Genomic DNA, 56,230 nt, shown 5'->3' with positions numbered 1-56,230 from the left:
ACATCGCGCTCGATCAGGAAAGAAGTATCGACCAGCTTGCCGTCGACCTTGCCGGCCAAAGCCGCCTTGGCCAGGCCGGCGCCGATGCTGGCGGCGACCTGCGCCACCGTCAGCGGCGCTTCGAATTGACGCTGTGAACCATCGGGAAGTTTGACTGCTATCATTTTGGGCCTCATATCGGCGCTCACTTGGAACGACGCCGGATTGAATTAAGTTGAACGGTTGCTTTACAAAAACGTGGACGAAAAAAAACGCGGACCAGCCGCGCTTTTTTCATCTTGCAGGTAGAAAAAGGCCTCGACTAGCGTCGCTCACAGATCGTGGTGGTAGTTCGCGGTGTCATAACCGGGATGCCTTTCTCGCTCTTACAGATGTTGAATTCGTTGCAGCTGCGCCGCCGGGAATGACGACAACAGGATGCTTCCGATCATACCAGAAAATTTATGCGGCATGGCAAGCGCGCAACATGCGCTGTTGCTAATCCGCCTAAAACGCCGCCCAATTTACCGCACTGTTGCTGCCACCAGCGGCTCGCCGCGATTCCACCAGCCCCCGCCCAAGGCCTGGAACAGCGCCGCCGTATCGGCAAAGCGCGCCGCCTGCGCCTGCGCCAGGCTGATTACTGCCTGCTGATAGGTTTGCTGCGCCGTCAGCAAGGTCTGCGGCGTGGCGGCGCCGAGCTGCACCGATTTGCGGGAGATCTCCAGGCTGCGCGCGGCGGCGCGCTCGGCCAGATACTGCGCCTGCAGGGCGTCGGCATCGTATTGCAAGGCGCGCAGACTGTCGGCGACGTTCTGGAAGGCGTGTATCACCGTGCTTTGATACTGTGCAGCGGCTTGTTCCAGCAAGGCTTCCGAGGCGCGCTTCTTGTGCAGCAATGCGCCGCCAGCGAACAAGGGTTGCGTCAGGCCGCCGACCAGGCTCCACAGCCCGGTGCCCGAGGTGAACAAATCCCCCATCTGCGCGGCGGCGCTGCCGATATTCGCACTCAAGGTAATCTGCGGCAGCATATTGGCGGTAGCCACGCCGACGGCGGCGCTGGCGGCATGCAGCTGCGCTTCCGCCGAACGGATGTCGGGGCGCTGCCGCACCAGGCTTGAAGGCAGGCTGAGCGGCAGTTGCTGCGGCAGGCTAAGGCTGGCCAGATCGAATCTCTGCTCTAGCTCTTCGCTCGGAAAACGCCCTGCCAACACCGTCAGCAGGTCACGCTGCAGCGCCAGCGATTTTAGCAGGGGCGGCAGGCTAGCCTGGGTCTGCGCCAGGGCCGCCTGCTGCGCCAGCACGTCGGCCTGGGCCACATCGCCCAGCTGGTACTGCCGCTGCAGCAGCGTCAGCAATTCGCCCTGCACCTTGAGCACTTCCTGCGTCGCCGCAATCTGCGCCCGCAATGCGGCTTCCTGCACCGCGGCCGCGACCACGTTCGAGGTCAGCGTCAGATAAGCCGCTTCCAGCAGGAATTTCTGCTGCTCGGCCTGGGCTTGCAAACCTTCCACCTGGCGGCGGTTGCCGCCGAACGCATCCAGCGTATAGGAAACGCTGACCTGGGCGGTGTGCAGGTTGAACGGCGACGTGCCCTGCCCTGCCGATACCGGCTGCTTTTGCCGGGTCGGCGCCAGGCTGGCATTGACGCTCGGGAAAAATGCCCCCTGTTGCGCCGACACTTGTTCCTGGGCGGCGCGCAAGGCTGCCTCGGCCGATTGCAGATCCGGATTGGCCTTGAGCGCCTGTTCGATGACGGCATTCAATGCCGGCGAATTGAACAGAGTCCACCATTGGGCGGGAATATCCATGCCTTCGACGAGCTGCTGGGCAGCGCCGCCGGCGGTTTCTGCGGACGAGGTTTTTGTCTGCAGCGGCTCTTTGGTGTACCCCTTGACCTCTGGCGCGTCCGGCTGCTTGAAATCCGGTCCGGCGGCGCAACCGGCCAGCGCCAGCGCTACTGCCATCACGGAGATTCTCAGCGGCCGATTGAAATGCAATGTCGTTGTATTCATATTTTTACCTGCTCGTTTTTATCCGGCGCCTTAGCGTCCGTCACGCTCTTTACTGATGCCGCGGCGGCGTTCAATCCAGTTTTCCAGCGAATAATAGAAAGCGGGCAGGATGAACAGGGTCAGCATGGTGGCGACCACCAGCCCGCCCACCACCACCGTCGCCAAGCCGCGCTGGACGTCGGTGCCGACCCCGGTCGCCAACGCCGCCGGCAGCATGCCGACCGAAGCCACCGTAGCTGTCATCAGCACCGGCCGGAAGCGCTCGAACGCCCCCGCCAGCACCGCATCCCGCAAGGCCATGCCCTGGCGCCGCACGCGGTTGATGTTGGAGACCATGATGATGCCGTTCTGCACCGCCACCCCGAACAAGGCGATGAAGCCGACCCCGGTGGCGACGTTGATGGTGCCGTTGGTGACGCGCAGCGCAATCAGGCCGCCCAGCGCCGCCAGCGGCACCACGCCCAGTATCAGCAGCGCTTGCCGCAGCTTGCCGAAACCGGCGTACAGGATCACCGCCATCAGGCCCAGCACCAGGCCGAACACCAGAATCAGGCGCGACTGCGCGCGCTCCTGGTTCTCGAACTGGCCGGCCCACTCGAGGCGATAGCTGGCCTTGTCGAAATTCACTTTCTGCGCCACCTGGACCTGCGCTTCCTGATAGTAGGACAGCAGGTCGCGATCGGCGTAATCCAGGCGCACGGTCAGCTGGCGGTGCGTGTTTTCATGGGCGATCGTGCTTTCGCCGGTGGTAGTGCGGATATGGGTCACCTGCGACAGCGGAATGCGCGCGCCGCTGGCCGTGGTCAGCAGCAGGTTGCCAAGCGCTTCCGGGCTGCTGCGGCTGTCCTTGGCAAAGCGCACCGTAACGTTGTGCACCCGGTCCGCCACATACAGCTGCGTGACCGGAGCGCCGCCGATGCCGGTCTGGATCAGGGCGGCGATATCGGCGACATTGATCCCCAGCCGCGCCGCGGCGGCGCGATCGATATCGATCGCCACCTGCGGCACCGGCGGTTCCTGGAAGATGGCGACATCGGCCGTGCCCCTGACCTGCTTGAGCACCGTGACGATCTGCTCGCCGATGCGGCGCAATTCCTTGAAGTCGTCGCCGTACACGCGGATCACCAGCGGACTGTGGGCGCCGCCGACTGCATCGTTGACGCCGTCGCTGATGGGCTGGCTGATGCCGATCGAAAAGCCTGGAAGTTGAGACAGGCGCTGATTCAACTTATGCACGAACTGTTCCTTGGTCTCGCCGTTGGCCCAGCTACTGTAGGGCTTCAGCCCGACCGGCACCTCCATGTGCGAAGGGGTCCAGGGATCGGTGCCGTCGTCGCTGCGGCCGAGCTGGGTCACGGCATACGACACCTCCGGGAATTCCAGCAGGGTGCGGCGCAGCTCGCTGGCCATCTCGCTGCCCTTTTCCAGCGACAGGCCGGACGGCATCTGCACTTGCAGCCACAGGGTGCCTTCATCCATGTTCGGCATGAACTCCCTGCCGGTCGCCGCGCCCAGGATGATCACGCCGGCCAGCGCCAGCGCGCCGAGGCCGTACGACACCGCAGGATTGGCCAGCAGCCGCCCCAGGGTCTTGCGATAGCCGGCGCTGAGCCACTCCAGCGGCTTGTTATGGAAAATCCGGCGCGGCTTGTGCAAGGCCATGTAGGCCAGGCCGGGCACCAGCACGATGCTGCACACCAGCGCGCCGATCAGCGCATAGCTGACGGTAAACGCCATCGGCGACAGCAGCTTGCCTTCGGCGCGCTCGAAAGCGAACAGCGGCAGGTAGGCGACGATGATGATCAGGGTGGCGAAGAAAATCGGCCGTATCACCTCGGTGGTGGCGTCGCGCACATCGGTCTCGCTCAGCTCCGCCTCGGGCTTGGCTTCGCGCCGCCGCAGGATCGCTTCGGTGACCACGATGGCGCCGTCGACAATGATGCCGAAGTCGATCGCGCCCAGCGAGAACAGGTTGGCCGGCATCTTGGTCAGGTACATCATGATGAACACCGCCACCAGCGCCAGCGGAATCGTCACCGCCGCCACCAGCGCGCTGCGCGGACTGCCGAGAAAGAGGATAAGGACGATGCAGACCAGGCCGATGCCTTCGAGCACGGTATGACCGACCTTGTGAATGGTCAGCTCGATCAGGTCGTCGCGGTCGATGTAGGGCACGATCTTGACGCCCATCGGCGCCAGCTGTTTTTGCAGCTGTGCGACCTTGGCGTGCACGTCCTTGATCACTTCCGAAGCGTTCTGGTATTTCAGCAGCTTGACGATGCCTTCGATGGTATCGGGATTGCGGTCCTTGCCCAGGATCCCTTGCCGCTCCTGATGGCTGTACTGCAGCTTGCCAAGGTCGCGCACCAGCACCGGCACGCCGCCGGACTGCTTGACCACCACGTTGCCGAGATCGGTCAGGCTGCGCATCAGGCCGATGCCGCGCACCACGTAGCCCTGCTCGCCGCGGGTGATGCGGCTGCCGCCGGCGTTGGCGTTATTGCTGTTGATGGCGCTGGTGACATCCGACAGCGAAACGCCGAAGCGCTGCAGCTGCTGCTGGTCGACTTCCAGCTGGTATTCCATGGTCAGGCCGCCGAAATTGCCGACTTCGGCAATGCCCGGCACCTGCTGCAATTCCGGGATCACGATCCAGCGCTGGATCTCGGACAATTCCAACAGGTTCTTGCTGTCGGATTCCAGGGTATAGCGGTAAATTTCACCGGCGGCGCTGGTCACCGAATCCAGGCTGGGCGTGATGCCGGCAGGCAGCGCGGCCTGAGTCATGCGTTCGGTGACGCGCTGGCGCTCCCAGTAATCCTCGGCGCCATCCTTGAACGTCAAGGTAATCAGCGAGAGGCCGAAAGTGCTGGACGAACGCATGTGCACCAGGCCGGGTGTGCCGCTCAGCTGGCGCTCCAGCGGGATGGTGATCTGCTGCTCGACCTCTTCGGCCGCGAGGCCGGGCGCCTGGGTCGTGACCTGGGCGGTAACGTCGGACAGTTCAGGATAGGCTTCCACCGCCATCCGCGTCCACGAGTAGTAGCCGAACAAGGTCACCATCAGCACCACCAGGATCACCGCATAACGCTTTTGCAGGCAATAACGAACGATCTTGTTAATCATTGAGCAGCACTCCGCCCTTGATCACTACGCGATCGCCGACCAGCAGACCCTTCTGGATCCGCACGCTGCCGTCTTCCTGGTTGCCGGTTTCGATGGTGCGCCGTTCGAAGGTCCATGGCGCCACCTCGACGAACACCGTGGTGTTTTCATTATTCATCAGCAAGGCGGATGGCGGCACCACCGGCGCCGCGGACTGCGCCACCGCAAACGAGGCGTTGGCGAACATATTGGGCTTGAACTTGCCGTCGCCGTTCGGCACGCTGATGCGCACCAGCGCCCGCCGCGTATCCGGCTGCAGGACATCGCTGACAAACGCCACATTGCCGCGGAATTTTTCACCCGGATAGGCCGGCAGGCTGATGTTCACCGCCTGTCCCTTCTTGACCGCGGACAGCATGTTTTCCGGCACGCTGGCGGTAATCCAGACGTTGTCCAGATTGGCGATGGTCATCAGGACCGCGTTCGGATCGTTGGCCGACTGCCCGGCGCCTATCGACAGCGCCGTGATGCTGCCGGAACTCGGCGCCACCAGGTTGAGCCGCTGGCCGCCGCTGTCGGCGGCGCTGGCGCCGCCGGCGCTGAGCGATTTGAGACGGGTATCGGCGCGGGCGAATTCAGCCTGCGCCTGGACATAGGTGCTTTCCGATTGCTCCAGGTCCTTGGCGGCGCCGGCGCCGGCCTGCTGCACGCCGCGCTGGCGATCCAGCACGCGCTTGGTGAGCTGCAGCGTATCGCGCGCCTTTTGCAGGTCGGACGTAGCCTGGGCAAAATCCCCCGAGGTCATCACCAGCAGCAACTGCCCTTTGCGCACATGATCGCCCAGGCCGACCTTCAGTTCCAGCACCTTGCCGGCCACCGGCGGCAGGATATTGATGGTGCGGCCTGGATCGGCTTCCACCTGCGCCGGCAGTTCCAGCGCATGGGTGGCATCCAGCGAGGCGACGGTTTGCACGGCCACGCGCGAGCGCAGCGGCGAGTGTTCCGGAATCGTGATGCGCGCGCCCTGCCTGATGAAATTGGGGTCGGCGGCAGCGCTGGCTTCGGCGGCAGCGGCCTTGCCCTGATGGCCGAAGGCGACGAAAGCGATGGCGCCGGCAATCAGCGTGGCGACGGCAACGATCGCGAGGGGCTGGCGTTGCAAGAGATTATTTTTCATGATGATGCTCGTATTGGAAGATCGGTTTTCACGTCATCCCGCAAGCTGAGCTTTTGCAAAGGCGGGATACTATTTATTTGCAACGGATGCGGCCAGCGCTGGCGGGTCCGGCTTAATCTGGCGCGGCTGGCAAACCGTGCCGGGAACATGCACAGCGCGCAATGCCGGCGTGCCGGACTGGGGATATCAGGGACTGGGATCTGCGGGAGTCTTGATCAAAGAGAATTTCAGCACTTCAGCGCAGCCGCTCTGTTCAAGCAGACCAGGCAGATGCGCCACAAGCCGCCCGGCCGGAGGGGGCGACAGCATTGAAAGCATAGGGGCCTGGCGCCTTAGCAATAGAGAATTTTTAAACATCGAAGCAGCGCCAGTGAATACCCGTTGATCTCAATCAGCCGCTAACCAGCGGTCCGCGGAAACCTGACACATGCGAACGCCTTTTACCGCGCTCTGCACATGGCCCCAAACTGGGACTGCTACAGACTACAGAGCTATCCTGTCAAAAGCCTGAATGGAAGCTGACAAAATCCTGACAGGCCAGGAATACCCTCAGACTGACATCTGAAGCAAGGCTTTGCCGCATGAATCAATTATTATCATTGCAACAAAACAGGAAATATACACGGGGAAAATTACACAGGAATGACACTTGCGGGAGGGCCTAGCCGGCGCACCCCGGCCGGCGTCTGGATATACGCCGTCAGGCTGGGCGCCATGCCCGGGCCGATAAGGTTCACGGAAAACACTCCCTGGAAAGCGTTCAGCGCCAGCAAGTTGCTGAGCTGCTCCGCATCGGCGGGCGCCATGTCGGCCTCCAGGCCAAGCAAGGAACAACCCAGGTCAGGCAGCCTGCTGGCCGGATGCGGCTGGGCTTGCCATTCGATCAGGGTCGGGGCGATGCCTTGCATCGGCAGGCTGCCGTCGTCAGGAATCGTGATCAGCCAATGCAGCTGGCCGCGCGTCATCGGTACAATCGGCCCCAGCGCGACGGGAGATGCGGCGACTGCAGCAGCAATGTCGCTGGTGCGCGCGACCCAGGTCGCCAGGCGCGGCCGGGTATCGGGCGTGATCCGGTCAAGCTGGAACCAGCGCGGCCGCTCCGGCGGCGGCGCCTCCGGGTTCACCGCAATCACTTCCAGGAACAGCCCTTCGCCCAGCCGCAGCAGAGCATTATGGGTGCCCATGCGCGGATGTTCGCCGCCGGCCGCAAGCGCGACGCCGAGCGCCTGCTGCACGTATGCGGCCCCTTCCGCCAATGAAGGCGCGGTGATCACAAGATGGTCAATGCAGGTATGCGGCATGGTTGTCTTTCGTGTAAGCGCAGCGGCGCCGACCATGTTACCCAGATAGACCAGGCGCGCCAAGCCTTTCGCGCCCGACGCCAGTCCGGTGCTGATGGCAAGGTCCACCTGGTACCGACAGACGTGCCATAGCAACAAATCTGGATGTAATTAAATGCATCATTACTTGGCGCTTAAACAATCACAGGTATAGTTACCCCCGAACGAACAACACGAGAAAATGACTATGAAACGTATGCTCTGCGTACTCGCGCTGGCCGCAGTCGGCGCGGCCGCTCTGCTGCCTGCCCAGGCAATGGCGCAAATCGGCGTCAACATCATCATCGGTACGCCGCCACCGCCACCGCGCTACGAGCGCGTGCCGCCGCCGCGCGTCGGCTACCTGTGGGCGCCGGGCTATTGGAACTGGGATGGCCGGCGCCATGTCTGGGCTGGCGGACACTGGGAAAGGGCGCGCAACGGCTATCGCTACGACCAGCCGCAATGGCAGCACGGCCGCAACGGCTGGGAACTGCATCGCGGCGGCTGGCAGCATGGCGGCGGTCATCATGGCGGACGCCATGACCAGCGGCGCGATCATCGGCGCAGCAACGATCACCGCCATCGCTGATTTTTCCGGCAACCGGCAAGGCTGAAGCACCAAGCCGGCTGCCCGTCAATTTCAATATATGCAATTTATACAGAACTCAAGGACTGACATGACAATCAAACAATCCCTCGCCATCGCCATGCTGCTGGCTTCAGCCGGCCTTTCCACCGCTCACGCCCAGGATAACGGCGCGCGCGCCTCGCTGGACAATGCCAAACCCGGCGCCAGCGAAGAATGCCGGCGCTTGCAAGAGCGCGTGCAGGAACTCGACCGCATGGACGACGAACGGGTGGCGCGCAAAGGCCACACCGGCTTGCAGCAAAGCCCGGTGCAGACCAAGGAATGGATAGACAAGGAACGCAAGGATGCAAAGACCAAGATGTTCTTTGCGAAATGCTGATGTTCTAAGCTGCTTCGTCGGGCCGTGATTGATCGTGATGCCAGCGCCAGAGGCCGCTCACAATCGCAACGCCATGGCGCGGAATCCGGGCGGCAGCGTTCTGCTGCTTTCCGCCGGCTGGAATCCCAGGGCTGCATAGAAAGCCACCGCATTGGGAGCCGAGTTGAGGCGGATCGCCGGCCGCTCGCTCAAAGCGCGGCATTGCTGGATCGCCGCCAGCGTCAATGCGCGGCCTATGCCCTGGCGTTGCAGCTCCGGCGTGACGAACAAGCTGCACAGATTCCAGAAATTCTTGACCAGCACCACGGCGACTATCCGGCCGTCGCGGGTATATTTGAGATGGCAGCAATGCTCACGGTTTTCCAGCCACCAGTCGAGATTCTGATGAACGTTACGGATCAGCTCCGTTTGCAGGACGGGATCGTCGGCGACTTTCTCGGCGACGATGATGCGCTCCGTGAACTGGCGCAACTGCTCAAGGTCATGGGATTCAACTGATTGTATGGCGTCGATCATTGCGGCGGATCCAAAGCTGGGCACGGCAGCCGGTTAAAGAATTCAGGTTGAATTTACCACGAATCCGCCGCCGCAAATCAACCCAGATGCCGCACCCTTCGTGCCGCGGCAGCCGAATACAGGAGCGACGGTGCCCGCAGGTTTTCACAGTAGCAGGTGTACACGGTCTTGATGTCATGGTCGTCATTGGATGACAGCGCCAGCCTGAACAGCTGCGGCCAGGGATCGGCGCCGTGCAAGGCTGCCGACAGGCTGGCAAGGCCGGCGCCGACGGAGGCTGCCACGCGATGCTCGTCGACGGCGATCTCGATCGGCAGATTGCCGCTGACCAGCGCGGCCAGGCCGGCGGCGATTTCACCGTCGTGCATCGCTTCCAATCCATAGGCAAGCCGGATTACCGCATGAAATGCGCCGCTGGCCGGCGCAAACGGCAGCCGGCTGAAAACCTGCCCGATCACCGCATCCGGCCCGTCTTCCATCATCCACTCCTGGAAACACAGGCGCAAGGCGGCAAACGCGTCAGCCTGGCTGATATATGCCGGCCACGATTCACGCGCGATGCGCAAGCCGGGCGACGCCTCCGGCAGCGCAAAACGGCGCTCCCACTGCGCGAAGAATTCATGCAGGCGCGCCGGCGGCGTTCCCATGGCGGCAAGCGCGCATAGCGCCATCGGGCAATGATTGGTGGTGCCTTTGCCGTTCAGCGCAAAACGGCCGTTGGCGTCGAGCAGCTGCTGGAGTGTAAGGTCTTGGATCAGTTCGCTCATTGCATCGCCTCGAAATCGATATGACGACCCGATTATCAAAGTTCAAGTAAACTTGAAGTCAACATGAATTTCGAGGGACATCATGAGCGATCAATTGATCACCATCGGCGAGCTGGCCAAGCGCTCCGGCGTCGCCGCCAGCGCGCTGCGCTTCTATGAAGAGCAGGGCCTGATCGGCAGCAAGCGCGAAGCAGGCAGGCAACGGCAATTCGCGCGCGACGTGCTGCGCCGGGTCGCCTTCATCCGCGTCGCGCAAACGGTAGGGCTAAGCCTGGACGAGATCAAGCTGGCCTTGTCTACCCTGCCCCTGCAACGCACCCCAACCAAGCAGGACTGGGAACGCCTGTCGCGCTCGTGGCAACCGCTGCTGCAGCAGCGCATCGACACACTGACAGCGCTGCGCGACCAGCTCACCTCGTGCATAGGCTGCGGCTGCCTGTCGCTCAAGAAGTGCGCGCTCTACAATCCTGAGGATACGGCGCAACGGCGCGGCAGCGGCCCGCGCTACCTGCTGGGCGACCGTTCCGAGGCAGGCCTGGCCGAGTCCGGCGTGGTCAAGCCGGCTTGAGGCCGGGCGCCAGCTGCGCGTAGATCCAGAAATTCCTGGGTTCGCCGCGCACCATCCTGAAATTGCGCAGCAAACCCTCGCGCTGGAAACCGCATTTTTCCAGGACCCGCAACGTGCGCGTATTGGAGTCCAGCGCAGTGGCCTGGACCCGCACCACGCCAAGGCGCTCGAAGGCCCAGCCCGTCATGGCCGCGCAGGCAGACGGCGCAATCCCCATGCCCCAGACGCTTGGCGCCAGGTCATAAGCGATCTCAGCGGTCTTACTCGGCAGCGACAGGCTGTGGAAACCGATGCTGCCGACCAGCTCGCCGGAACTGCACAGGACGATAGCGAAACGTAGCTCTGAAGCTGGATCCGCAGACTCCAGTCCATCGAATTTCTGCTGCAAGTCATCGATGGAGCGCAGCTGCCAGCTGGTATGTTCCAGCACATGCGGCATGGTCAGGTAGGCATGCCACGCGGGCAGGTCTGCCCTGCTCAGCGGGCGCAGGCAAACAAGTTCGTGCGGCAGTTCTGGCGGATTGGTGTATTGCATGGGCAGGCATCAGGATTGATCGAAATGGCTATGCACGATCATAGCGTAAAGCTAAAGCTTCACGCTTCTGGCGGCAACCAAACTCGGCATGAATTTTCAATGCCAAAATGCGGGTCGGGTGGAGCCTCTCAAGAAATCCTGCCGGCACGGAACCGGCTAAGCCAGCGTGATCGCTATCCCCATCTTGCGATAAGGCGCAATCAAGGCTTCCTCCACCCCGGCATTGACCACAATGTCGCTGACCTGGCTCAGCGGCGCGATCTGGAATGGCGAGGCCGTATCCAGTTTCTCGGGCGAGGCCAGCACCACCGTCCTGGCCGCCGCATCGCTGAGGGCGCGCTTGACACCGGCTTCTTCAACATCGCCAGTGCTGATGCCGGCCTCGGGATGCAAGCTGCACACTCCCATGAAATACAGGTCGGCGCGAATCCGGGCTATCGCTTCCAGCGCGGCCGCCCCAACCCCCACGATCGAATGCTTGAACAGGCGGCCGCCTATCATGATCACTTCGATATGCGGATGCGACACCAGTTCGATGGCGATGGACGGACTATGCGTCACCACCGTCGCCCGCAGAGTCGGGGCCAGCTGCCGCACCAGTTGCAGCGCAGTCGTGCCGCCGTCGACGAACACGATCTGGCCGGGCTGGATCATGGCTGCGGCGGCGCGGCCGATGGCTGGCTTGGCGTCGGCCGAAATCTGCTGGCGCTCGGCGAAACCGGCCAGCGCGGGCGATGCCGGCAAGGCGCCGCCGTGCACGCGTTGCAGCAAGCCTTCTTGCGCCAGCTGGCGCAGGTCGCGCCGGATGGTGTCCTCCGACAGGCCCAGTTGTTCGCTCAATGTTTTAGCGACGATCTGGCCGTCGCGCTCCAGGATTTCCAGCAGATGCTGTTTGCGTTGCAGGGTTAGCATAATTTTATTTGCACGTTTTTTCTTGATATTTCACGATATTGCATGATAAATTTCATTGACGCAAGTCCACGACGTAAGTCCACGACGTAAGCCCATCCAAACACCATCAGGAGCACTGCATGCACGACGACAGAGTCAAGATCCGCAAGGTTGAAGTATTGTCGGACGACTGGTATCTGCTGAAAAAAACCACCTTCGACTATCGCCGCGGCGACGGCAGCTGGCAAACCCTGACGCGCGAAACCTACGACCGCGGCAACGGCGCCACCATCCTGCTCTACAACCGCGAGCACCGCAGCGTCATCCTGATCCGCCAGTTCCGTTTTCCCACTTTCGGCAACGGCCATGACGGCTTCCTGATCGAGACCGCCGCCGGCTTGCTCGACCACGCCAGCCCGGAGCAGCGCATCCGGGCGGAGGTCGAAGAAGAAACCGGCTACAGCGTCAGCGAGGTGCGCAAGGTGTTCGAAGCTTTCATGAGCCCGGGATCGGTGACCGAAAAACTGTATTTCTTCGTCGCTGAATATGCGCCGGATGCGCGCATCAGCGACGGCGGCGGTCTGCAAGACGAAGGCGAGGATATCCAGGTACTGGAACTGACGCTGGAACGCGCCATGCAGATGGTGGCCAGCGGTGAAATCGCCGACGGCAAAACCATCATGCTGCTGCAGTACGCGCAGCTGCATTTACTGCCGGCCGCAGCAAGCGTGAATTAATCCTGGTGAGAAAAAGGCTTTGCTGCGTCCGCGGCCAGCGGCGGCGCCGCTAGGCCAGCGCGGCTGATCTGCGCCTGCATCCATAGCACCTCGGGAGTCGATTCCACTTCAACCTCGACAAACCCGAGCCCGGCGTAAATCGCGCGCGCCGCCGGATTGTCGCGATATACGCGCAAGGTCGCAGCGCTGACGCCATAGGCACGAACCGCGTCTTCCAGCAGCAAGCCGCACAAGATCTTGCCCAGCCCTCTGCCGCGCGCTTGCGGCGCAATGGCGATGCGGCACAGGTGCGCAACGCCAGGCCGGCGCAGCCGGTACTGGCCAAAACCGAGGATGTCGGTATCTCCCTGACACAGCACATAGCTGGCGCCAGGCTGCACCTGCAGCAGCTGCGGCAGCAGTAATGGGTCGAAGGGATAGGCCAGCTGCGGACCGGCCCAGCGGGCACAGGCCGCCGCATCGGCAATCCACCCGGCGATGACGGCGTAATCCGCAGCTGCCGGCAACCTTAATGAAACCGTCATACACTCTCTCGTAGGTAAATTTAAGCAGCCGCAAAGCGGCCACGGCATGTTGCCACGAGCGAATTGGCAAAGCAACATCGGCTCAAGCGATGTGCGGAAACGGAACAAATCGTCCGTAAGGAAATCTCCCCGCTGCCGACTAAGTACCAGCGCTGCCTTACTTATCACAACCAAGAGGATGACCATCATGGACAAGTTGCCAACAAAGACAAAACCAGCGAGCGCCCGCTTGCCCTGGACCGGCGGCGTGCTGGCTGCCTGCGCGCTCGGCGCGGCATTGCTGTTTAGCCAGAATCTCGCCTTTTCGTCAGAATCCGCAAAGATGGTTCCCGCCCCTGTCAGCGACGAAGCGGTCGTCGCGACTGAACACGCGGAGACCGCGGTGTTTGCCGGCGGCTGCTTCTGGGGTGTGCAGGGCGTATTCCAGCACGTGCGCGGCGTCAGCAATGTAGTCTCAGGCTACGCCGGCGGCAGCCGCGACACCGCCCAGTACAACCGGGTCAGCGAAGGCGATACCGGCCATGCGGAATCGGTGCAGATCACCTATGACCCGACCCAGGTCACCTACGGCAAGCTGCTGCAGATATTTTTCTCGGTGGCGCACGATCCCACCGAGCTGAACCGCCAGGGACCGGATACCGGCACCCAATACCGCTCCGCGGTGTTCCCGGCCAACGACATGCAGCGCAAGGTTGCACAGGCTTATGTGGCGCAGATAGACCGCGCCAAAGTGTTCAGCAACGCGCTCGCCACCAAGGTGGAAGCGCTGCGCGGCTTCTATCCTGCCGAGTCTTACCACCAGAACTTCCTGACGCGCAATCCGAGCTATCCCTACATTGTCGTCAACGATTTACCCAAGATCGACGATCTCAAGCGCCTGTTCCCCGACATGTACCGGGCCCAGCCGGTGCTGGCCAAGGCCGACAGCCGCTGACGCCCGGCGGCGCCTGCGGACGGTTCCCGGCTTTTAACGCACTCTCTGTCATCCGCGCTGTCCGATGACAGAGAGCGACAGTTACCGGCGTGCACACTCTATGTGATAAATTCAGGGCTGAGATTTTTCCTCCCCTCTTATCACTATAAGCTCCCGGATTAAAGCAATGACCAAACCAAAGCCGTTCTCAATGATTCGCGAGTTCCATCTCGCCGACTGGTTCACCCTCAGCAACGCATTTTGCGGCGTCGGCTCCCTGTTTTCCGTCATGACCTATCTGCAGACGCGCGAAGTGCTGCATCTGCTCATCGCCTGCGCCCTGATTCCGGCGGCGCTGGTGTTCGACATTCTCGATGGCCGCATCGCCCGCTGGCGCGCACAAAGCTCTGCCATGGGGCGCGAGCTGGATTCGCTGGCCGACGTGATTTCATTTGGCGTGGCGCCGGCGATCATCGCCTACGGCTGCGGCATGCAGGGACTGGTGGACCGCATCATCCTGGTATTTTTCGTCGCCTGCGGGGTATCGCGCCTGGCGCGCTATAACGTCACCTCGGAAAAGCTGTCCGACGGCGGCGGCAAGGTGAAATATTTCGAAGGCACGCCGATCCCCACTTCCATGCTGCTGGTGCTGGTGCTGGCCGCTGCCGCCTGGAATGACGCTCTCGGCGCACAGCTGTGGCTGGGCGTGGTGTATGTCGGCGGCTTCCAGTTTCATCCCATGGCGCTGATGTTTGCGGTGTCGGGCGCCTTGATGGTGAGCCGCATCCGCATCCCCAAACTGTAGGGCGCCAGCCGGGCAACGGATAAAAATTGCGAAAAAAACCCGCCTAAAAATCTCCCGAGCCGCCACTAGCGGCCACAATAGGTCTACACTCAAAGCTCAAGCAGTGCAGATCGGGAGAGGCATCATGACCGAGATTGATCCGAAGAGCAGTTTTCGCGGGCTGCCGTTGACGCCAGAGCAAGATGCGGAAATCCGCCATTACATCAACGTCAAGAAGCGCCACGGCGAGCCGTGGGATACGCCGGAACTGAGCGCCATGCTGAGGGACATGCTGGAACCGCCCGGCGAAGACGAGGAAGAATCAGCCCTCAACCTGGATTCGGCAAAGAACGCAGCCGAACGCGCCGCCACCTTTGTCGATGACGCGATGGAGCCGATTGAAGCCAGCGAAGAGCGCAACGCCGCCATGGAATTCGAGGCAATGAAAGCGCAGGGCTTCTGAAGCGCTGGCGCGCGGCCCACCCTGCCGCAAGCCAGCCTTCGCGTTGATATCAAACTGACATGCGTCATATTTGTCACGGGAACTAATCCTTGCTGAATCCGCCATACATAGCATGCCCCTATCAAACCATGCTTACGACTTTAGCGTCGATGCGCTGTTTCTAGACTTCGACAATACCCTGGTCGATCTTGCTCCCCGCCCGGAGAGCGTATTGGTGCCCCCAAGCCTGATAACAAGCTTGCAACGGCTGCAACGGGCGGCCCACGGCGCCCTCGCCATCGTCAGCGGCCGTCCGCTGGAACAGATCGATCACTTCCTTGCCCCCTTGCGTTTACCCGCGGCCGGTGTCCACGGCATCGAGCGGCGCAGCGCCGATGGCCGCATGACGCAGCTGCCGGCGCCTTCGATCGAACGCTTGCTGGCGCACCTCAATCCGCTGGTGGCGCAGCACGGCGGCTTGCTGCTGGAAGTCAAGCGCGGCGCCCTGGCGTTGCACTACCGCCGCGCGCCGGAACTTGAACAGGCCTGCGTGCAGGCGATGACGGCAGCGCTGCGGCACGAAACCGGATTTGCTCTGCTGCGCGGCAAAATGGTGGTGGAAGCCAAGGCCGCGGACGCCGACAAAGGCAGCGCGATTGCGGCCTTCATGCAGGAGCCGCCGTTCATCGGCCGGCGCCCGGTTTTCATAGGCGACGACAGCACCGATGAGGCCGGCTTCGCCTGGGTGCAGTCAGGCGGCGGCCTCGGCATCAAGGTCGGCCCCGGCGACAGCCTGGCGCACGCCCGCATCGCCAGCGCCGCTGCGGTGCGCGCCATGCTGGCCCGGGTTCTGCAATAACCAACGTCAAGGAAGAAACCATGACCACGCTCCCCACGGAAACGTCGGCCGCTGCCTCGGTTGTCGCCGATGCCGCAATTCCCTCCGCCTCATCGCTCGATCTTGGCGTGATCGGCAATTGTTCCTTCAACGCCCTGATCGACAAACTGGGACGCATTGTCTGGTGCTGCCTGCCTCGCTTCGATGGCGATCCGGTGTTCAACGCCCTGCTCGACCCCACCGACAACGGCAGCCTGTGGAGTTTCCAGCTAGAGAATTTTTCGCACAGCGAGCAGTGGTATGAAACCAATACCGCGGTACTGCATACACGCTTGTACGACACCTTGGGCCAGGGTGTGGAGATCACCGATTTCGCGCCGCGCTTTCCCAGCCGCGGGCGCTTCTTCCGGCCGCTGACGATCGTCCGCCGCATCCAGCCGCTGAGCGGCGCGCCACGCCTGCGCATCATGCTGCGTCCGCGTTTCGACTGGGGCCGCGAGGCGCCGGCGATCAGCCGCGGCAGCAACCACATCCGCTATATCGGCGCAGCGCAAACCTTGCGCCTGAATACCGACGCTCCGCTCAGCTATCTGCTGGCCGAGACTTCGTTCGTCGTCAGCCGCCCCTTGAATTTCATCCTGGGGCCGGACGAGACCATGAGCGAAGGCATCGGCGATACCGCGCGTCATCTGGAGCAGGAAACGCTTGCCTATTGGCGCGGCTGGAGCCGGGCCCTGGCGACGCCGCTGGAATGGCAGGCGGCGGTGATCCGCGCCGCCATCACGCTCAAGCTGTCGCTGTATGAAGATACCGGCGCGATCATCGCCGCCATGACCACCAGCGTGCCGGAAGCGCCCGGCAGCGCGCGCAACTGGGACTATCGCTATTGCTGGCTGCGCGACGCCTTTTTCGTGGTGCGCGCGCTCAACAGCCTGTCGGAACTGGGTACCATGGAAGACTATCTGCGCTGGCTCGGCAATGTCGTGGTGCGCAGCGCCGGCGGCCACGTGCAGCCTTTGTACGGCATCGGCCTGGAAGAAGCCTTGCCGGAACTGACGCTCGACCACTTGCCCGGCTACCGCCATCATGCGCCGGTCCGGGTCGGCAACCAGGCTTACGAGCATTTCCAGCACGATGTCTACGGCAATATCATCCTCGGCGCGGCGCAATCGTTTCACGACGAGCGCCTGCTGCATCGTTCCGGCGTCGAGCAGTTCCGTCATCTGGAAGCGGTGGGCGAGCGCGCGTTCGCGCTGTATGACCAGCCGGACGCCGGCATGTGGGAGCTGCGCACCCGTTCGCGCATCCATACTTCGTCGGCGCTGATGAGCTGGGCCGCCTGCGACCGCCTGGCCAAGATCGCCGGCAAGCTGGAACTGAGCGAACGCGCCGGCTACTGGCATGAACGCGCAGCAGTCATCGGACAGCGCATCCTGAGCGAATCATGGAATGAAGAACGGCAAGCCTATGCCGAAAGTTTCGGCGGCCGCGATCTCGACGCCAGCGTCTTGCTGATGGTGGAAGTCGGCCTGGTGGCGCCGACCGACGAGCGTTTTATCGCTACCGTCGACACGCTCGAAAAATACCTGTGCGACGGTCCCTACATGCGGCGCTACGAAGCGCCCGACGATTTCGGCCGGCCGGAAACCGCTTTCAATATCTGCACCTTCTGGCGCATCGACGCGCTGGCGCGCATCGGCCGCAAACAACAGGCGCGCGAGATTTTCGAAGCCATGCTGGCGGCCCGCAACCATGTCGGCCTGCTGTCGGAAGACACTCATCCGGTCACCGGAGAGATGTGGGGCAACTTCCCGCAGACCTATTCCATGGTCGGCATCATCAACTGTGCGATGCGCTTGTCGGCCGCCTGGGAGAGCGCCATCTGAATCCTGACCGCAGTCCCCCTCCATCCCATGCACTTAAAACCAAGAAAGGACGCGCCCATGTCACGCCTGGTAGTGGTATCCAACCGACTTGCCGATCCGCGCAAACCGGCGGCGGGAGGTCTGGCGGTGGCGCTCGGCGAAACCCTGAAAAACACCGGCGGCCTGTGGTTCGGCTGGAGCGGCGAGGTCATCAAGGACGGCACTCCCGGCGAAGGCGAGCTGCGCCTGCATCAGGCCGGGCCGGTGACGCTGGCCGAAATCGATTTGTGCCAGGAAGACCACGACGCCTATTACCGTGGCTATGCCAACGGCGTGCTGTGGCCGGTATTCCATTACCGGCTCGACCTGGCCAACCTGGAGTCCGGCTACCTGAGCGGCTATCGGCGCGTCAACCATCTGTTCGCGCGCAAGCTGATGCCGCTGCTCAAGCCGGACGACATGATCTGGATCCACGATTACCACCTGATTCCGCTGGCTGCCGAATTGCGCGCCATGGGCTGCGACAACCGCATCGGCTTCTTCCTCCACATCCCGCTGCCGCCGCAGCAGATACTGGCGGCGATTCCCTCGCACGAATGGCTGATGCGCGCCCTCTTCGCTTACGACCTGGTGGGCTTCCAGAGCGAAGCCGACCTGCTCAATTTCTCGCACTACGTGAAAGCCGAAGCCACCGCCGAAACCATAGGCGCCGGCCAATTCCGCGCCTTCAACAGCACCGTGCAGGCCGGCGCCTTCCCGATCGGCATAGACGTAGACGAATTCCAGCGGCTGGGACGCGCGCGCGAAGCAATCGACACCTACGAGAGCACGCGCACTGAATATTCACGGCGGCGCTTGCTGGTCGGCGTCGACCGCCTGGATTATTCGAAAGGCTTGCCGCAGCGCATACGCGCCTTCAACGAACTGCTGCGCGAATACCCGGAGAACCAGCACAGCGCCACCCTGCTGCAGGTAGCTTCTCCCAGCCGCGAAGACGTCGACGCCTATGCCGACATCCAGCACGAACTGGAAAGCCTGTGCGGCGCCATCAACGGCAACTACGGCGATTTCGACTGGATGCCGATCCGCTACATCCATCGCACGGTGGCGCGCAAACGGCTGCCCGGCCTGTACCGGGCTTGCGACGTCGCCCTGGTGACGCCGCTGCGCGACGGCATGAACCTGGTCGCCAAGGAATTTATCGCGGCGCAAGATGAAGCCGATCCGGGCGTGCTGGTGCTGTCCCGTTTCGCCGGCGCCGCCGAACAGCTGAAGCAAGCGCTGCTGGTCAATCCCTATGACATCCCAGGCACTGCGCAAGCGATCCAGCGCGCCCTGCAAATGCCGCTGTCCGAGCGCCAGGCGCGCCACGCGGCGCTGCTGGCGAATGTTCGCCAATACGATGTGCATTGGTGGTGCAGGCAGTTTCTGCAGACGCTAGCGGCGGTCCGCTGACAGTGAACAAGATGACAAAATAGAGGATTGGCACGAAAACAACACTGCCCATGCATATTCACTATTGACGAACCGTCTTAAGTTGGTTAGCGTACAGAAGCGACCTCTTGGCACCATTAGTCTGAGTGCGTGGCCACACTTCAAAGTTTGATCGTGTGTAAATTAGTTAGTGAAAAGCCAAGCGCTTTAGCACTAATACGATGTGTAATTAATTGAGAGATTATCATGGCAACAGGTACTGTTAAGTGGTTCAATGATTCCAAGGGTTTCGGCTTCATTACCCCGGACGATGGCGGCGAAGATTTGTTTGCGCACTTTTCCGCAATTACTATGGATGGCTTCAAGACACTCAAAGAAGGTCAAAAAGTGCAATTTGACGTCACCCAGGGTCCTAAGGGCAAGCAAGCATCCAATATCAAAGCTCCTTGACGTGAAATAGCGAACGGAGAAAACTGGAAATTCTTCGTCCGTCAGGCAGGAAAACCAGCTTATTCAAAGACTCGCCAGGACCTTGAGTCTGTCGCGATTGCCTGTCCCGTCCGGAGGGCATTGCCGCAAGCGATCTAAGAATCAAAAAATGGGAGCCGCACTGTGCTCCCATTTTCTTTTCAGCAGACCGCGGCAAGGCCGCCGCTCTTGAAATTCTCCTTGCCTGAATCCCGGCTCCCTTCATCAGGCAAGTTCCGGCTCCCGAACAATCTCCCCTTGCTTTCAATGATAGACTTTGAAACCGACGCAGCCGCATCGGGCGCGCAAGCTGAATAGTGGAGACAAGTTCATGACACTGGGATTTTTGCTGACCACCTTGATCATCGTCGCCTCGCCCGGCACCGGCGTCATCTATACGCTTTCCGCCGGCCTTTCGCGCGGCGCCAAAGCCAGCGTGCTGGCGGCCTTCAGCTGTACTCTCGGGATCCTGCCGCATCTTGCCGCCGCCATGCTGGGGCTGGCAGCGGTACTGCATTCCAGCGCCATGGCCTTCAATGCCATCAAATATGCCGGCATCGCCTACCTGCTGTTCATGGCCTGGAACTCGCTTCGCGAAAAAGGCGCATTGCGCGTGGAAGGCGCCGTCGACCAGCGCTCCGACTTGCGCGTGATCATCGACGGCATCCTCATCAACATCCTCAACCCCAAGCTGTCCATCTTCTTTGTCGCCTTCCTGCCGCAATTCGTCAGTCCGCAAGAAAGCCATCCGCTGTTCCGCATGCTGGAGCTGTCCGGCACCTTCATGCTGGCCACTTTCGTGATTTTTTCCCTCTACGGCATCTTTGCCGCCGTCATGCGCGACCACGTGATAACACGGCCAAGCGTGATGACATGGATGCGCCGCAGCTTTGCAACCGCGTTCGGCGCGCTGGCGGTCAAGCTGGCGCTGACCGAGAGATGAAATAGGGGATAGTGGGCGATAGCAGTGGCTGATGGCGAACTCATGTTAGCGCAGTATCGGCCTGGCCTGCGCAAGAGTCCGAAAATCTCCGATTCCCGCATTTCAGCCACTGATTTCCTCAATTCAGCCCAAGGCCTGCCGCAAATGCTGCATTCTGGTAGAGAATCAGGCATCGGAGATTTGACAAGGACCGAGCATGCGTCGTCGCATCTGGCTACTCTATCTGGCTGCCTGGTTGCCCGTTTTTCTATTTTATTTTCTTGCGACCCAGGGCGAAGGCCTGTTCAACGGCAATATCAGGGTTGGACAAGGCCTGCTTTCGGCAGCATGCTGCCTTGGTCCGGCGATCCCTCTTCTGTTCCTGGTATGGCCGCTGACCGGGTACCTCAAGCGCAGCAATCGCAGTACGGCTGCGTCGGCGGCAATTCACATCGGATCGGCCCTGCTCCTCACGGTGCTGTGCATGTCTCTGGCAGCCATCTTTGTTTTTTACTATGGCAATCCGGAGGCTTCCAAATCAGATGTAGAGCAATGGCTCATATGGCAATCGTGGGGTTACCTCATGATGTATGCGGTCAGCGCGGGCATCTTCCACGCCATCCGCGCCATCGAAACCACCCGCTTGCAGTCTGTCGCGATTGCGCAGGCCGAAGCCTTGCTGGCAAAGTCCGAATTGACGGCGCTGCGCAATAAACTGAATCCTCATTTCCTGTTCAACACGCTGCACTCCATCATCGCCCTCACCCGCAAGGAATCAAGCGCAGCCGAGACTGCGCTGCTTAAATTTTCGGACATGCTGCGCTATATTCTCGATACCGAAAAAAGCGGAGACACCATGGTGACGCTGGATGAGGAACTCAAGTTTGTGCGCGACTATCTTGCCCTCGAAGCGCTGCGCCTGGGCAGCCGCCTGCATGTTGAATGGGATATCGACGATGCCGCCCGCTACCATCTGCTGCCGGCCCTGACCGTGCAGCCGCTGGTGGAAAACAGCATCAAGCATGCTTTCAATCCGCACAGCCGGCCGGGAAAGCTGGTTATCAGCGCCCACATCAATACCGCCAGCAAAGGCATCGACATCACGGTCAGCGACGACGGCCCCGGCTGCGACAAGCTCGCCATGAAGGAATCGGCCGGGCTAGGCGTAAAGACAGTCGCCCGGCGCCTGCAGCTGGAATACGGCCGGCGCGGCAATCTGGAGATCCGGACGGCGCCAGGCGCCGGCTGCGCCATACACCTGTCGATTCCGCTCGAAGCGGCCTGAGCGCCTGCCCCGAACGCCATCTCGCCAACCTCATAATCATAAAGAGCCATGAAAACGAAAACCGTCTTTATTGCAGAAGATGAACCGCTCGCCAGGGAAACCTTGCGCGACTGGATCCAGGCGCATCCGCAGTTGCGCCTGGTCGGCGAAGCCGCGGATGGCGCCAGCGCTCTGAAGCAGATCGACAAGCTGGCGCCCGATGCCGTGTTCATGGATATTCAAATGCCGGAAATGACCGGCCTGGAAGTGCTGCAGCGCCTGACCCACGCGCCGGACTTCATCTTTACTACCGCCTATGACCAGTATGCGGTCATCGCATTCGAGCTGAACGCGATCGACTATCTCCTCAAGCCGTTCTCGCGCGAGCGCTTCGATGCCGCTGTCGAACGATTGCTGGAGGTTGCCGTGCCATCCAAAGATCTGCTGCAACTGGCGCTGAAGCAGGCAGCCGAGCAGGAAACCGCCATGCTGAAGCGGATCCTGGTACGCGACCGCGGCCATATTTTCCCGCTGGCGACGGATGAGATCGAATATCTGAAATCGGAAGAGAAATACACCGTGATCGCAGCCAGGAAAAAAACCTTCCTGGTGCGCATCGGACTATCGGAACTGAGTACGCGGCTCGACCCGGGGAAATTCATCCGCATCCACCGCTCAACCTTGATCAACCTGGATTTTGTCGAATCGATGAAGGCGGATGACCAGTCTCAGCTGCAAATCCAGATGCGCGACGGCACCCAGCTGGTCGCCAACCGCGAAGCGTCGAAGATGTTGCGCAGCATGTCGATCTAACGGACTGCAACAGCCCGCTGGAGACCGCACTCCAAGAGTGCGCCCATGCCGGGCACGGCGAAAAAAAACCCGCCAGCCTCACGGCAGCGGGTTAAATCCAAAACTTAGGGAGAGTTGGAGGAGACTTTACCGATATTGCGTCGCCAAACGTATTTTCAAGCCCCTTTTAGCGAAATTATTTCAGAAACACGAAAGTCCCCCGGAAACCGCAAAGCACAGGCGCTTTTGCTAGCCTGCCTGCATGCCCTGCTGCCGCTCGCCGTCCCTACCTGCCAACTCTGACAGCTATTTACCCCGTTCCCGGCAATGTACTTTATCCGACCGGCGGCCGTTGATCTCCTCCGGCGATGTACGCCGCCGCAACTCACATGAGGACGATAAATAGATGAAAATTCCAAAGAATGCATTCTTGCTGGCAGGATTGATGGCGCTCAGCCTGCAGTCCTACGCCGCCAGTGTCCCGGCCGCCGCGCCGGAACCGGCGCTGGCGACCCAGGCGCCGATGCCGCGCGCCCGGCAAACCCTGCCGCCATCGCCGGAACAGTCGCGATTCAACCTGTCCCCCAGCAAAAAGCCAAGGACCGACCTGCTGCCGCCGCAGAGCCGGCCAGCCGCCGGCAATCGCAGCAAAAACACGGCCGCCGGGCCGGATTGCCGGGATATGGATGTACTGGCGGGCTATGACGGCAATGCCCTGGCCGACTATATTGTCAACCTGCCTGACTACGAATGCCATTACGGCTTGTTCTCGCTGACCGCCGCCCAGGCCGCCAAAGCATATTCGGCCGGCAACTTCAGCGCCGTCGCCAACCGCTTTGTTCAGGAGGCCCGCACCTACAACGCCAGCAACCGGGCCTTGGTCAATCTGCTGATCTACCTGCGCGCCGGCTACTATCTTGCCAGCGGCAACGTCATTTCCGCTCCTTCCTCGTCACTGCTTGCCGTCCTGCGTCCGCCAATCCGGCAGCTGGTCGACGGCGATCTCCTGTTCAGGGAAAACGCCCTGGCGCCGACCAGCGCCAGCGAAACGCTGAAGCTGATCACCAATATGGGGGACGAACCATACTATCTGGCGAGCATGAAGAATCTGGTGCTGCGTTACACCAACACCGTCAGCAACCCGAATGCCGCACAAGCGCTGCGCCAGCCGACCGCGGCCGGCGGCTTTACCGGCGCGCTGACCGTGATTTTCTATGCCCACGACAAAGCCGAAGGCAAGCTGATACTGCAGAACGATGCGACGTATGCCGCCGCGCTGAACAATTTTGTCGTCAGCAACAAGAGCGCCCTGCTGCCCACCGAAACCGCCTACCAGCTCACCGATGCCGCCAACGAAGCCTTCCGCTTCTTCCAGTATCCGGCCCAGAAAGCCGCCATCAAGGCAATGATCCAGGCACTCCTGGCCGACACCAGCATGACCGGCGCCGGCAGCGATCTTTGGCTGGCTGCGGCGATCTCAGTCAAATATAACGACAACGCCAATTGCGCCGAATACGGCACCTGCAATTTCGAAGCCAGGCTGGCCGACGCCGTCTTGCAAAACAAATACATCTGCAGTCCATCCATCAGCATCCGCGCCCAGGAGATGAACCCGGCGCAGATGCAAGCTTCCTGTGCACTGCTGAAGACGGAAGAATCGTATTTCCACGAGATGCTGCAAACCGGCGGCAAGCCGGTCGCCAATGACCACAATACATCGCTGGAAGTCGTGGTGTTCGACGACTATAGCAACTACAGTAAATATGCGGCGGCGATCTACGGCATCAGCACCAACAACGGCGGCATGTATCTGGAAGGCAGTCCTGACGTCGCCGGCAACCAGGCCCGCTTCATTGCCCACGAGGCGTCCTGGATGCGTCCCGTATTCAAGATATGGAATCTGGAACATGAATATATCCACTACCTTGACGGCCGTTTCGACATGTATGGCGATTTCAGCGCCAGCACCGCCAAGCCGACCGTCTGGTGGATTGAAGGCCTGGCGGAATATCTGTCCAAGAAGAATGACGACCAGGAGGCGATCGACAGCAGCCGCAGCGGCACCTACCGCCTGAGCCAGATTTTCGGCAACACCTACGCCATGAACGACTACCAGCTGCGCGCATATCGCTGGGGATACATGGCGACGCGCTTCATGTTCGAGCGCCATCGCAATGATGTCGATGTCATTACCGGAAAATTCCGCGTCGGCGACTACGACGGTTACCAGAACACCATGGCGTATATCGGCGCCCGCTACGATAGCGAGTTTGCCAGCTGGGTCATGAGCGCCGGCACCGGCGGCGAACCGCCGTTGCCGGACAACCCGCAACTGCCGAGCTGCGCCTCATCCAGCTACCTGGGGAAAAATTGCGCAATCAGCGGCTTATCCGCCACGGAACGCGCTTACGCCTATATCCAGCTGCCCGATGGCGCAAAAAACCTGAAATTGAGGACCAGCGGCGGCAGCGGCGACGTCGATCTGTATGTTGCACTGGATCGCTATCCCACTCCGGCGTCCTACGATGCCGTGAGCAACGGCGCCGGCAACCGCGAAAGCATCGCGATAGCCGCGCCGGCAGGCAAGCGCTGGTATTACATATTGCTCAACGCCAGGCAGGCTTTTAGCGGTGTGACATTGTCCGCCACCTACGATTGAACAAAGCCAGGCGCGCCGCAACCGAACACGTGGTCCGGCCCGGTCAAAGGCACCGTTCCATGTAGCGGACGGCGCGGCCAATAGCGGCCGCCGCGGCATGCAGTCCATCTGAAACGACCGGCAATGCTTTCCACCCCTGCCGGTCGTCCCTCTTGCTGCTGTATTTCAAATTGCGGCGTGAACGCTGCATAAACGACGCTCATGAGAAAGCCCAATCAGGGAAGCAGCTCGTCGATGTAGGAAATCGCACGCTGCCGGGCGCAATCCAATGCTTCGGTTTCGCTATCGAAGTATTGCTCGGTGCTGAATATCTCGGCCCGGGAAGCCTCGCCGAGATGAACCATGACGAACTCAGCACAAAGCCTCTCAAGGCCATGCAGGGATATTTTCCGCACGCGAGGAGAGACCAAATAATCCTTATATCGAAATTCAAGCTCGTGAATGATGCCGCTCCTTTCAGGTTCGAAAAAATAATAGCATGCCATGCCGTACATGCAGTACTGGTTGTTCTACCGGGCAGCTATCGCTGGCCGCGCTGCTCCGCCCCGACCTGTAAATTCCGGCAGTTCCGCGCCGCTCCTATTCAATCTATATTGGGAAAAGCAATAAGCAACCCCAGGCGGAGTCCCGGCCCTCGGCGGCATTGGCATTTCCGGGATCGGACCGGCGGCTTTCATGGCCGATCCGCCTCTCTGGCACTTTGCAATTCGATATCAAAACTGCTTGAAAATTGAAAGCGGCACATGAAAAAAATACGCGTAAGCATTTTATTTGTCAGTGCAATATTTGCCTGTGTCATGACGGCACACCTCGCCATTCCGCTTGCCCAGGAAAAAAAAGAGGTGCTTTTCGAATGCAATACACGGGCGATAGATCGCCTCATCACGGAACAGACCCGGACAGGCGTGGAATATTCCGAGCAGGACTGGCAAGCCATTCTTGCTGTCAACGCGGAGGCCTGCGTGGAAAGAAGCACGTTTGGGTACCCGATTCTTCCCCGCTACATCTATCTGCCGTTTTCAGTGATCAATTGACTCTACTTCCGTCGACCGCAAGTGCCTGCAATCGCGCAAGACGTTCAGCCCCCCCGGAGCGCCATCTTGCCATGGCATCGAGGCTGGCCTTGGCGGCTTGCGCAGAATCTAACCCGTGCCGGCCTCAAGCGACGCCTTGTCGCGTTCAGATACAGGAGAAGCAGGATGAATCCGCTGCAAGAGAATATCGTTCAGACAGGAAAACCAAGCTGGACCGCGCGCTGGGTCGCGGCAATGCGGGCCGCTCACCAATTGCTGGACAAGCCCGTCATATTCAACGATCCGATGGCCTTGTCCATACTTGGTCCCGCAGGAGAAGCCAGCATCCGCCACGACCCGGCCCAGTTCAACGACCCCATATCCCGCGACTTGAGGGCCGCTCTGGCAGCGCGGAGCCTGCTGGCGGAGGATGAATTGCGCCTGGCGGTAGCCGCCAGCGTGAAACAATACGTCGTCCTGGGCGCTGGGCTGGATACCTTTGCGTTCCGCAACGGCTACCGCGACCAGGGACTGCATGTTTACGAAGTAGATCACCCCTCGACCCAGGCCTGGAAGATCGGCATATTGAAAGAAGCCGGTATCGGCATACCCGATTCGATGACCTTTGTCGCCATCGATTTTGAAAAAAACACCTTGACCGACAGATTGCAGGAGTCCGGCTTCCGCACGGACCGGCCGGCCTATTTTTCCTGGCTCGGCGTCACCGTCTACCTATCCGAGGAAGCAATATTCGATACGCTGAAATTCGTCGCATCGCTGCCCAGGGAAAGCGGCATCACATTCGATTACAGGGTGCTGCCCTCCATGCTCAGCCCCATTGATTATGCTTTAGGCGAATACATAAGCAACCTCGTCGAGGAGCAAGGGGAGCCGTGGAAAACATCGTTCAATCCGATGTCCCTGCAAAAGAAACTGCAGAGCATGGGGCTGCACGTAACCAAGGATCTTGGTCCCGCGGAGCTGAATAAGCGATATCTGGGAGAACGCGAAGACGGCATGCAAACCCGCCTTGGCTTCCGCTTGATATGCGCGAAAAAATAAAATCCGGCGCGGGAAGAATCCGAGGCAGACACAGCGCCGGCGCAGCAAGGTGACGAGAACGATGCCCAGACCCGGACGATAGGGACATTTTCAACAAAATTCTGATGGATAGCGAACGCTTTCCGGTCAGATTCTCTGTGGGCGGATTTTTTCCGGCGCCGAGTGCCGGTTAAGATGATCAAGAACCAGCCGAGCCAGGCCGTGGCGGAAGCATTGCCGCTATCGCACAGCCAGGCAGCTGCGCATCTGCCGGGCTGGAGCGGCCAGGTGGCGAGCGCCTAGAGCGAAAGAAAAGGCGTCCGGTAAGCCGGTCTGCCGATCTGCCGATCAGCATGAAGCGGCGGATCAGCCAGCTGTCGTTTTACGTGGCCAGCTGTCCAGCCGCGGCATCTCCGCGGTCCCTCGCAGCCATGCATAATCAGCAAGCGCAAGCATCTCTCGGTCGCCCCGGCTGTCGCCATACGCATATAAGGTCTGCGGCGGACGGTTATCGAACCATCGCTGCAAGCGCTGCACCTTCTGCGGTCCCCAGCAATTCGGCGAGGCCAGGGATCCGGAGAAGCGCTCATCGCGAAACGCAAGCTCGGTCGCCAGCACAGCGTCGAAACCGGCGCTTGCCGCCCAATGCCTGAGATATAAGGACGGCGACGCACTGACCAGCACAAGCCTGTGACCAAGACGCTTATGCTCCTGGACTCGGGCCGCCATTTCGGGGCGGACCATGGCTGGCAGCCGGTCAGCGGCGAAATCGCGCGCCAGCTGCTCCAGCCTGGCTTGCCCCATGCCGCCCACGGTCGCAGCGAGAAAGCGCGCCTTGGCGGAACCGCGATCGCATACGCCGATCAGCAAGCCAAGGAGCCAGGGTGAAGCCCATACAACACCGGCAGCAAAGCGGCCACGGCCGACTGCGTACAGCACGAAGTCGCGCAGGCTGTCCCTGGTGGTGATAGTGCCGTCGAAATCGAAGGCGGCAACGGCATGATCAGTTTCCATTGCTTGCCCGAAGAAATTGCAAGTCAAATAAACCCGGAGGCGCCGCTTGCAGCCGGATACAGCCCGTGCAAAAAAATGTTTTATGTTCTTCCGTCGATATCGGCATCGTAGGGTTCTATCGTTCCAGTGATGATCATTCTCCAATGCTACCATCTACATCAGCCGATTAACGCAACCATCAAATTATCGTCGCCGTGCAAACCCTTTTTTCCTTCTTGCTGCTCAAACACCTCCGCTTCGCGGCTGCGCTGTGGCCGCTCCCTCCTTCGGCGTCATCATCGCAGTGACCCGCCCGATCAGCCGCTAGTCTCGCTGCATTGTCAAAGGGCGCGGCAACATGTGTGAATCGGAATCATGCGCCCGCCCGTGGCAACACTTATTTCACTTCACGCCGGTAACAACATAGTCCGCATCCTGCTTGATGAAATCGATGGTCACTTTCTTATCGGCAGCAAGCTTGTCGAAAAACATCTTGTCCTTCACAGTGAAGGTCATCGTCATGGCCGGCCAGTTGAGGCTTTTGACAGGTCCATGCGCCAGCGTCACTATGCCCTTCGCTGCGTCGACGGCCTTTACCACGCCGGTAGCCTGGTGGGTTGCCGCTTTCGCGGCGGAGCCGGAATTCATGTTCGCCATCGGCATGGCGTCCATGCCTTTCATCTCCATGGCCTTGGCGGCGCCTGGCTGCGCAAAAGCCGCTGCGGATGCGGACAACGCCAGGATCAGGAACAGGGTTGCGATAGGTTTCATGCTTGTTTCCTTTTTAAAATTGAGAGAGATGATTTGAATTTGAAACAGATTGCCCCATCCGTTTCAGAGACATGCAGCGGATGGGTATCGCGCCCGGCTTCTCGCGTGTTTCCTGCGACTTCCTTACTTTTCAACGGCCGTTATAAATTTGTGCGAAGCATCCATCCGATCTGTTCCGGCTTTCATCGCGACTATGCCGGCGGCGCGCATCCGGCGCCGCCGCAGCAGCAGATAAACCGCCGGGACCACAAACATCGACAGCAGCGGCGCCGTGATCATGCCGCCTACCATGGGCGCCGCAATGCGTTGCATGACTTCCGATCCAGTGCCGGTCCCCAGCATGATCGGCACCAGCCCGGCGATAATGACCGCCACCGTCATCGCCTTGGGCCGCACCCGCAGCACGGCTCCCTCGCGTATCGCATCGAGCAGATCGGCTTCGCTGTCCTTGCCGGCAACAAGCCGTTCCTCCCATGCGTGTTTCAAATACAGCAGCATGATCACGCCGAATTCAGCCGATACGCCGGCCAGGGCAATGAAGCCGACGCCGCCGGCGACCGACAGGTGGTAATCGAGCAGCCACAGCAGCCAGATGCCGCCGGCCAGCGCAAATGGCAGCGTTCCCATGATCAGGAGCGCTTCGTCAAAGCGCTTGAAGGTCAGGTAGAGCAGGACGAAGATGATGAGCAAGGTGGCAGGCACCACGATTTTGAGTTTGGCGCTGGCGCGTTCCAGATATTCGAACTGCCCTGACCAGGCGATCGAGTACCCGGCCGGCAATTTGACTTCCTTCGCCACGGCTTGCTGCATATCGCGCACGGTGGAACTGAGGTCGCGATCGCGGATATCGACGTAGACCCAGCCCGACAAGCGCGCATTCTCGCTTTTCAGCATCGGCGGACCGTCGTCGATGCGGATCGCCGCCACATCGCCCAGCCGGATTTGCGCGCCGCGTTCCGTCAATATCGGCAGCTGCCGCAGTTTTTCGACCGAATCGCGCAGCTCGCGCGGGTAGCGCACATTGATCGGAAAGCGCTGCAGTCCTTCGATCGTTTCACCGATGTTGTCGCCGCCGATGGCTGCCGCCACCACGCTCTGCACATCGGCGATATTCAAGCCATAGCGGGCGGCGCCGTCGCGGTCGATATCGACGTCGACATAGCGTCCGCCATTCAGGCGCTCGGCCAGCGCCGACGATACTCCCGGCACATGTTTGACGGCACGTTCGATCTCGCCGGTGATGCGGTCGATTTCCTGCAGGCTGACGCCGGCGACCTTGACTCCGACCGGGCTCTTGATGCCGGTGGCCAGCATGTCGATACGATTGCGTATCGGCGGCACCCAGATATTCGACAAGCCGGGCACCTTGACGATGCGGTCCAGTTCCTGGATCAGCTTTTCCGGCGTCATGCCAGGGCGCCACTGTTCATGCGGCTTGAACTGGATCATGGTTTCAAACATTTCCAGAGGCGCCGGGTCGGTGGCGCTCTCGGCGCGGCCGGCCTTGCCGAACACGCTCTGCACTTCCGGCACGGTTTTGATCAGGCGGTCGGTCTGCTGCAGCAATTGCTGCACTTTGCCGGCCGAGAGGCCTGGCAGCGCCGACGGCATGTACAGCACATCGCCCTCGTCCAGCGGCGGCATGAACTCGCCGCCCAGCCGCGTCATCGGCCATATCGTTGCGGCCGCTACCAGGGCCGCGCCCAGCAAGGTCAGCTTGGGGAAACGCAACACCATGTCGAGCAACGGACGGTAGAGTGCAATCAGGAAGCGATTGAGCGGATTCTTTTGCTCATCCGGAATCCGGCCGCGAATCAGATAGCCCATCAAGACCGGAATCAGCGTGACCGCCAGACCGGCCGCGGCAGCCATGGCATAGGTCTTGGTAAAGGCCAGCGGAGAAAACAGCCGCCCTTCCTGCGCCTCCAGCGTAAACACCGGGATGAACGAGAGCACGATGATCAGCAGCGAGAAAAACAACGCCGGCCCCACTTCAGCCGCGGCGTCGCCGACAACGCGCCAATGTTCATCGCCTTTCAGTTTTTCTCCAGGATGCGCGTGGTTCCAGGCTTCAATATGCTTGTGGGCGTTCTCGATCATCACCACGGCGGCGTCGACCATGGCGCCGACAGCGATCGCAATCCCGCCAAGCGACATGATATTGGCGTTGACTCCCTGGTAGTACATGACGATAAAGGCGATCAGGATGCCGATCGGCAGCGTGACGATGGCCACCAGCGCAGAGCGCATATGAAACAGGAAGATGGCGCACACCACGGCGACAACAATGAATTCCTCGATCAGTTTTTCTTGCAGATTGCTGACTGCGCGCTTGATCAGGCTGGAGCGGTCATAAGTCGTGACGATCTCGACGCCGGGCGGCAGGCTGGCTTTCAATATTTCCAGCTTGGCCTTTACCGCGGCGATGGTTTCCAGCGCATTTTTACCGGAGCGCATGATGACCACCCCGCCGGCAACCTCGCCCTCGCCATTCAGCTCGGCAATCCCGCGCCGCATTTCGGGGCCGACCTGGATGCGAGCGACGTCGCCCAGCCGCACCGAAACGCCGGCGTCAGTCGTCATCAAGGGAATCTTGCGGAAGTCGTCCAGCGATTTCAGATAGCCTGAGGCCCGCACCATGTATTCGGCTTCTCCCAGTTCCAGCACGGAACCGCCGGTTTCCTGGTTGGCATTCTGCACCGCGGCGATGATCTTTGCTTGCGGGATGTTGTAGGCGCGCATCTGGTCCGGATCGAGCACGATCTGGTACTGCCGCACCATGCCGCCTATGCTGGCCACTTCCGATACGTTCGGCAGCGCCTTCAACTCGTACTTCAGAAACCAGTCCTGCAAGGCGCGCAACTGCGACAGATCCATCTTGCCGCCATGATCGACCAGCGCGTATTCGTAGACCCAGCCGACGCCGGTGGCATCCGGCCCAAGCGCGGTTTTGGCTTGCGGCGGCAAGCGCGACTGCACCTGGTTGAGATATTCCAGCACCCGTGAACGCGCCCAGTAGGGATCGGTGCCGTCTTCAAACAGGACGTAGACGAAAGAATCGCCGAAAAAGGAATACCCGCGCACCGTCTTTGCTCCCGGCACCGACAACATGGTGGTAGTGAGCGGATAGGTGACCTGGTTTTCGACGATCTGCGGCGCCTGGCCCGGATAACTGGTGCGGATAATCACCTGCACATCCGACAAATCGGGGATGGCGTCCAGCGGCGTGCGCGACAGCGACCACATGCCCCAGGCGGTCACCATCACCGCCGCCAGCAGCACCAGGAAGCGGTTGGCGATGGACCAGCGGATCAGCCTGGCGATCATGGCGCCGCTCCCGCCGACCCGGCCGGCGTTTTCATGGCAGCCGCTGCCGGCGCAGCCGCGTCTGCCATCCGGGTTTCGGTTCCGCTCAGGCTGGCTTCGGAATCGATCAGGAACTGACCGGAGACAACGACATTTTGTCCGGCCTCCAGTCCTTGACGGATTTCGGTCTGGCCGTTGCTCTCGCCGCCGATTTCAACCTCGGCCGGCGCAAACTTTCCATCTCCTTGCGCCACCATGACGACACTGCGCGTTCCGGTCCGTATCACCGCTTCGGTAGGCACCAGCAAGACGTCTTTACCTGCGCTGGAAGAAAAACTTATCGTCGCAAACATTCCCGGCGCCAGCCGGCCGGACGGGTTGGCCAACTCAATGCGCGCCTTGAGCGTGCGCGTCGCAGGATTCACATCCGGCAGGATCGCGCTGACCTTGCCTTTGAACACCGTCCCCGGCAGTGCCGGCGTGCGCGCTTCGACCGCATTGCCTGGCCGCACCTGGGCCGCCAGTCCCTCCGGCACATCGGCATTGACCCAGATCGTGGCCAGGCCGTTGATTTTGAACATCGGCGCCCCCGCCATCACCGTCATGCCCTCGCGCACGGCCAGCTCGGACACCACGCCGCTGATCGGCGCAAACAGCGTCAGGCGCGCCTGTACCTTGCCGCTAGCTTCCACCAGGCGGATCTGCTCGTCGCTCATGCCGGCCAGGCGCATGCGCTGACGCGCGCCGCCAAGCAGGCTGTCCACGCCGTTTCCCTGCATGCGCCTGACTGACAGGTATTCTTCCTGGGCGGCCACCCATTCAGGCACATATATTTCAGCCAGCGCCTGCCCTTTGCGTACCGGATCGAGCGGCGCGCGCACATAAAGCCGTTCCAGGAAACCATTGCTGCGCGCCTGCACCAGCGCGACATCGCGTTCGTTATAAGCGACGCTGCCCACGGCCGTCACTGCCGACGTCAGCTTGCCCCGAATCACCGCGGCAGTACGGATGCCCAGATTCTGCTGCACGCGCGGGCTGATGCTGACCTTGCCATCGTGAACCGCATCGCCGGCATAGACAGGCACCAGCTGCATATCCATGAATGGCGATTTGCCTGGCTTGTCGAATTTTTGCCCCGGCACCATCGGATCATGCCAATACAGCGCTTTCTTGCCCGCCTCGGCGGCTTTCGGCTCGCCGGCCGGCGCCGCAGATGCGTCATCCGGCATGGCTGCCGCCATCTTCTTGCCATGATGCATGCCAGCCGAATACAGACCGTAGCCGCCGGCCCCGAGGAGCGCCGCAATCGCCGCAGCGATGAATATCTTCTTGTTCTTCATTGGGTATCCTGGTTCAGTGCCGCGTGCGTCATCGCAGCATCGGTCGGAAAGAGAAAGGTCAGTTGCGCCCACAAACGGTCGGTTTCCGCCGCCAGCTGCAATGCCTGGATGCGGATATCGATCACGTTGCGGCGCGCCGCCAGCACATCGGCCAGGCTTGCCTTGCCGCCACGGTAGGCGGCGATCGCCGCCAGCGTGCGCTGATTGGCCAGCGGGATCAGCTCGCTCTCATAACGTGCCTGGCGTTCGCGGTCGTTTTGCCATTCCTCGAGCATGCTCTTGGTTTCCGCCACATGGCTGCGCAGCATGTCTTCACGCTCGGCCTTGGCTTGTTCCACTCCTGCCAGCTTGGCAGACAGCTCGCGGTCCTGGCGATTCTTCCGGTCCCATTGCAGCGGGATCGACAGGCCGACAGACACCATGTTGGAATACGCCGCACTGCGCTGCTGGAACCCCACCTCCACGGTCCAGTCGGCCTTTTCATTGGCTTTCGCCAGCTTTGCATCCGTCTCGGCGACTTCCACCTGCTTGCTCAAGACCGCGATTTCCGGATGATGTGCAATCGCGCTGTCGAGGGTCGCCGGATCCAGGCGGACGGTGTCGGTAGCAGGTTTTTCCGCCAACGCGAGATCCGAGGCATTGCCAATCCAGCGCGCCAGCATCGTATTGGCGTTGCGTATGCGGCGCCGGATTTCACTGGCGCGATCTTCAAACATCGCCAGCGCGCCCTGGGCGGCGAAGACATCGGCCTGGCTGCCGCGGCCGGCGCGGTAGGCGCCTTCGGCCGATTGGATTTCCAGCCTGGCTTGCTCCCCCTGTTCCGCGACAACCGCGGCCATCGCATCCGCGTAGTAGCGGTCGAGCCAGGCCAGCGCGGTATCGCGCTCAATGGCTGCCGCCGCCATGGTCTTCTCGGCAAGGGTCTTTTGCGCTTCAAGCTGGAAGCGGTCAGAGCGCAGGCGGCGTTTGTCGGAACCAGTGATCTCCTGCATCACGCCGATCCTGCGCATGGTCATGAAATCGCTGTTGAGACTGCCGCGGTCGCGGCCGGTGACCGGCAGGTTGTCAATGCCAGCTTTCAATACCGGATCGGGCAGCCGGCCGGCGGCAACCGCCATGTCGCGCGCAGCGGCGACGGAGAAATCCTGCGCCGTCAGTTGGCGCGAGCGATCGATGGCGCGGCGCTGCGCCTCCGCCAGCGTTAATGGCGCCTCGACTGCGTAGACGTTGGCAACGAACGCAAGCGTCCCTGTCAGCGCGGCGAGGCTGATTCTTGCGGATAGCCGAAGAACCGTATGGCGCACCGTGCGGTGCGCGGAAAATGCAGAAAATGCGAGGGACGGCATGAAACCTCCAGACAGCGATAGACAACATCGGGCGTGCACGCGGCACGGCAACGACGGGCCAGGCGATCTGGAGCGTTAAATGCGGAAACAGCAGTTACGGATGGACAGCGGCGGCGCGGTCGCGCGCGCCAGAAGAAGAGAGTTGGGTTGGGCGTCAGTGGATTGGTCATTGACTTCGATATTGTGGAATACCAGCGTCAATGCGGCAGCCATAAAGGGCTGCACATGCGGCATCGGCGGCTTGTCCAGGGACTGGTTTCCGGCCTGGTCGTTGGCGTGGCAAAGGCTGGGCTGCGCCTTGTCGGCGCCGGCGCATCCGCTCATGGCCATATCGTCGTCCATGGACATGGACATCGATACCGATTCGTCGGCCTGTCCGAGTTTCAAATTCGGACAAGCGTATCCCGCCACGGCAAGCTGCATGAACAGCATGCTGACCAGCACGATGCATGCCGTAATCAAGCGGGATGAGCGAAAGAATTTCATGGTTTATAAGTTTTTGCTTAATTTATAGTAAGCAGCGACGATATTTCTTGTCAAGCGACCTAGCGCATTATCATCGTTCCCCCTGTGGGAAGGTCAATGATTATTTTTTGAAGCGGATTCCGTTCATGTCAGAGGCCGCAGCGGATCGAATCTGCGCAGCAGGGGCACGGATTCAGTCCATGACGGGGAAAAATGCGTGCTCAGCCCTATATGGGCAGCTTGGTCTCGCGCCTGCGGCGATCCTGCAATATCTGATGCCGCCGGCTGTCCTTCATTTTTTTCCACTCCCGGCACTCTTCCCGCGTCCGCAGGCAGGCGATGCAGAAGCCGGTTTTCCCATCAAATTTGCATATTTCAATGCACGGCGAGCCAGCACTCATGCGTGTACTTCGACAGTGATGTGCGACAGCCCCTTGAGCCGCCGCAGCACGCCGTGATAGAAATCGGGGCCGCGCGTCGATTCCTGGGTGACTATCGACACCACCGCCGCAAAGTGACCTGGGCCGAGGCGCCATACGTGCAGATCGATCAGCTTGTCTCCCGCCGTTTCGACTGCTGCGCGCACCTTGCCTGCCATCGTGCCGTCGGCGCTGACGTCCATCAGGTTGGCGCCGGTATCGCGGATCAGGCCGTATGACCAGTTTGCGATCACCAAGGCGCCGACGATGCCCGCCAGCGGGTCCATCCAGAGCCAGCCAAAGGTCTTCGCCAGCAGCAGCCCGATAATCGCCAGCACCGAGACGGCGGCGTCGGCAATGACGTGGATATAGGCTGCCCGCATGTTGTGGTCGCGCGTGTCGACGCCATGCCCGTCATCTGCATGATCGTGCCCGGCATGCTGGTCGTGTCCGTGAGAGTGACCGTGGCTGTGGCCGTGGCTGTGCCCATGATGGTCCGCACCGCTCAACAGCCATGCGCTGGCGATATTGACCAGCAAGCCGGCCACGGCGATGGGGATCGCTTCACCGAAGCGTATCGGCAGCGGCGACAGCAGGCGGTCGATCGCTTCATAGCCAATCAGCATGGCGATCATCGCCAGGATGATGGCGCTGGTAAATCCCGCGAGATCGCCCAGCTTGCCGGTGCCGAAGACAAAGCGCGGGTCGTTCGCGTGCTTGCGAGCGTAGGTATAGGCAAGCGCCGCAATCAGCATGGCGCCGGCGTGGGTCGACATGTGCATGCCGTCCGCCACCAGCGCCAGCGAACCGAATAGATGCCCGCCGATAATCTCGGCCAGCATCATCGCACTGCAGAGCGCAATGACAGCCCAGGTCTTGCGGCCGTTCTTGTCGTGCCCTTCGCCCAGGAAAACGTGTTCGTGCTCAGCCTTGAATGGCGCTTCGTAAAAGTCACTCATGGCAGGCTCACTTGAAATAGCTGTGGACGACATTGATAAGCTGCTCTTTGGCGTCTTCCTGCTCGCCGTCATGGGCCTCGGCATCGACCAGGTGGGTGCGGATATGGTCTTCCAGGACGACAGCCAGCAAGCCGTTCATGGCGCCCCGGCAGCTGGTGATTTGCTGGAGCACATCCATGCAGCCCTGCTCCTCTTCCAGGGCGCGCTCGATGGCCTCCAGCTGGCCGCGGATGCGCCGCACCCGGTTCAGGAGCTTTTGCTTGTCTTTGACGGTATGGCCCATGCTTTTCTTTCTACATATAGTATAGGGGGGTATACTATCGACAAGAACCGAAAACGTAAACTATCTTGTTAAAACAGTTGGCGTCATAGTTTGGGCAGCCAGCGGTGCGCTCCGCTTTGACAACTGTTGACAATGCCTGCGCCAGGCACGGCCCAGCCGTGATCGAGCATTTATCCAGGCATCGGCGCTGATTCCGGTCGCTAGCGCGCGTCAATGATGCATCAAGGGATAAATCGCCATCCCGATCAACGCCGCGCCAATCACGATGACGGGCTCAGGAAATTTCTTGAATCTCCATAGCAGCGCAGCAGTCGCAAGCGCCAGCAGCGCGGTCGGAATATCCGTAATCGATCTTTGCGCGATCACCACCACTGAACCGGCAATAGCGCCGATGGCTGCCGCTGTAATGCCATCGACGAACGCGATCAGCGCCGGCAGCTTGCCATATTTCTTGAAGTATGGCGCGGCGATGACGGTCGCCAGGTAGCAAGGAACAAAAGTCCCCACGGCTGCCAGGATGGCCCCGGGCAATCCGCTGATCAGGTAGCCAATGAAACCGGTAGTGATCACCACCGGCCCAGGAGTAATCATCGCGACGGCCACGGCATCGACAAACTGCCTTTCGGTGAGCCAGTGATGCTCCGTCACAACCCCGCCGTAGAGAAAGGGCACGATGGCCAGGCCCGAGCCAAAAACGAAGGCCCCCGCCTTGGTAAAGAACAGCGCGATTTGAATCAGGGTATCGGCGTCCGTTGCGGAGGCAAGGGCAATATTGGGTAGTTGCGCAGGCAGCAGCACGGCCAGACTTGATGCGCCGAACTTAGGCTTGCAACGAATCACCCAGACGAGTACGCCGGCGCCAATGAAGAGCAATGCGATTTCCGATTGCGTGATGATGGTCACTGCCGCCAACAATAGGAAGATGCCCCACAATAGTTTGTCGCGCCCCAGGTTCTTGCTCGCGAGCTTATGCGCACTGATGGCCATGATACCGATCACTGAAGCGCCCACGCCATAGAAAACCGATTGCATCCAGCTCAGCCCGCCGAACGCAACGTAGGCCCATCCCAGGGCGACCACCATCAAGAATGAAGGCAGCACGAATGCAAGCCCTGCCGCGGTCGCTCCGCGGATCCGGAAGTGCACGAAGCCCAAATAGATTCCCAGCTGCGCTGCCAGCGGGCCGGGTGCGATCTGGGCCAGCGCCAGTCCCTCCTTGTAATCGGATTCGCTGATCCAGCCGCGCCTTTCCACCAGGTCGCGGTGCATATAGCCGACCAGGGCGACCGGCCCGCCAAAGCCAAGCGTACCCAGGCGCAGAAAGTACAGGATCAGCTGCCACAAGGTGTAAGTCGGTTTGCTTGCTTCGTCCATGGCTGCTACGACTCCTGTTGCGATGCGGGTTCCTTTTGAAACGCGGTCAGCAGTCCGTCAAACACGTTGCTGGCTGCCGCCAGAAGCTGGTCGTCATCCGCGATGGCTTCACGCAGGCCGCCGAGGACGCTTTCAATCCCGGCAGATTCGGGTGGCGGCACGCCGCCGACATCCAGGTAATGCACCAGTGCGCCAAGCCGCTGGAGCGCACTTTGCTCAAGGCCGAAACTCGCCAGCAATACCTCAAAGCTGACGCGGCCGCCGACATGGCTGAAGGTCGCGCCATCGAAATCAAAACCCACGGCATCAGCAGGACAGTCGCTGGGGGACGCCAGCCACAGCAGCCGGGCTTGCGGATCGATAAAGCGCCGGATCAGCCAGGCGCAGGCCAGCCGGTCGACCCAGGGACGGCGGCGGGTTGCCCAAATGCGGCCCCGATACTGTTCCACGGACAGGCGGAAGATCGTGCCATCGACCGGATGAGGCTCGTCCGGCGCCAGCACACGCGCCGCCGTCAGCGCCAGTTCTTGCAAGACCGCATCGGTTTGCCGCAGGGCTTCGCCGGGGAAGAAATCAATATCGGCGACACTGGCAAAGGTCTTGCGCAACTTGCGGATCTGCTTCAGTGCATCCGGCGCCGTGTCGGCCGTCAAGGCTTCCCGCACTTTAGCGGCATCTGCCAGCATTCCTGCGTAGTCCTCGCTACGGTCGAACAGTCCGACGAAATCAATGCCGTCAGGTTCTTCAACGCGCAGCACCGTGGCAGTCCCTCCGCCTGACAGCACATCAGCCGCGACCGCTTCCAATACGTCGCGGCAGCGCTCCGGCATCAGATAAACGCCATCGCGCAACACGGCGGCGCCGGATGCCTTGAGCGCCCGCCATGCGCGCATGCGAATTGTCGCGTTTTCCGTTGGAAGGCTGGTAATGAGGACAACATATATATTCATGTAGATAATTCTACATATTCGTATGGATATCTACAAATTTTTCAATGGAAATCAAAAATAGGGAATATTTAACATCAGACGCGAATGTTCATGCCTTCGATATGGCGTTGGATCCAGGACCCGATAAAAATGCAAAAACCCGCATAAATGCGGGCTTTGGTCCCTCTGCTTCAGTATGAACTAGCAATTGCCTTTTTTCGCTTGTCCTGGCGGGCAATGATAGCGGCCTCCGTCGTCGTCGCGCCTGTCGTCGCCGCGACGGTCATCACGACGGCGCTCATATCGCTCTTCGCCTTGATGCCAGCCGCCGCGGCGCAACTCCCATCCATTGCTTCCCTGGCGCCATTCAGGCCGATCGTACTGGTAGCCTGCGCGCGCTCTTTCCCAATGACCGCCGGCCCAGACATGCCTGCCGCCATCCCAGTTCCAATAGCCGGGCGCCCACACGTAGCCGACGCGCGGCGGCGGCACCGGCTCATATCTTGGCGGCGGCGGCGGTGTTCCGATCGTGATGTTCACGCCTATTTGCGCCATTGCCTGGGTCGGCATGAAAGCTGCGGCGCCAAGTGCTATGAGCGCGGTCGCACAGAGGATACGTTTCATATTTGTCTCACACAGTTGTTTAGTATGACGAACTATATCTTTAATTTTTTCTGAATCAATCAATGATGCAATAATTCACATCTAAGACCAGCGTATTACACCTGTTAAAAATTGTTAATTAATGAATCCGTGAGCTTGCACTGCGCCAGTTCAGCGCCCCGTCGTATCTGTGGCACGACGAGGCGGCAACGCGGAAGCCGATCCTCAAATTCCGTCATTTTTTTAAATACCGAGCCGCCGTGTACTGCAAAGACAGCAGCACAACGTACACTAGCGGCCCCATGCCTGTTTTTTTCTGAACCATGACCATCACTATTGACGAACAGCTCCGTGCCTATATCGATCCCTTGACCGAAGACGAATTCGCTGCGCTGGAGCGCAGCCTGCTGGCCGAAGGGTGTCGCGATGCGCTGGTGTTGTGGGGCGATCTTCTGGTGGACGGGCATAACCGCTACGGCATCTGCCAGAAGCACGGCATCCCTTTCAACACCCTGCAGAACGACACCTTCCAGTCCATCGACGATGTACACCTGTGGATGATCGACAACCACCTCGGGCGGCGCAGCGTATCGGATTTCCAGCGCGGCGTGCTCGCCTTGCGCAAGAAAGAAATCGTCGCGGCGCGGCTGGCGCAGGCGCAAACCCGGCAGGCTTCCACCGAGCCGGCCGGGACGGCTTCCCCCGCCCAGTCCGGAGGCGATCCGCCATGGACCCGGGAAACCGTCGCGCGCGCCGCGCGGGTGAGCAGCGCGACCCTGGGGCACATCGAGAAAATTCAGAAGACCGCCGCACCGGAGCTGGTCGGCGCTGTAAAGTCGGGCATCATTTCCATTAACGCCGCGGCGGCCGTGGCGTCTTTGCCTAGCGAACAGCAGATCGCGGCGGTGGCAGGAGGCAAAAAGGAACTGCGCCAGGCAGCCAGGCAAGTGCGTGAAGCCCGGCTGCCACCCAAGCCTGAGCAGGAGGAACCGCCGAGCGACGCCACGCCCGAACAAATCGAAATTCATCGTTTGATGCTGTTGGTCGTTGCACTCACCGAAGAACGCAACCAGCTGAAAAAGAAAGTGCAGCATTTGACGATTGCACTTGCGGAGGCGCGCAGCGACCAATAGCGCGGCCGCTGCGGCCGGGATGATGGATGCAACAATGGAAAATACGCCATTGTTTTCATATCGAAATGTACTAGATTTATCACTCGGGGGAAGCGGCGCACGTTAGATAATTCTTTTGCAATCCGCTCGAATCGTTCTTTCGACGCCATGGTCGCTTGATCTGCTAAAGGGGAATGACATGAAAGAATTCCGGCAACTCGTCCGAAGGCGCTTCTTGTATGACGATATTGGGAGAGCAAGAAATACGGTGCGATTAATCGCGCTCATCTGGCTCGGTGTGCTTCTGGCAAGCCTGGTGGCCGGCGCAGAGCTGTGGCGCGACACCTGGAAGCGGTCAGCGGAATTTCAGATTTTCGCGCTTGGCGCTCTCGCTTGTGTCGCTATCTATTGGTTATGTTTTGCAAGAGATGAACTTGTACTGGCGGGCGATGTGCAGATCATTGCCGCCATCAGCGAAAAGCATCACAAAAAACTAAGGCGGCTGGCAAGGCAGCAGGATACAACTCTCGGCGACATCATTGAACAGCTGATGGATGTCATTGTGAACGCCAGATTTCAGGCGCTTAAATCATCAAACAACGCAACACTGAATTACGAATCAACGCTGGATCAGTAGCGTTAAAACCAGGTAACAGCGGGCCGGGGTAGCGATGCTCCGGCTTTTTATCGACCTTATTTATCTGCGCGCCCATATCGAAGAAGCATGAAGCAGAGATATCCAAGCTGTTCGCCAATGCTTTTTCCCGCGTGCGCGTGATAGTTTCAAGATGCTCGTGTGAACTATTTGTGTATCAGGAAACACAGATTATTTCACATTTTCAATTTTATTTATTAACAATTGTTAAACGGCGCCGAGTCCGATGGACTAAGGGTGCGCGGATCAGTAGGATGCCTTTTATTGTCATTCACGACCATATCTACGAGACGCATAAATGGAAACCTTAATTGAAGATAAATTTCTCAATGAGAGCGTCGACAAGATTTTAAAACTTGCAACGCTGACCTTATACGGCGTGAATGTTCGATGCGACGTAAGAATGGTGATCAACGACGTTCGCGACTATCTGGTGTTGATCAAGGCGGGAAATTTCCACGCCAATTTGAGGGCGTTCAAAAATGCTCTGACGGCTGTAGTCAATCGCACGCACCAGAGTTTGCCCGATTATAAGAAGACCATAGACTATGCGCTCTCCCTGGTTGCGACCAGCTCGACTTATTTCCGCGTGAATTCCAGTCAAATATATATATGACACGAGAGCGCTCCGGAAAGCTGAACGAGGTAACAATCCAAAATGAATCACAGGCATGACGTAATGAGAAAAGCGCAAACATTACTTACCATAGCTATCTCGGTGGGCTTATTTCTTTTCATATTCGCGCCGGCGATCTTTGCCATATCGCCCGCGTTTTTCAAGTGGTGCGTGTCGCATCCAATGCTCTCGCATTTTCCCGTCTTATTCCTACTGCTGCTCAGCCTTGCGTGGCTGGAAATATACAGCCGGCAAAACTGAGAGCAACTTCCTGCAGCCCTGCCGCGCCATGCAGCCGGATAAGCTTTCCGGCTCGCCAACGCGATATCGGCGTTAAACGGACCCCAAAAGGCCTGGTTAAATCACGCTGGTTGGCGTCAAGTAGACATCGTGATGCGCGGCAGTGCCGACATCCATGATGCCGGCCCTGCCCGCTTTTTGCGCTGGCACGGAGCGGCGGCATTCGAAGACGGTTTAAAAATCTACACGCACGCTCGCTTGCCGGCCATCAGCGGAGCGTCAGCAGTGTAAAATCCGCAACGCATTCGATATCTGCATTGAATGCATCTCTTTCGCTTCGAACACTTCTGCATGCGCCAGGCATGGCGCCTCAGCAGATCCATCTTCAGGACTCAAAATGGCAATGTGGCCGGTTCAACTTTGCATCATCATTCTTGCCACGGTGCTGTGCGGCGCGCTGGCCGAACGGCTGGGACAAAGCCGCGTGGTTGGGGAAATCGCCGCCGGCCTGATACTCGGGCCAGCGGTTCTGGGCGCGGTCAACACGGATTTTTATAACATCGTGTTCTCCCATGCGGCAATGCCGGCGATGTCGCAATTCGGCGAACTCGGCCTGGTTTTCCTGATGTTCCAGCTTGGGCTGCATCTGGACCTGAAAAGTCTCCAGGGACGCGTACCGATGCGCATACCGGTTGTGGTGGCGTTATCGGGAATCGTCTTCCCGTTCGCAATCGGCTGCGCGATTGCTGTCGTATCCAGAGCGGCGCTCGCACCGGAGGTCCCGGCTCTCGGCTATGTGCTGTTTTGCGGCCTTGCATTGTCCATTTCCGCCATGCCGGTGATGGCGCGCATCGTGATGGATTTGCAGATGGAAGGCAGGTTCACGGCGACAGTTGCATTGACGGCTGCATCCTTGACGGATCTGCTTGGCTGGCTGCTGCTGGCAATGATCACGGCGCTCTCGACCGGCAGCTTTACATGGCAGCATATAGCCCGCAATGTGACGCTCCTGCTGATTTTTTCCGCAGTCTCCATGCTGATAGCGCGACCGCTCTGGACCAGGATAATTGCCCGCCAGCCGGCGGCCAGCGTTACATCGCGCGTGTTGCCCGCCGTGATCTGCTATGTATTGCTATCTTCCTGGATCACGGCGGAAATCGGCTTCCACAGCGCATTCGGCGCCCTGATGGCCGGGTTGGTGCTGCGCGACCTGCCCGGGCTGAAAATTGAATGGCGCGCCAAGGCAGAGGGATTTGTAGCGCTGATACTGATGCCGGTATTTTTCGCGCTTGCAGGCATCCAGGCCGCCACGGGAAGTGTTTCTTTGCCAAATTTCTGGCTGTGGTTCGGCTTGTTCCTTATCGGCGGGATTGCCGGCAAGTTCGGCGGCAGTTATCTGGGAGCGCGCATGTCGGGCGTCGAACATCGCGACGCCAGCGTGATCGGCGCGTTGATGAATACGCGCGGACTGATGGAGCTGATCGTCCTGACGATTGGCTTGAAACTAGGGATTCTGCCGCCTTCCGTGTACACGATGCTTTTTATCATGGCGCTGGCGACTACGGCAATGACTGTTCCGATGCTGCGGCTGTTCGGGCATGGCGACCAGCATGACATAGCGGGCACAGGCGGAATTGCGGTGAAACAGCGCGGGGCATAAGCAAAATTGAAAGAAATGTTCCGCTCGCCGAACATGACGCAAAAGAAGGCCAGGGAGCAGCTTATGAACTGTAGTTGTTTGTAACAGCTAGCGAACAGCGCAAGCCAAAGGCGTATCATTCGCGCTGCATCGCCCTCCCAAGTCCATCACTGCCCTACTGTCTGTCACCGTATGTCTTCGCTTCCCGTTTCACTAGTGCCGTTGCGCAACGTAATTTCCATCTCATCGCGGCATGTCAAAAAGATCATTTCCAACTTGATCGTGATTTTCGTGACGATCGGCGCCACCGGCTGCGCCATCGAACCGGTTCCCATGTCGCCTCAAACTGCCGAGCGTTTGAAATCTCAAGCGCCAATCCGCTTCCTGCTGACTTTCGATGACGGCCCGGCCAGGCCAAGGACTGACAATCCGACACTGTCCATACTGAACACGCTTGCGCACAATCCGCTGCAACCCGGCATCAAAGCCCTCTTTTTTGTGCAAACCCGATCGTCTGGCGCTGGCGAGACGGACTTTGGGCGCAACATAATGCGGCAGGAAACCGATGAAGGGCATTTGCTTGGCTTTCATACCGCCACGCCACATCATGCAAACCATCGCTTCCTCAACCCCGAAAAATTCGCGCAATCGCTAAACGATGGCATCGCCGACATTACCTCGATCCAGGGCAGTCCGCCGAAGCTGGTCCGCCCGCCGTTCTGGAACTACGACAAGCGTACTTTTGCCGCTTACCAGCAGCAAGGCATGCACGTTTTGCTGACGGATCTGAGCGCGAACGACGGCAAGATATATGGCATCAAGGCCAGCCTGAGAAGGCGCTCCAACATGCTGCATCTGTTGACTGACGTGCGCGAGCGGATTGCGGCAGGCGAATTGCCGGCGGTCGATGGCAGCATCCCGGTGGTGGTGAGTTTTCACGATGTAAATAGCTACACCGCCGATCACATGGCGGAATACTTGCAGATACTGATGGATTGCGCAAGCGCGGTCCAGCTGCCGACTGCAAGCAAGCCGTTTTACGACGACAAGGCCGCGCTGGAGCGCGCTGCCTTGGCAAGAAGCGTACGCGACAGTGCGCAAGTCGTGCACCTGCCCGGGTTCTGGAGCTGGCTGTGGGATTAGGTGCCGGCAACCGCTGTTGCCCGGCGCCACAGCAGCGGCAGGCCGCGGCGCAGGTCAACGCTGGCGCGTATAGACATACTCCATACTCGAAAGCGAGAAATTCCTTGAGGCTTTATCCCCCTAGCGGGGTCAGGTAAAGCTGGCCTACCTGCCGATTGCTTTCCACCTCGCCAACGGCAAGCCGATACCCGAATGCCGCGTTCCAGGCGGCGCCCTGCTGCGGCGCTACAAAACCACCCCCATCGAGCTTTATCCCTATCAATAATACCGTTACGCGCTGCGGGATTTTCCCACATCCGCTATCGATTGAATTTGATGATAAACACAGCCATGACTGTAACGTTTGCCAGTTGAAAAATAACCGGAAATCCCGTCTCATTGACCTCGCGTTCTCCTATCTACTTTTGAAATAGAAAAACCATGACAGCAGAATATTGGGATATGAAGTTTTCCAGGACACCTATTGTGAGGACTGTCGATGTCAGCCATAACTCTATAACCCTGGCGTGGTCGGCTCCTGTCATGGATCGAACGATCACTGCTTATCAATTCATGGTTAGAAAGGGCGATCCCAGCGGCCCGCAAGTGCCGACCGATGTACTGGCCGATACGAATAGTTTTCCTCCTTATCGGCACGTCATCGCCTCGCTTACGCCAAAAACGGTCTACTACATTCAAGTACGGGGAGTCGATTCTGATGGTGATGCAAGCAATTGGTCCAGGCAGCAAGTTTACAAAACATTGTGAAGCGCTATCTTCCCTGCGCTAAATGCGCCACGGTTTTGCCATTCGAGATATTCACGTATTTGTCAGATGATGATGTGCCAAGAAATTCAATTAACTAAAGAATTTTCACCTCCAAGGACACAATGAAATCGATTAAATACACCGGAAAACTTAGCGACGATCAATGGGATAAAGTGGCGTACATCCTGTCGCGAACGACCAGGCTGGATTTAACTCAACATGAATATCGTGCGTTTGTTGAAGCCGTATTGTGGGTAATCTTGAATAGAAAAGCCTGGGCCGATATTCCGCCCCATTTCGGAAACCCGAAAAGCATTTATACGCGGTTTTATCGATGGAACGAAAACGCACTCTGGCATCTTTTGGCGCGACGCTCAACTCATGATCAAGAACTGCATCAAATGCTGGCGCAAATCAATGATCGTTGCGATTTCTTGAACAGGAGAAGGGAATTCCGCTCGCAAGACCGGATCGACAACCGGAAAAAAAATAGCGCTACCCTTGCAAATCACCAAAATGGCGTAATAGCGCATCAGGAATCAACGTCCGATCCGTCGCACTAACGCTGGGTAAAGTCATGGCCGATAGCGATGCCCGTGACAAAAGAAAAGAGGATGCCGAATGCTGGCATCCTCTGGAAACTGATGCAAAACGGCTGTCACTCGCTGCCATCAATGTCGCGTGGCGGCGTCAATCCGGTGAAATCCCCGATGGCTTTTGCGTCGTACGGACCGTTCAAGCGGTTCAAGCCGTTGCCGGCGACATTGAGCGCTCCCTGCTGCAACACGATTTGCTTGGCTGGCGTGACCTCAATGACGCGATTATTGAATTGATCGCTGATCAAGGTGTTGCCATTTTCCAGGCGAACCGCGCGCGTGGGCAAGGGATTGGGATTGCTACCGGCCAGTGTGTTGGTGGGGTACTGCCACACGATCGCATCGTTGCCATCGACTTCGACGATGCGGTTGTTGTTGGAGTCGGTAATCAGGGTATGGCCGTCAGGCAGCCGGCTGGCGAAGGCAACTCCGCTCAGCGTCCCGCCGGCGGTGAATTGCCTGACGATCTGCAAATCGGTGGTGACTTCGATGGCCCGGTTATTGTTTTCATCGGCGATCAGGATATTGCCGTTTTCCAGTTGCTCTGCGCTGTTAGGATTGTTCAATTGATTCGGGCCATTGCCGGCAACGCCAGTGCTGCCGTATTGCCATACCAGCCGGTGAGCGCGATCAACCACGATGATGCGCTGGTTCGCCTGGTCGGTGATGATCACATGCAGGCCATGGCGACGCTGGAACTGCGGCAGCACCGCCGCCTGCACCGGTGTATTCAACTGATTAAAGCCGGCGCCCGCCACGCCACCGTTCTGACCGTATTGCCAGACGATGCCGCCACTGTGATCAATCAAGATTACGCGGTTGTCAGGACAGCCATTGACCGGATCGGAGCAGCCCGGCAACGGCGGGGAGCTGGGCGGAATGCCGGTGCCAGACAGCAAGGTGAAAGCGCCGACGCGTTCGGCATCGTTGATGCCGACGATGCTCTGCGGCCCAGGCTTGTCCGCACCGTTACCGAACTGCCAGACAATTTGGTGGGTACGTGGATCGACCTCGATGACACGATTATTGAATTGATCGGCAATCAGCCAGTGGCGCGCCAGCGCAGTTTCATCTGCAGCGGCAACGCGAGGAATGCCGGAAATCAATCCGACCAGCACCACGCCGACGGCAAGCTTGAATGCAAGATGATGATATTGCGATGAATCAGGGGGATGGTGGAAATGCAGCATGATAGTCTTCTCCTTGTTATTGGAAAAAATTATTCTTTGATACATGCCATATTGCGAGTCCCCATCTCCAGCAGATACAAGAAAAAGAGAGGGGCTATCTATCATACTCTTCCCGGCAAGCGGGAAGCGCATGTTTTGACGCACGCTGAATCACAGCGCAATCAGGCGCCGCAACTACGTTGACAAGCGCCGCACTACCCTGCATTCAAATAATTCCCACAAAGAATTGCCGCCTCATTCGACCATCATTCGATCTGTTGAATGGACGATTTCGATGCCGCATCGACACATGCGCGTGACCGTGCGAAGCCGCTGGATGGTCGAAGCCCATTGCCGCACGGTATTTATAAATTTTGCTAAAGCCGATCCGGGCCATGGACAAATTTCATCTCGATTACTAAGATGAATTCATGTCATTTCTTCTACGAATTTTGTTTTGGGAGTTCGCTATGGACGCGCATATCGAAGAAGAATTGATTAACGAGTACATCCATAAAATTCAAGCATTGGCAGTCCTGGCTTTGTACGGACAAAATGTTGACTCATCCATCAAATCCGTCATCAGCGAAGCATGCTATTTCTTCTTTTTACAGAGATCCGACGCGACGGCGAATCTCGTGGCGTTCCAAAGCCGACTGACAAAAATGGCCAATGTCGTGCATTACAGCCTGCCGGAATACAAAAAGCCTTTGGAATATGCCGCCTCGCTGGTTGCCATTTACCCACTTTAACGAAATAAATGATCGACAATGCGGCTCGGATGCAAGATCCGATGCTGCGACCAGTTCACACCCCAACGCCGTCAAATCCTACCGATACACGAGCACCGGTATCTTGCTATGTGTTAAAACTTTCTGCGCTTCGCTGCCGAGCAACAGGCCTTTCACTCCTTTTCGGCCATGCGACGCCATGGTGATCAGGTCGCATCCGTTGTCATTGGCCGCCTTGATGATTTCTTCATAAGGGTGGGCGCCGATTGCATACGTAGTATTGCAAGATACGCCGGCCACACTGGCGGCGTCTTCAATGGTTCCAAGCAACCGTTCCGCTTGAACCCGGCTGTGTTTGGCGAAATCATCTTCTGTCTCCGCCAGCATTTCCATCTGTAAAGACAATGCATGGTATGGCGGACTCACGTAAAAGCCGGTCACCTTTGCGTTGATGCTTTTGGCGAACCGCATGGTATTTTGAATTGCAATTTCAGATAATGGAGAACCATCGATCGGTAGTAGAAGATGCTTGTACATTGCGTCCCCCCGGGTGAATGAGTACTTTCAGTTTATGATGCGATTGATCGATTCGCAACATTCATGCAGACCGGCGGCTTACATTTTTATTGAAACGGTTAGAGACTCATGTTCTTCCGTGCGCTCATTGCCTTCGTTGCCCTGCCAGGCGTGGTTGCCATCCTCGTCCCGCTGACTTGGCTCTGGTCCACTGCGCACGCCATTCTCGTTCACCCTTTGGGTCTCGTGCCTCTGACAGTTGGCTTCGCAGCCCTGCTTTGGTGCGTATGTGAGTTCTATGTCTCTGGAAAGGGAACGCTTGCTCCCTGGGCGCCGCCAACTCGCTTGGTTGAAACAGGGCTCTACCGTTACTCGCGCAATCCCATGTATATCGCGGTGACGTTGACATTGCTCGGCTGGGCGGCCACGTTCGGCTCCCTCGGGCTACTCATTTATGCCTTCATCGTTGTCGTGGCATTTCATCTGCGTGTGGTGTTCGGCGAAGAACCTTGGCTGTCGCGCATGCACGGCAGTCAGTGGGAGCAGTACAAGAGCCGAGTTCCTCGCTGGCTGTGGTGAGCGTAGTTTGCGGACGCTTTGGTCGTTGCCCGATGCAGCGACTTCCGCCATTCCCCGCAAATGCAAGCTATGCCGGCAATGCCGGATAAATCAAACCCGGCATCAAACAAGCTGGTCAGTAATGCGAACGTGAGCATCAGTGATATGGAAGCCATGCTTCTCGATGTCGTCCAGGCACTCTCCCGAATCAACGCCTGGAGTCGGTTTATCCCGGCTCAGTTCCAGCTGCTTAAATGAAACCCAGGGAGCGAACCTTGCAGGCAGATTCGCGCCCGTCTCGGCTGCAGTAAAACCAAACACGCGGCCGGGGCCTCGAAAAATATAGACGAACATTGTGTTCACTCCTGTGGTGGAAAATCCCTCTATCCGCCTTGGCGGCGCATCAATCTATGGCCAAGGAAACACGGGCACACTGCTTGACGACCTCTTCCTGCATTGCGAAACAGCGTAACCAACGACAATTTCAGCGACAGAGCCTTGATGCTGCTTAAGATTCTGTATCATCGCCGGCGGCTTTGAACAGTTCATCAAGGGGATTAGATTTCTTTTGGATCCGCGCGACGCCTCGACGGCTTGAGAATTCCTCTTCTATGTTGTCGCGGTAATAGCTCCATGCCGCCCCCGAAGTCGACAGCCGGCGCCAGACCTCGTTCCCGACACCCGAATAATCAATGACGCTTCCGTCGTCGAGTTCAACCCGCAGCGTACGCTCCCGCGGCTCATATCCAATGGCACGTAGCTTCCCGGCATTAATGCGCTTCATCTCCATGACTGCCTCCTGTATATATGCATGCCGCGACCCCCATGGTAATAGAAATTCACTATTGCCGTTCATGCGACTACATCAATGATGCCGAGTCAAAGACGGCCAAGGAGGATACCCATCCTTAAACCGTCTGCGCATTTGCAAACGTCGACACGGACAATTACGTAACGGCCATGTCAATTTGGTAACGGGAGTAAATCCAGAACGCGTTGCCCGGCAACCGGGCCATGCAAATGTTATTTACTGTTTGTAGGAAATGAATTGACGCTACGGAACACTGCACCCGGAAAGCTGGCCGCCTTGAGCTGGTCGCGACAGCCTGTTTTCTCCCCGCAACAGCCGATGAAAGTTCTCAAAAGCCGACATTCGAAAGGCGCGTGATCAATGTGCGGTATAAGTCTGCAAGCGAAATGCTAAGTGGTGAAGTGGTGCGTGAGCGGAGTATCGAAAGCCCAGTTCTTTCTTTGTCGGGGCCGTTCAAAACGACGGTGGCTAAAGTGAATGAAGGCGCTACAACTTGGAGAAAAAGATGAAAATCGAAGGCAACTGTCATTGTGGCGCAATCGCGTACGAAGCCATTGTCGACCCTCAAAAGGCAAGCCTTTGCCACTGTGCAGATTGCCAGACGCTCTCTGGCGCACCTTTTCGCGCGAGTGTTCCCGCCGCGTCTGCGGACTTTCATATTTTGCGTGGCCAGCCGAAAATTTTTATCAAGACAGCGACATCCGGCGCGAGACGTGCTCAGGCGTTTTGTGCTGATTGCGGTACCCCGATTTATGCGACTGCCGCTGAAAATTCAACGCAGTACAACGTGCGACTCGGCGCGGTGGCGCAGCGCGCTCAGATCCCCGCACTCAGGCAAAGTTGGTGCAGTTCAGCGCTTGCTTGGGCCCAGAACATCACGGGGCTACCGGAATCTTCGTAGCGGTGAAGTTCGAAAAGATTTTTTTGCTGGGCCATAACAATGGCTTCAAAAGGACGATAGCGGCGCCCCTTTGGCGTCATCATGACTGTCCGTTCATGGCCGGCTTCTGCCTGCCGCATAGCCGGAAACGCCAGTCAACGACCGGAAATCTATCTATCATCGCAGCAATATTTCCGTCCATCCAATCATGACAGAACAGGTTTCTGAAAATACCTGAAATCACAATCGCGTATTCAATAGTAATGATGGAGAACATACTCCTGATACATTTCATCGACAATCCAGGCCGCGATGACGGAGAACGGAATCAGCAGAACAAGTACCCACCCAAGTTCCATAAAATAAAATCACCTTTCGATGAACCCTCTTTCAATGAACGCACGTTCAGACTAATAAACCCTGTACCAATTACAAGTCCGCGTTGATATCCTTTTTTCATGGACATTGCACACAACCGCCACTCTCAGCCATTTGCGTCAGTCAATATTTCATGTGCTTGCTTAGCTCGTTTCCATATCACTTTTCTGCGGGGGCGGATGCGCGAAAGTGGTCATACTTGCTTTGAAGGGAAAGCACGATCGACCACTTCTGGCCTACTGCTGTCTGAACAGCCAATCGCAGTCGCTCATTAACCGCTGGTGCTTTCTTTTCCATCGTGGCTTCCCTCAATTACAACAAATAATTATGCGCCGGTAGGATTCCATCAAATCAACTATCGATTGAATTTGACAAGAAACACAGCCAAGACTGTGACGTTTAGCAGTTGAGAAATAACCGTAAATCCCCGTTTCGTTGACCCCACGTTCCTCCCATCTATTTTTTTAAATAGAAAAATCATGGCAACAGAATTTTGGAATATTAAATCCCCCCCCTCGAACGACGCTTAATATATACAGTGCTGTTTTTCCGAGCGGCGCGTTTGCCTAAAGCAAACGAACCGGATTCGGTCAAATTTGTAGCCGCCCTCCGCTTGCTTGAGGATGGCGTTCATTTAGTGGGAGGGGTTACCGATCCAATCAATGAAAGCCAATGCGATGTCGAATCCTCCATCAAAGAAGTAGGCTCCTTCGTGTTAATTCGCGGCATCGCATGAGATCTACGATTGATTTCTCGCTTCGCTTTCCTAATATTCCTTTCTTCTCGCATTTTTTTTTGATGATCACAGTGAGAAATAATTTTCCCCACTAACGTATACAAATCCGGATCATCACGCAAATTTTCAGCCAGTTGTTGCCAGTGTCCACTTACGTACCATCGCCTAACACGCATATAGATAGCGTTCCATTTTCCAAATTTTGGCGGCAAATTCGCCCAAACATTCGCATCAGAAACAAACCAAAGTACAGCGTCAATAAACAATCTGTTGTCACGGGCATGACTCCCAGGATCCCCGATTTTTCCTAACATTAGGAGCTCCAGTTTTTTCCATTGATCGTCTCTGAGCTTTGCGCCTAACTCACATTCAGAAATATTCATCAGCAATCTCATTTCAATTTCTTAGACTCATTGCATTCCGCGCAATCCACTAACCAGAAAATTAACTGACATCACATTGCAATAGTCCAAAGAAGAACTCAGCAAATCACGCAAACTCTCTGCATTTTTAAAATTAGAAAACGCGTTTTCACATAGGGACCATAAACATGCAAATAAAAGGGTGGGCTTCATAATGAAACCCACCTCATCATCTGCAGAATCTGGCTTTTTAAACCAAAAAATATATTTTTCCAAGCCAGATTATTTAAAATTCATCCTGGCGCTACTTACCTTTCAATTTTTATCTGGTCAAATTTATTCTCATACCTACCAGGAGTACCCCACGCCAGCATTAACCAGCGTACGAGTACCAGAGGTTGTACTAACGCCGAATTTTATGACTGTGCTTTGATTAACACGAGCGCTGGCCCCGATAGCTAAAGCCGTGTAACCAGCATAACTACCTATTCCCGCAGTTAGCGCAAATGTCTTGCCATAATCAACTTGCGGAAGACCAGCCAAAGCCCCAGCCATTGCCACTCCGCTATATGCGATGCGCTGAACATTTCCAACCTGATTTTGCACGGTCGTCAATTGCGAGACATTCACAGCATCCGTTGGATTGACACCAGGCGCAACGTTGGTGATACGCCGTTCACTTCCAGGAGAGCCTACCGATACCGTATTGTCTTGATCAGCTATCGAACCAGCCCCCAGTGCAACCGAATTGCTTGCTGTTGCTTGAGCGCCCGCCCCCATCGCTACCGAATTATTCCCAGAAGCCAACGAATTTTGACCAATCGCGACGGTCGGATCACCAGTGGCCTGAGCGTTATTACCAATTGCGACAGATCCAGCCTGAGAAGCTAAAGCACGAAAGCCTACGGCAGTTGTATTGGCACCGATTGCTTGCGCATTCGAACCATACGCTGTTGCGCCATCTTTGGCGGCTTGCGCGCACAGGCCTGTAGCAGTGGCATCGACGCCGTTGGCAGTGGTGCATGTCGCAGCCGTGACATTCTTAATTGTATTGCCGCTCGCGCCGCGGGACTGTACTGTACCGTCGCTATTGGCCCCGCCGATGGTAGTGACGCCAACCGTTGCACCATTCGCTGCTGCTACATTTGCTGCATCCGCGATCGGCTTCAGTGACGTCGGTAAAGGTCCCCCACTGACGCCGAGCGAGGTAAGTTGACTCAACCCCGTGGAGATAGACGTCAATCCGGTTGAAAGTGACGACACATTGTTATTGGTCGTATTCAGGCTGGTTGACAAGGACGACACGCCACTATTTGCAGTGCTCAAGCCCGTGGAAGTCGAAGTCGATAACGAAGCAACATTGCTGATTGTCGTGCTCAACCCCGTCGATGTCGACGTCGACAGCGATGCCACACTACTGTTCGTAGTACTCAACCCTGTCGACGTTGAGGTTGACAACGAAGTTACATTGCCATTAGTTGTACTAAGACCCGTCGACAGTGAATTGATACCGCTCGTCGCGGTGCTCAAACCTGTTGAGGTGGAAGTCGACAATGATGTCAATTGGCTGAAATTCACAGCATCTGTTGGATTCGCACCAGCAGCAACATTAGTAAGTGTCACTGGTGTCGTAGCTCCTACACCACCCAAAGTAATCTTAGTATGGCCTGCATTGTCATATTGCACCGAGTTAGCAATTCCAGTCGACAGCGATACGATGCCCGTGGAGGTCGATGTTGATAGCGACACAATGCTATTGTTGGTCGTGCTCAGACCTGTCGACAACGAGCCAATATTGCTTGCGTTAGTACTGATACCCGTGGAGGCAGATGTCGACAGCGACGTTACACTGTTGTTAGCCGAACTCAAGCCGGTCGACAAGGATCCAATTCCACTGGCTGCTGTGCTTAGACCAGTCGAAGTTGAAGTCGACAGTAATGTGACGTTGTTGTTGGTTGTGCTCAAGCCAGTGGAAGTCGAAGTCGACAACGAAGACACGTTGCTATTCGTCGTGCTCAAGCCTGTGGAAGTCGAAGTCGCCAGCGACGACACATTGCTGTTAGTCGTGCTGAGACCGCTAGACAGTGATGTGACGTTGCTGTTGGTCGTACTCAAACCGGTCGATGTCGATGTCGACAGCGACGACACGCTGCTATTCGTCGTGCTCAAGCCGGTCGACGTAGAAGTCGACAACGAAGACACACTACTGTTAGTCGTGCTCAGGCCGCTGGACAGCGAACCAATGTTGCTGGCGTTGGTGCTGATGCCCGTGGAAGTCGAAGTGGACAGCGACGACACGCTGCTGTTGGTTGTGCTCAGACCAGTGGAAAGCGAACCAATGTTACTGGCGTTGGTGCTGATGCCAGTCGAAGTCGAGGTCGACAACGAAGACACATTGCTGTTAGTCGTGCTGAGACCGCTAGAGAGTGATGTGACGTTGCTGTTGGTCGTACTCAAACCGGTCGATGTCGATGTCGACAGCGACGACACGCTGCTATTCGTCGTGCTCAAGCTGGTCGAAGTTGACGTCGACAGTGACGACACGTTGCTGTTGGTTGTACTGAGACCGCTGGACAGTGAAGTGACGTTACTGTTGGTTGTACTCAGACCAGTTGAAGTCGATGTCGATAGTGACGACACATTACTGTTAGCCGTGCTGAGACCGCTGGACAGCGATGTGACGTTGCTATTGGTCGTACTCAAACCGGTCGATGTCGATGTCGACAGTGACGACACGCTGCTATTCGTCGTGCTCAAGCCGGTCGACGTAGAAGTCGACAACGATGACACGCTACTGTTAGTCGTGCTCAGACCGCTAGACAGCGAACCGATGTTACTGGCGTTGGTGCTGATGCCCGTGGAAGTCGATGTCGATAGCGACGACACGCTGCTATTCGTCGTGCTCAAGCCAGTCGACGTAGAAGTCGACAACGAAGACACGCTACTGTTAGTCGTGCTCAGACCGCTAGACAGCGAACCGATGTTACTGGCGTTGGTGCTGATGCCCGTGGAAG

Annotated in this window: 57 protein-coding genes (1 of these 57 running past the window's edge); 28 read left to right on the top strand and 29 right to left on the bottom strand. The window is 58.5% G+C overall.

What is annotated here, in order from left to right; translation table 11 throughout:
• The 5 genes from thrS to AC07V8_RS01090 all read right to left on the bottom strand — a co-directional run.
• A protein-coding gene (gene thrS / locus AC07V8_RS01110) for a threonine--tRNA ligase (RefSeq protein ID WP_494677037.1) crosses the window boundary here: on the bottom strand, positions 1-164 show its 5' portion. The gene continues 1,744 nt to the left of window position 1, outside the view; 164 of the gene's 1,908 nt are visible here — the first part of the coding sequence; the start codon lies at positions 162-164; the stop codon falls past the left edge of the window.
• Positions 165-503: 339 nt separating this feature from the next.
• Positions 504-1,994, bottom strand: a complete 1,491-nt coding sequence (locus tag AC07V8_RS01105) for an efflux transporter outer membrane subunit (protein WP_494677038.1) — start codon at positions 1,992-1,994, stop codon at positions 504-506.
• Positions 1,995-2,024: 30 nt separating this feature from the next.
• Positions 2,025-5,120, bottom strand: coding sequence for an efflux RND transporter permease subunit (locus AC07V8_RS01100; RefSeq protein WP_494677039.1), 3,096 nt, complete (start codon positions 5,118-5,120; stop codon positions 2,025-2,027).
• Positions 5,113-6,276, bottom strand: a complete 1,164-nt coding sequence (locus AC07V8_RS01095; protein ID WP_494677040.1) for an efflux RND transporter periplasmic adaptor subunit — start codon at positions 6,274-6,276, stop codon at positions 5,113-5,115. Before AC07V8_RS01095 ends, AC07V8_RS01100 begins: the two co-directional genes overlap by 8 nt.
• A gap of 632 nt (positions 6,277-6,908) precedes the next feature.
• On the bottom strand, positions 6,909-7,685 hold the full coding sequence (locus AC07V8_RS01090) for a VOC family protein (protein ID WP_494677041.1): 777 nt from the start codon (positions 7,683-7,685) through the stop codon (positions 6,909-6,911).
• A 118-nt stretch (positions 7,686-7,803) separates the two neighbouring features.
• Between AC07V8_RS01090 and AC07V8_RS01085 the strand changes: the two genes are divergently transcribed.
• A complete protein-coding gene (locus AC07V8_RS01085) occupies positions 7,804-8,187 on the top strand; it encodes a YXWGXW repeat-containing protein (RefSeq protein WP_494677042.1) in 384 nt (127 codons plus the stop codon).
• An 88-nt stretch (positions 8,188-8,275) separates the two neighbouring features.
• Complete coding sequence (locus tag AC07V8_RS01080; RefSeq protein ID WP_494677043.1) at positions 8,276-8,566, top strand: hypothetical protein; 291 nt, start codon at positions 8,276-8,278, stop codon at positions 8,564-8,566.
• Between the two features lie 57 nt (positions 8,567-8,623).
• Here the strand turns inward: AC07V8_RS01080 and AC07V8_RS01075 are convergent, their stop codons facing one another.
• Complete coding sequence (locus AC07V8_RS01075) at positions 8,624-9,082, bottom strand: GNAT family N-acetyltransferase (RefSeq protein ID WP_494677044.1); 459 nt, start codon at positions 9,080-9,082, stop codon at positions 8,624-8,626.
• A 77-nt stretch (positions 9,083-9,159) separates the two neighbouring features.
• Positions 9,160-9,849: a questin oxidase family protein gene (locus AC07V8_RS01070; protein WP_494677045.1), complete on the bottom strand. Its 690-nt coding sequence runs from the start codon at positions 9,847-9,849 to the stop codon at positions 9,160-9,162.
• An 82-nt stretch (positions 9,850-9,931) separates the two neighbouring features.
• Here AC07V8_RS01070 and soxR point away from each other — a divergent pair, with 82 nt between their 5' ends.
• On the top strand, positions 9,932-10,417 hold the full coding sequence (gene soxR, locus AC07V8_RS01065) for a redox-sensitive transcriptional activator SoxR (RefSeq protein WP_494677046.1): 486 nt from the start codon (positions 9,932-9,934) through the stop codon (positions 10,415-10,417).
• Here soxR and AC07V8_RS01060 read toward each other — a convergent pair.
• Positions 10,404-10,952, bottom strand: coding sequence for a GNAT family N-acetyltransferase (locus AC07V8_RS01060; RefSeq protein ID WP_494677047.1), 549 nt, complete (start codon positions 10,950-10,952; stop codon positions 10,404-10,406). The two genes, soxR and AC07V8_RS01060, sit on opposite strands and share 14 nt — an antisense overlap.
• A 156-nt stretch (positions 10,953-11,108) precedes the next feature.
• Complete coding sequence (locus tag AC07V8_RS01055; protein WP_494677048.1) at positions 11,109-11,864, bottom strand: DeoR/GlpR family DNA-binding transcription regulator; 756 nt, start codon at positions 11,862-11,864, stop codon at positions 11,109-11,111.
• Between the two features lie 119 nt (positions 11,865-11,983).
• Here AC07V8_RS01055 and AC07V8_RS01050 point away from each other — a divergent pair, with 119 nt between their 5' ends.
• Positions 11,984-12,580: an NUDIX domain-containing protein gene (locus AC07V8_RS01050; RefSeq protein ID WP_494677049.1), complete on the top strand. Its 597-nt coding sequence runs from the start codon at positions 11,984-11,986 to the stop codon at positions 12,578-12,580.
• On the opposite strand, the gene AC07V8_RS01045 is transcribed toward AC07V8_RS01050, so the two are convergent.
• Positions 12,577-13,104, bottom strand: coding sequence for a GNAT family N-acetyltransferase (locus AC07V8_RS01045; RefSeq protein WP_494677050.1), 528 nt, complete (start codon positions 13,102-13,104; stop codon positions 12,577-12,579). The genes AC07V8_RS01050 and AC07V8_RS01045 overlap by 4 nt on opposite strands.
• Positions 13,105-13,282: 178 nt before the next feature.
• Here AC07V8_RS01045 and msrA point away from each other — a divergent pair, with 178 nt between their 5' ends.
• From msrA to AC07V8_RS00990, 11 genes are all read left to right on the top strand, one after another.
• Entirely contained in the window at positions 13,283-14,038 is a 756-nt protein-coding gene (msrA, locus tag AC07V8_RS01040) for a peptide-methionine (S)-S-oxide reductase MsrA (RefSeq protein ID WP_494677051.1), read from the top strand.
• A gap of 166 nt (positions 14,039-14,204) precedes the next feature.
• A complete protein-coding gene (pssA, locus tag AC07V8_RS01035; RefSeq protein WP_494677052.1) occupies positions 14,205-14,822 on the top strand; it encodes a CDP-diacylglycerol--serine O-phosphatidyltransferase in 618 nt (205 codons plus the stop codon).
• A gap of 124 nt (positions 14,823-14,946) precedes the next feature.
• Complete coding sequence (locus AC07V8_RS01030; protein WP_494677053.1) at positions 14,947-15,264, top strand: hypothetical protein; 318 nt, start codon at positions 14,947-14,949, stop codon at positions 15,262-15,264.
• A gap of 112 nt (positions 15,265-15,376) precedes the next feature.
• Entirely contained in the window at positions 15,377-16,102 is a 726-nt protein-coding gene (gene otsB / locus AC07V8_RS01025; protein ID WP_494677054.1) for a trehalose-phosphatase, read from the top strand.
• A 20-nt stretch (positions 16,103-16,122) separates the two neighbouring features.
• A complete protein-coding gene (locus tag AC07V8_RS01020) occupies positions 16,123-17,967 on the top strand; it encodes a glycoside hydrolase family 15 protein (RefSeq protein WP_494677055.1) in 1,845 nt (614 codons plus the stop codon).
• 57 nt (positions 17,968-18,024) lie between these two features.
• Entirely contained in the window at positions 18,025-19,401 is a 1,377-nt protein-coding gene (gene otsA, locus AC07V8_RS01015) for an alpha,alpha-trehalose-phosphate synthase (UDP-forming) (RefSeq protein WP_494677056.1), read from the top strand.
• Positions 19,402-19,626: 225 nt separating this feature from the next.
• Positions 19,627-19,830: a transcription antiterminator/RNA stability regulator CspE gene (gene cspE, locus AC07V8_RS01010; RefSeq protein ID WP_098492995.1), complete on the top strand. Its 204-nt coding sequence runs from the start codon at positions 19,627-19,629 to the stop codon at positions 19,828-19,830.
• A 349-nt stretch (positions 19,831-20,179) separates the two neighbouring features.
• Positions 20,180-20,791, top strand: coding sequence for a LysE family translocator (locus AC07V8_RS01005; protein WP_098497257.1), 612 nt, complete (start codon positions 20,180-20,182; stop codon positions 20,789-20,791).
• 196 nt (positions 20,792-20,987) lie between these two features.
• Entirely contained in the window at positions 20,988-22,055 is a 1,068-nt protein-coding gene (locus AC07V8_RS01000) for a sensor histidine kinase (protein WP_494677057.1), read from the top strand.
• A gap of 48 nt (positions 22,056-22,103) precedes the next feature.
• On the top strand, positions 22,104-22,847 hold the full coding sequence (locus AC07V8_RS00995; RefSeq protein ID WP_494677058.1) for a LytR/AlgR family response regulator transcription factor: 744 nt from the start codon (positions 22,104-22,106) through the stop codon (positions 22,845-22,847).
• Positions 22,848-23,232: 385 nt separating this feature from the next.
• On the top strand, positions 23,233-25,485 hold the full coding sequence (locus AC07V8_RS00990; RefSeq protein ID WP_494677059.1) for a M9 family metallopeptidase: 2,253 nt from the start codon (positions 23,233-23,235) through the stop codon (positions 25,483-25,485).
• Positions 25,486-25,700: 215 nt separating this feature from the next.
• On the opposite strand, the gene AC07V8_RS00985 is transcribed toward AC07V8_RS00990, so the two are convergent.
• A complete protein-coding gene (locus AC07V8_RS00985) occupies positions 25,701-25,979 on the bottom strand; it encodes a hypothetical protein (RefSeq protein WP_494677060.1) in 279 nt (92 codons plus the stop codon).
• 249 nt (positions 25,980-26,228) lie between these two features.
• Between AC07V8_RS00985 and AC07V8_RS00980 the strand changes: the two genes are divergently transcribed.
• A complete protein-coding gene (locus AC07V8_RS00980; RefSeq protein WP_494677061.1) occupies positions 26,229-26,519 on the top strand; it encodes a hypothetical protein in 291 nt (96 codons plus the stop codon).
• A 165-nt stretch (positions 26,520-26,684) separates the two neighbouring features.
• On the top strand, positions 26,685-27,560 hold the full coding sequence (locus AC07V8_RS00975) for a class I SAM-dependent methyltransferase (protein WP_494677062.1): 876 nt from the start codon (positions 26,685-26,687) through the stop codon (positions 27,558-27,560).
• A gap of 345 nt (positions 27,561-27,905) precedes the next feature.
• On the opposite strand, the gene AC07V8_RS00970 is transcribed toward AC07V8_RS00975, so the two are convergent.
• The 12 genes from AC07V8_RS00970 to AC07V8_RS00915 all read right to left on the bottom strand — a co-directional run bounded on the left by AC07V8_RS00970 (position 27,906) and on the right by AC07V8_RS00915 (position 40,348).
• Positions 27,906-28,553 carry an HAD-IB family hydrolase gene (locus AC07V8_RS00970; RefSeq protein ID WP_494677063.1) on the bottom strand — a complete coding sequence of 216 codons (648 nt, stop codon included), beginning with the start codon at positions 28,551-28,553 and terminating at the stop codon, positions 27,906-27,908.
• Positions 28,554-28,934: 381 nt separating this feature from the next.
• Positions 28,935-29,303 carry a copper-binding protein gene (locus AC07V8_RS00965; RefSeq protein ID WP_494677064.1) on the bottom strand — a complete coding sequence of 123 codons (369 nt, stop codon included), beginning with the start codon at positions 29,301-29,303 and terminating at the stop codon, positions 28,935-28,937.
• Positions 29,304-29,426: 123 nt separating this feature from the next.
• On the bottom strand, positions 29,427-32,630 hold the full coding sequence (locus tag AC07V8_RS00960; protein WP_494677065.1) for an efflux RND transporter permease subunit: 3,204 nt from the start codon (positions 32,628-32,630) through the stop codon (positions 29,427-29,429).
• Entirely contained in the window at positions 32,627-33,949 is a 1,323-nt protein-coding gene (locus AC07V8_RS00955) for an efflux RND transporter periplasmic adaptor subunit (protein WP_494677066.1), read from the bottom strand. Before AC07V8_RS00955 ends, AC07V8_RS00960 begins: the two co-directional genes overlap by 4 nt.
• Positions 33,946-35,295 carry a TolC family protein gene (locus AC07V8_RS00950; RefSeq protein ID WP_494677067.1) on the bottom strand — a complete coding sequence of 450 codons (1,350 nt, stop codon included), beginning with the start codon at positions 35,293-35,295 and terminating at the stop codon, positions 33,946-33,948. Before AC07V8_RS00950 ends, AC07V8_RS00955 begins: the two co-directional genes overlap by 4 nt.
• Positions 35,296-35,370: 75 nt before the next feature.
• Positions 35,371-35,739 (bottom strand): hypothetical protein, encoded by a 369-nt coding sequence (locus AC07V8_RS00945; RefSeq protein WP_494677068.1) that lies wholly within the window; start codon positions 35,737-35,739, stop codon positions 35,371-35,373.
• Positions 35,740-35,987: 248 nt separating this feature from the next.
• A complete protein-coding gene (locus tag AC07V8_RS00940) occupies positions 35,988-36,161 on the bottom strand; it encodes a DUF1289 domain-containing protein (protein WP_494677069.1) in 174 nt (57 codons plus the stop codon).
• Positions 36,158-37,138, bottom strand: coding sequence for a CDF family Co(II)/Ni(II) efflux transporter DmeF (gene dmeF / locus AC07V8_RS00935; RefSeq protein WP_494677070.1), 981 nt, complete (start codon positions 37,136-37,138; stop codon positions 36,158-36,160). Before dmeF ends, AC07V8_RS00940 begins: the two co-directional genes overlap by 4 nt.
• A gap of 7 nt (positions 37,139-37,145) precedes the next feature.
• On the bottom strand, positions 37,146-37,421 hold the full coding sequence (locus AC07V8_RS00930) for a metal/formaldehyde-sensitive transcriptional repressor (RefSeq protein ID WP_494677071.1): 276 nt from the start codon (positions 37,419-37,421) through the stop codon (positions 37,146-37,148).
• 210 nt (positions 37,422-37,631) lie between these two features.
• On the bottom strand, positions 37,632-38,795 hold the full coding sequence (locus tag AC07V8_RS00925) for a chromate transporter (protein ID WP_494677072.1): 1,164 nt from the start codon (positions 38,793-38,795) through the stop codon (positions 37,632-37,634).
• 5 nt (positions 38,796-38,800) lie between these two features.
• Positions 38,801-39,688 (bottom strand): chromate resistance protein ChrB domain-containing protein, encoded by an 888-nt coding sequence (locus tag AC07V8_RS00920; protein ID WP_494721441.1) that lies wholly within the window; start codon positions 39,686-39,688, stop codon positions 38,801-38,803.
• A gap of 237 nt (positions 39,689-39,925) precedes the next feature.
• The gene (locus tag AC07V8_RS00915) at positions 39,926-40,348 is read right to left on the bottom strand and encodes a YXWGXW repeat-containing protein (protein WP_494677073.1); all 423 of its coding nucleotides are present in this window, start codon (positions 40,346-40,348) and stop codon (positions 39,926-39,928) included.
• A 302-nt stretch (positions 40,349-40,650) separates the two neighbouring features.
• Here AC07V8_RS00915 and AC07V8_RS00910 point away from each other — a divergent pair, with 302 nt between their 5' ends.
• From AC07V8_RS00910 to AC07V8_RS00880, 7 genes are all read left to right on the top strand, one after another.
• Positions 40,651-41,460, top strand: coding sequence for a ParB N-terminal domain-containing protein (locus AC07V8_RS00910; RefSeq protein ID WP_494677074.1), 810 nt, complete (start codon positions 40,651-40,653; stop codon positions 41,458-41,460).
• Positions 41,461-41,638: 178 nt separating this feature from the next.
• Positions 41,639-42,076: a hypothetical protein gene (locus AC07V8_RS00905; RefSeq protein WP_494677075.1), complete on the top strand. Its 438-nt coding sequence runs from the start codon at positions 41,639-41,641 to the stop codon at positions 42,074-42,076.
• A gap of 316 nt (positions 42,077-42,392) precedes the next feature.
• Positions 42,393-42,710 (top strand): hypothetical protein, encoded by a 318-nt coding sequence (locus AC07V8_RS00900; RefSeq protein ID WP_494677076.1) that lies wholly within the window; start codon positions 42,393-42,395, stop codon positions 42,708-42,710.
• A 637-nt stretch (positions 42,711-43,347) separates the two neighbouring features.
• Positions 43,348-44,610: a cation:proton antiporter gene (locus AC07V8_RS00895; protein WP_494677077.1), complete on the top strand. Its 1,263-nt coding sequence runs from the start codon at positions 43,348-43,350 to the stop codon at positions 44,608-44,610.
• A gap of 354 nt (positions 44,611-44,964) precedes the next feature.
• Positions 44,965-45,732 (top strand): polysaccharide deacetylase family protein, encoded by a 768-nt coding sequence (locus AC07V8_RS00890; protein WP_494721448.1) that lies wholly within the window; start codon positions 44,965-44,967, stop codon positions 45,730-45,732.
• 420 nt (positions 45,733-46,152) lie between these two features.
• On the top strand, positions 46,153-46,479 hold the full coding sequence (locus AC07V8_RS00885) for a fibronectin type III domain-containing protein (RefSeq protein ID WP_494677078.1): 327 nt from the start codon (positions 46,153-46,155) through the stop codon (positions 46,477-46,479).
• Positions 46,480-46,601: 122 nt separating this feature from the next.
• A complete protein-coding gene (locus AC07V8_RS00880) occupies positions 46,602-47,042 on the top strand; it encodes a transposase (protein ID WP_494677079.1) in 441 nt (146 codons plus the stop codon).
• A gap of 95 nt (positions 47,043-47,137) precedes the next feature.
• Here AC07V8_RS00880 and AC07V8_RS00875 read toward each other — a convergent pair whose 3' ends face one another.
• A complete protein-coding gene (locus AC07V8_RS00875) occupies positions 47,138-48,265 on the bottom strand; it encodes an NHL repeat-containing protein (protein WP_494677080.1) in 1,128 nt (375 codons plus the stop codon).
• A gap of 449 nt (positions 48,266-48,714) precedes the next feature.
• Here AC07V8_RS00875 and AC07V8_RS00870 point away from each other — a divergent pair, with 449 nt between their 5' ends.
• Positions 48,715-48,996, top strand: a complete 282-nt coding sequence (locus AC07V8_RS00870; protein ID WP_494677081.1) for a hypothetical protein — start codon at positions 48,715-48,717, stop codon at positions 48,994-48,996.
• A 78-nt stretch (positions 48,997-49,074) separates the two neighbouring features.
• Here the strand turns inward: AC07V8_RS00870 and AC07V8_RS00865 are convergent, their stop codons facing one another.
• The gene (locus AC07V8_RS00865; RefSeq protein WP_098493032.1) at positions 49,075-49,512 is read right to left on the bottom strand and encodes a universal stress protein; all 438 of its coding nucleotides are present in this window, start codon (positions 49,510-49,512) and stop codon (positions 49,075-49,077) included.
• Between the two features lie 108 nt (positions 49,513-49,620).
• On the opposite strand from AC07V8_RS00865, the gene AC07V8_RS00860 reads away from it, so the two are divergent.
• Positions 49,621-50,070, top strand: a complete 450-nt coding sequence (locus tag AC07V8_RS00860; protein WP_494677082.1) for a methyltransferase family protein — start codon at positions 49,621-49,623, stop codon at positions 50,068-50,070.
• 102 nt (positions 50,071-50,172) lie between these two features.
• Here AC07V8_RS00860 and AC07V8_RS00855 read toward each other — a convergent pair whose 3' ends face one another.
• Together AC07V8_RS00855 and AC07V8_RS00850 are read right to left on the bottom strand one after the other, a co-directional pair.
• A complete protein-coding gene (locus AC07V8_RS00855; RefSeq protein ID WP_494677083.1) occupies positions 50,173-50,403 on the bottom strand; it encodes a hypothetical protein in 231 nt (76 codons plus the stop codon).
• Between the two features lie 154 nt (positions 50,404-50,557).
• On the bottom strand, positions 50,558-50,839 hold the full coding sequence (locus AC07V8_RS00850; RefSeq protein WP_494677084.1) for a KTSC domain-containing protein: 282 nt from the start codon (positions 50,837-50,839) through the stop codon (positions 50,558-50,560).
• A gap of 526 nt (positions 50,840-51,365) precedes the next feature.
• Between AC07V8_RS00850 and AC07V8_RS00845 the strand changes: the two genes are divergently transcribed.
• Positions 51,366-51,761, top strand: a complete 396-nt coding sequence (locus AC07V8_RS00845) for a GFA family protein (protein ID WP_494677085.1) — start codon at positions 51,366-51,368, stop codon at positions 51,759-51,761.
• A 987-nt stretch (positions 51,762-52,748) separates the two neighbouring features.
• On the opposite strand, the gene AC07V8_RS00840 is transcribed toward AC07V8_RS00845, so the two are convergent.
• Positions 52,749-53,237 (bottom strand): transposase, encoded by a 489-nt coding sequence (locus tag AC07V8_RS00840; protein WP_494677086.1) that lies wholly within the window; start codon positions 53,235-53,237, stop codon positions 52,749-52,751.
• Positions 53,238-53,430: 193 nt separating this feature from the next.
• On the opposite strand from AC07V8_RS00840, the gene AC07V8_RS00835 reads away from it, so the two are divergent.
• Entirely contained in the window at positions 53,431-53,649 is a 219-nt protein-coding gene (locus tag AC07V8_RS00835) for a hypothetical protein (protein WP_494721440.1), read from the top strand.
• Here the strand turns inward: AC07V8_RS00835 and AC07V8_RS00830 are convergent.
• Positions 53,565-56,230 (bottom strand): YadA family autotransporter adhesin (locus AC07V8_RS00830; protein ID WP_494721447.1); only part of this gene is annotated, 2,666 nt, incomplete at its 5' end. The genes AC07V8_RS00835 and AC07V8_RS00830 overlap by 85 nt on opposite strands.

It is taken from the genome of Collimonas sp. GW821-FHT02H07 (genome assembly GCF_059421505.1).
Note: the sequence above shows the minus strand (reverse complement) of the source record. Positions and strands in the feature narration are given on the sequence as shown.

What these genes read in the sequence shown, in the direction of transcription:
- AC07V8_RS01105 (WP_494677038.1), bottom strand. Translation starts at nt 1,994, where the DNA reads ATGAATACAACGACATTGCATTTCAATCGGCCGCTGAGAATCTCCGTG.
- AC07V8_RS01100 (WP_494677039.1), bottom strand. Translation starts at nt 5,120, where the DNA reads ATGATTAACAAGATCGTTCGTTATTGCCTGCAAAAGCGTTATGCGGTG.
- AC07V8_RS01095 (WP_494677040.1), bottom strand. Translation starts at nt 6,276, where the DNA reads ATGAAAAATAATCTCTTGCAACGCCAGCCCCTCGCGATCGTTGCCGTC.
- AC07V8_RS01085 (WP_494677042.1), top strand. Translation starts at nt 7,804, where the DNA reads ATGAAACGTATGCTCTGCGTACTCGCGCTGGCCGCAGTCGGCGCGGCC.
- AC07V8_RS01080 (WP_494677043.1), top strand. Translation starts at nt 8,276, where the DNA reads ATGACAATCAAACAATCCCTCGCCATCGCCATGCTGCTGGCTTCAGCC.
- AC07V8_RS01075 (WP_494677044.1), bottom strand. Translation starts at nt 9,082, where the DNA reads ATGATCGACGCCATACAATCAGTTGAATCCCATGACCTTGAGCAGTTG.
- AC07V8_RS01070 (WP_494677045.1), bottom strand. Translation starts at nt 9,849, where the DNA reads ATGAGCGAACTGATCCAAGACCTTACACTCCAGCAGCTGCTCGACGCC.
- soxR (WP_494677046.1), top strand. Translation starts at nt 9,932, where the DNA reads ATGAGCGATCAATTGATCACCATCGGCGAGCTGGCCAAGCGCTCCGGC.
- AC07V8_RS01060 (WP_494677047.1), bottom strand. Translation starts at nt 10,952, where the DNA reads ATGCAATACACCAATCCGCCAGAACTGCCGCACGAACTTGTTTGCCTG.
- AC07V8_RS01055 (WP_494677048.1), bottom strand. Translation starts at nt 11,864, where the DNA reads ATGCTAACCCTGCAACGCAAACAGCATCTGCTGGAAATCCTGGAGCGC.
- AC07V8_RS01050 (WP_494677049.1), top strand. Translation starts at nt 11,984, where the DNA reads ATGCACGACGACAGAGTCAAGATCCGCAAGGTTGAAGTATTGTCGGAC.
- AC07V8_RS01045 (WP_494677050.1), bottom strand. Translation starts at nt 13,104, where the DNA reads ATGACGGTTTCATTAAGGTTGCCGGCAGCTGCGGATTACGCCGTCATC.
- msrA (WP_494677051.1), top strand. Translation starts at nt 13,283, where the DNA reads ATGACCATCATGGACAAGTTGCCAACAAAGACAAAACCAGCGAGCGCC.
- pssA (WP_494677052.1), top strand. Translation starts at nt 14,205, where the DNA reads ATGACCAAACCAAAGCCGTTCTCAATGATTCGCGAGTTCCATCTCGCC.
- AC07V8_RS01030 (WP_494677053.1), top strand. Translation starts at nt 14,947, where the DNA reads ATGACCGAGATTGATCCGAAGAGCAGTTTTCGCGGGCTGCCGTTGACG.
- otsB (WP_494677054.1), top strand. Translation starts at nt 15,377, where the DNA reads ATGCCCCTATCAAACCATGCTTACGACTTTAGCGTCGATGCGCTGTTT.
- AC07V8_RS01020 (WP_494677055.1), top strand. Translation starts at nt 16,123, where the DNA reads ATGACCACGCTCCCCACGGAAACGTCGGCCGCTGCCTCGGTTGTCGCC.
- otsA (WP_494677056.1), top strand. Translation starts at nt 18,025, where the DNA reads ATGTCACGCCTGGTAGTGGTATCCAACCGACTTGCCGATCCGCGCAAA.
- cspE (WP_098492995.1), top strand. Translation starts at nt 19,627, where the DNA reads ATGGCAACAGGTACTGTTAAGTGGTTCAATGATTCCAAGGGTTTCGGC.
- AC07V8_RS01005 (WP_098497257.1), top strand. Translation starts at nt 20,180, where the DNA reads ATGACACTGGGATTTTTGCTGACCACCTTGATCATCGTCGCCTCGCCC.
- AC07V8_RS01000 (WP_494677057.1), top strand. Translation starts at nt 20,988, where the DNA reads ATGCGTCGTCGCATCTGGCTACTCTATCTGGCTGCCTGGTTGCCCGTT.
- AC07V8_RS00995 (WP_494677058.1), top strand. Translation starts at nt 22,104, where the DNA reads ATGAAAACGAAAACCGTCTTTATTGCAGAAGATGAACCGCTCGCCAGG.
- AC07V8_RS00990 (WP_494677059.1), top strand. Translation starts at nt 23,233, where the DNA reads ATGAAAATTCCAAAGAATGCATTCTTGCTGGCAGGATTGATGGCGCTC.
- AC07V8_RS00985 (WP_494677060.1), bottom strand. Translation starts at nt 25,979, where the DNA reads ATGTACGGCATGGCATGCTATTATTTTTTCGAACCTGAAAGGAGCGGC.
- AC07V8_RS00980 (WP_494677061.1), top strand. Translation starts at nt 26,229, where the DNA reads ATGAAAAAAATACGCGTAAGCATTTTATTTGTCAGTGCAATATTTGCC.
- AC07V8_RS00975 (WP_494677062.1), top strand. Translation starts at nt 26,685, where the DNA reads ATGAATCCGCTGCAAGAGAATATCGTTCAGACAGGAAAACCAAGCTGG.
- AC07V8_RS00970 (WP_494677063.1), bottom strand. Translation starts at nt 28,553, where the DNA reads ATGGAAACTGATCATGCCGTTGCCGCCTTCGATTTCGACGGCACTATC.
- AC07V8_RS00965 (WP_494677064.1), bottom strand. Translation starts at nt 29,303, where the DNA reads ATGAAACCTATCGCAACCCTGTTCCTGATCCTGGCGTTGTCCGCATCC.
- AC07V8_RS00960 (WP_494677065.1), bottom strand. Translation starts at nt 32,630, where the DNA reads ATGATCGCCAGGCTGATCCGCTGGTCCATCGCCAACCGCTTCCTGGTG.
- AC07V8_RS00955 (WP_494677066.1), bottom strand. Translation starts at nt 33,949, where the DNA reads ATGAAGAACAAGAAGATATTCATCGCTGCGGCGATTGCGGCGCTCCTC.
- AC07V8_RS00950 (WP_494677067.1), bottom strand. Translation starts at nt 35,295, where the DNA reads ATGCCGTCCCTCGCATTTTCTGCATTTTCCGCGCACCGCACGGTGCGC.
- AC07V8_RS00940 (WP_494677069.1), bottom strand. Translation starts at nt 36,161, where the DNA reads ATGAGTGCTGGCTCGCCGTGCATTGAAATATGCAAATTTGATGGGAAA.
- dmeF (WP_494677070.1), bottom strand. Translation starts at nt 37,138, where the DNA reads ATGAGTGACTTTTACGAAGCGCCATTCAAGGCTGAGCACGAACACGTT.
- AC07V8_RS00930 (WP_494677071.1), bottom strand. Translation starts at nt 37,421, where the DNA reads ATGGGCCATACCGTCAAAGACAAGCAAAAGCTCCTGAACCGGGTGCGG.
- AC07V8_RS00925 (WP_494677072.1), bottom strand. Translation starts at nt 38,795, where the DNA reads ATGGACGAAGCAAGCAAACCGACTTACACCTTGTGGCAGCTGATCCTG.
- AC07V8_RS00920 (WP_494721441.1), bottom strand. Translation starts at nt 39,688, where the DNA reads ATGCGCGCATGGCGGGCGCTCAAGGCATCCGGCGCCGCCGTGTTGCGC.
- AC07V8_RS00915 (WP_494677073.1), bottom strand. Translation starts at nt 40,348, where the DNA reads ATGAAACGTATCCTCTGTGCGACCGCGCTCATAGCACTTGGCGCCGCA.
- AC07V8_RS00910 (WP_494677074.1), top strand. Translation starts at nt 40,651, where the DNA reads ATGACCATCACTATTGACGAACAGCTCCGTGCCTATATCGATCCCTTG.
- AC07V8_RS00905 (WP_494677075.1), top strand. Translation starts at nt 41,639, where the DNA reads ATGAAAGAATTCCGGCAACTCGTCCGAAGGCGCTTCTTGTATGACGAT.
- AC07V8_RS00900 (WP_494677076.1), top strand. Translation starts at nt 42,393, where the DNA reads ATGGAAACCTTAATTGAAGATAAATTTCTCAATGAGAGCGTCGACAAG.
- AC07V8_RS00895 (WP_494677077.1), top strand. Translation starts at nt 43,348, where the DNA reads ATGGCAATGTGGCCGGTTCAACTTTGCATCATCATTCTTGCCACGGTG.
- AC07V8_RS00885 (WP_494677078.1), top strand. Translation starts at nt 46,153, where the DNA reads ATGACAGCAGAATATTGGGATATGAAGTTTTCCAGGACACCTATTGTG.
- AC07V8_RS00880 (WP_494677079.1), top strand. Translation starts at nt 46,602, where the DNA reads ATGAAATCGATTAAATACACCGGAAAACTTAGCGACGATCAATGGGAT.
- AC07V8_RS00875 (WP_494677080.1), bottom strand. Translation starts at nt 48,265, where the DNA reads ATGCTGCATTTCCACCATCCCCCTGATTCATCGCAATATCATCATCTT.
- AC07V8_RS00870 (WP_494677081.1), top strand. Translation starts at nt 48,715, where the DNA reads ATGGACGCGCATATCGAAGAAGAATTGATTAACGAGTACATCCATAAA.
- AC07V8_RS00865 (WP_098493032.1), bottom strand. Translation starts at nt 49,512, where the DNA reads ATGTACAAGCATCTTCTACTACCGATCGATGGTTCTCCATTATCTGAA.
- AC07V8_RS00860 (WP_494677082.1), top strand. Translation starts at nt 49,621, where the DNA reads ATGTTCTTCCGTGCGCTCATTGCCTTCGTTGCCCTGCCAGGCGTGGTT.
- AC07V8_RS00855 (WP_494677083.1), bottom strand. Translation starts at nt 50,403, where the DNA reads ATGTTCGTCTATATTTTTCGAGGCCCCGGCCGCGTGTTTGGTTTTACT.
- AC07V8_RS00850 (WP_494677084.1), bottom strand. Translation starts at nt 50,839, where the DNA reads ATGGAGATGAAGCGCATTAATGCCGGGAAGCTACGTGCCATTGGATAT.
- AC07V8_RS00845 (WP_494677085.1), top strand. Translation starts at nt 51,366, where the DNA reads ATGAAAATCGAAGGCAACTGTCATTGTGGCGCAATCGCGTACGAAGCC.
- AC07V8_RS00840 (WP_494677086.1), bottom strand. Translation starts at nt 53,237, where the DNA reads ATGAATATTTCTGAATGTGAGTTAGGCGCAAAGCTCAGAGACGATCAA.
- AC07V8_RS00835 (WP_494721440.1), top strand. Translation starts at nt 53,431, where the DNA reads ATGAAACCCACCTCATCATCTGCAGAATCTGGCTTTTTAAACCAAAAA.